General features: G+C 42.1%; 59 protein-coding genes, 4 pseudogenes and 2 riboswitches (1 of these 65 running past the window's edge). Of the genes and pseudogenes, 37 read left to right on the top strand and 26 right to left on the bottom strand.

From position 1 onward, the window contains the following. On the top strand, positions 1–507 hold the 3' end of the coding sequence (locus CRO17_RS10810; RefSeq protein WP_097042121.1) for an ABC transporter ATP-binding protein. 573 nt of this gene lie to the left of the window's left edge; only the last 507 of its 1080 coding nucleotides appear in the window; its start codon lies beyond the left edge, outside the window; it ends in the stop codon at positions 505–507. A 93-nt stretch (positions 508–600) separates the two neighbouring features. Next, complete coding sequence (locus CRO17_RS10805) at positions 601–972, top strand: DUF2513 domain-containing protein (RefSeq protein WP_179636973.1); 372 nt, start codon at positions 601–603, stop codon at positions 970–972. 458 nt (positions 973–1430) lie between these two features. Here CRO17_RS10805 and CRO17_RS17355 read toward each other — a convergent pair whose 3' ends face one another. Together CRO17_RS17355 and CRO17_RS17300 are read right to left on the bottom strand one after the other, a co-directional pair. Continuing rightward, on the bottom strand, positions 1431–1583 hold the full coding sequence (locus tag CRO17_RS17355) for a DUF4021 domain-containing protein (protein ID WP_143596017.1): 153 nt from the start codon (positions 1581–1583) through the stop codon (positions 1431–1433). Between the two features lie 77 nt (positions 1584–1660). After that, the gene (locus CRO17_RS17300; protein WP_143596016.1) at positions 1661–1930 is read right to left on the bottom strand and encodes a hypothetical protein; all 270 of its coding nucleotides are present in this window, start codon (positions 1928–1930) and stop codon (positions 1661–1663) included. Positions 1931–2160: 230 nt separating this feature from the next. Here CRO17_RS17300 and CRO17_RS10795 point away from each other — a divergent pair, with 230 nt between their 5' ends. Then, positions 2161–2772, top strand: coding sequence for a cell wall hydrolase (locus tag CRO17_RS10795; RefSeq protein ID WP_097042118.1), 612 nt, complete (start codon positions 2161–2163; stop codon positions 2770–2772). Here the strand turns inward: CRO17_RS10795 and CRO17_RS10790 are convergent. Then, entirely contained in the window at positions 2769–3797 is a 1029-nt protein-coding gene (locus CRO17_RS10790) for a tetratricopeptide repeat protein (RefSeq protein WP_097042116.1), read from the bottom strand. The genes CRO17_RS10795 and CRO17_RS10790 overlap by 4 nt on opposite strands. Before the next feature lie 214 nt (positions 3798–4011). Here CRO17_RS10790 and CRO17_RS10785 point away from each other — a divergent pair, with 214 nt between their 5' ends. The 4 genes from CRO17_RS10785 (at position 4012) to CRO17_RS10770 (ending at position 6357) form a co-directional block, all read left to right on the top strand. Beyond that, entirely contained in the window at positions 4012–4836 is an 825-nt protein-coding gene (locus CRO17_RS10785; protein WP_097042114.1) for an SDR family oxidoreductase, read from the top strand. A gap of 118 nt (positions 4837–4954) precedes the next feature. Then, entirely contained in the window at positions 4955–5410 is a 456-nt protein-coding gene (locus CRO17_RS10780) for a MarR family winged helix-turn-helix transcriptional regulator (protein WP_097042112.1), read from the top strand. After that, complete coding sequence (locus CRO17_RS10775; RefSeq protein ID WP_097042110.1) at positions 5407–6051, top strand: nitroreductase family protein; 645 nt, start codon at positions 5407–5409, stop codon at positions 6049–6051. The genes CRO17_RS10780 and CRO17_RS10775 overlap by 4 nt, the downstream gene beginning before the upstream one ends. A 12-nt stretch (positions 6052–6063) precedes the next feature. After that, positions 6064–6357, top strand: coding sequence for a putative quinol monooxygenase (locus tag CRO17_RS10770; protein ID WP_097042108.1), 294 nt, complete (start codon positions 6064–6066; stop codon positions 6355–6357). Positions 6358–6622: 265 nt separating this feature from the next. On the opposite strand, the gene CRO17_RS10765 is transcribed toward CRO17_RS10770, so the two are convergent. Next, positions 6623–7384, bottom strand: coding sequence for an arylamine N-acetyltransferase family protein (locus CRO17_RS10765; protein WP_097042106.1), 762 nt, complete (start codon positions 7382–7384; stop codon positions 6623–6625). Between the two features lie 94 nt (positions 7385–7478). Next, a riboswitch (guanidine-I (ykkC/yxkD leader) is annotated at positions 7479–7575 on the top strand. A 39-nt stretch (positions 7576–7614) separates the two neighbouring features. Between CRO17_RS10765 and CRO17_RS10760 the strand changes: the two genes are divergently transcribed. The 17 genes and pseudogenes from CRO17_RS10760 to CRO17_RS17740 form a co-directional block, all read left to right on the top strand. Next, entirely contained in the window at positions 7615–7953 is a 339-nt protein-coding gene (locus CRO17_RS10760) for a DMT family transporter (protein WP_097042105.1), read from the top strand. After that, the gene (locus CRO17_RS10755; protein WP_097042103.1) at positions 7953–8267 is read left to right on the top strand and encodes a DMT family transporter; all 315 of its coding nucleotides are present in this window, start codon (positions 7953–7955) and stop codon (positions 8265–8267) included. The genes CRO17_RS10760 and CRO17_RS10755 overlap by 1 nt, the downstream gene beginning before the upstream one ends. Before the next feature lie 301 nt (positions 8268–8568). Next, a complete protein-coding gene (locus tag CRO17_RS10750; protein ID WP_097042102.1) occupies positions 8569–8865 on the top strand; it encodes a WXG100 family type VII secretion target in 297 nt (98 codons plus the stop codon). Positions 8866–9047: 182 nt separating this feature from the next. Continuing rightward, the gene (esaA, locus tag CRO17_RS10745) at positions 9048–12635 is read left to right on the top strand and encodes a type VII secretion protein EsaA (protein ID WP_097042100.1); all 3588 of its coding nucleotides are present in this window, start codon (positions 9048–9050) and stop codon (positions 12633–12635) included. Further along, a complete protein-coding gene (gene essA, locus CRO17_RS10740; protein WP_097042098.1) occupies positions 12610–13107 on the top strand; it encodes a type VII secretion protein EssA in 498 nt (165 codons plus the stop codon). The genes esaA and essA overlap by 26 nt, the downstream gene beginning before the upstream one ends. A 10-nt stretch (positions 13108–13117) precedes the next feature. Further along, on the top strand, positions 13118–13372 hold the full coding sequence (locus CRO17_RS10735; RefSeq protein ID WP_097042096.1) for an EsaB/YukD family protein: 255 nt from the start codon (positions 13118–13120) through the stop codon (positions 13370–13372). 41 nt (positions 13373–13413) lie between these two features. Further along, positions 13414–14721: a type VII secretion protein EssB gene (essB, locus tag CRO17_RS10730; protein ID WP_097042094.1), complete on the top strand. Its 1308-nt coding sequence runs from the start codon at positions 13414–13416 to the stop codon at positions 14719–14721. 45 nt (positions 14722–14766) lie between these two features. Next, on the top strand, positions 14767–19206 hold the full coding sequence (gene essC / locus CRO17_RS10725; RefSeq protein WP_097042092.1) for a type VII secretion protein EssC: 4440 nt from the start codon (positions 14767–14769) through the stop codon (positions 19204–19206). A 33-nt stretch (positions 19207–19239) separates the two neighbouring features. After that, complete coding sequence (locus tag CRO17_RS10720) at positions 19240–19578, top strand: hypothetical protein (protein ID WP_097042090.1); 339 nt, start codon at positions 19240–19242, stop codon at positions 19576–19578. A 4-nt stretch (positions 19579–19582) separates the two neighbouring features. Then, positions 19583–19885, top strand: a complete 303-nt coding sequence (locus CRO17_RS10715; protein WP_097042088.1) for a WXG100 family type VII secretion target — start codon at positions 19583–19585, stop codon at positions 19883–19885. Beyond that, the gene (locus tag CRO17_RS10710; protein ID WP_097042086.1) at positions 19882–20589 is read left to right on the top strand and encodes a DUF5081 family protein; all 708 of its coding nucleotides are present in this window, start codon (positions 19882–19884) and stop codon (positions 20587–20589) included. The genes CRO17_RS10715 and CRO17_RS10710 overlap by 4 nt, the downstream gene beginning before the upstream one ends. Further along, complete coding sequence (locus CRO17_RS10705; RefSeq protein WP_097042084.1) at positions 20590–20913, top strand: hypothetical protein; 324 nt, start codon at positions 20590–20592, stop codon at positions 20911–20913. A 3-nt stretch (positions 20914–20916) separates the two neighbouring features. Continuing rightward, positions 20917–22677 (top strand): AHH domain-containing protein, encoded by a 1761-nt coding sequence (locus CRO17_RS17745; RefSeq protein ID WP_245864773.1) that lies wholly within the window; start codon positions 20917–20919, stop codon positions 22675–22677. Positions 22678–22698: 21 nt separating this feature from the next. Then, on the top strand, positions 22699–23208 hold the full coding sequence (locus tag CRO17_RS10695; protein WP_097042082.1) for an ankyrin repeat domain-containing protein: 510 nt from the start codon (positions 22699–22701) through the stop codon (positions 23206–23208). 84 nt (positions 23209–23292) lie between these two features. Then, positions 23293–23628, top strand: coding sequence for an HNH endonuclease (locus CRO17_RS10690; protein ID WP_281253824.1), 336 nt, complete (start codon positions 23293–23295; stop codon positions 23626–23628). 5 nt (positions 23629–23633) lie between these two features. After that, entirely contained in the window at positions 23634–24119 is a 486-nt protein-coding gene (locus tag CRO17_RS10685) for a DUF6985 domain-containing protein (RefSeq protein ID WP_097042078.1), read from the top strand. A 425-nt stretch (positions 24120–24544) separates the two neighbouring features. Then, positions 24545–24643: pseudogene (locus CRO17_RS17740) on the top strand (recombinase family protein); the annotation flags it as partial. Between the two features lies 1 nt (position 24644). Here the strand turns inward: CRO17_RS17740 and CRO17_RS10675 are convergent. Beyond that, a pseudogene (locus CRO17_RS10675) lies at positions 24645–25040 on the bottom strand (IS110 family transposase); the annotation flags it as partial. Between the two features lie 30 nt (positions 25041–25070). On the opposite strand from CRO17_RS10675, the pseudogene CRO17_RS17735 reads away from it, so the two are divergent. The 3 genes and pseudogenes from CRO17_RS17735 to CRO17_RS10660 all read left to right on the top strand — a co-directional run. Further along, positions 25071–25187, top strand: a pseudogene (locus tag CRO17_RS17735) (TIGR01741 family protein); the annotation flags it as partial. A 405-nt stretch (positions 25188–25592) separates the two neighbouring features. Continuing rightward, complete coding sequence (locus CRO17_RS10665) at positions 25593–26063, top strand: polymorphic toxin type 15 domain-containing protein (protein WP_218839528.1); 471 nt, start codon at positions 25593–25595, stop codon at positions 26061–26063. Between the two features lie 19 nt (positions 26064–26082). Then, positions 26083–26625, top strand: coding sequence for a T6SS immunity protein Tdi1 domain-containing protein (locus CRO17_RS10660; RefSeq protein WP_097042075.1), 543 nt, complete (start codon positions 26083–26085; stop codon positions 26623–26625). A 544-nt stretch (positions 26626–27169) separates the two neighbouring features. On the opposite strand, the gene CRO17_RS10650 is transcribed toward CRO17_RS10660, so the two are convergent. The 7 genes and pseudogenes from CRO17_RS10650 to CRO17_RS10620 all read right to left on the bottom strand — a co-directional run. Then, the gene (locus CRO17_RS10650) at positions 27170–27832 is read right to left on the bottom strand and encodes an SOS response-associated peptidase (protein ID WP_097042071.1); all 663 of its coding nucleotides are present in this window, start codon (positions 27830–27832) and stop codon (positions 27170–27172) included. A 41-nt stretch (positions 27833–27873) separates the two neighbouring features. Continuing rightward, on the bottom strand, positions 27874–28611 hold the full coding sequence (locus CRO17_RS10645) for an energy-coupling factor transporter transmembrane component T family protein (protein WP_097042069.1): 738 nt from the start codon (positions 28609–28611) through the stop codon (positions 27874–27876). Continuing rightward, positions 28604–30211 (bottom strand): ABC transporter ATP-binding protein, encoded by a 1608-nt coding sequence (locus tag CRO17_RS10640; RefSeq protein WP_097042067.1) that lies wholly within the window; start codon positions 30209–30211, stop codon positions 28604–28606. Before CRO17_RS10640 ends, CRO17_RS10645 begins: the two co-directional genes overlap by 8 nt. Further along, positions 30208–30786, bottom strand: a complete 579-nt coding sequence (locus CRO17_RS10635; protein WP_097042065.1) for an ECF transporter S component — start codon at positions 30784–30786, stop codon at positions 30208–30210. Before CRO17_RS10635 ends, CRO17_RS10640 begins: the two co-directional genes overlap by 4 nt. Continuing rightward, entirely contained in the window at positions 30783–31385 is a 603-nt protein-coding gene (locus tag CRO17_RS10630) for a YkoF family thiamine/hydroxymethylpyrimidine-binding protein (protein ID WP_097042063.1), read from the bottom strand. Before CRO17_RS10630 ends, CRO17_RS10635 begins: the two co-directional genes overlap by 4 nt. Positions 31386–31465: 80 nt before the next feature. Next, positions 31466–31565, bottom strand: a riboswitch (TPP riboswitch). A gap of 87 nt (positions 31566–31652) precedes the next feature. Beyond that, entirely contained in the window at positions 31653–32888 is a 1236-nt protein-coding gene (locus CRO17_RS10625; RefSeq protein WP_097042061.1) for a cation:proton antiporter, read from the bottom strand. A 191-nt stretch (positions 32889–33079) separates the two neighbouring features. Further along, positions 33080–33451: pseudogene (locus CRO17_RS10620) on the bottom strand (BCCT family transporter); the annotation flags it as partial. Between the two features lie 100 nt (positions 33452–33551). On the opposite strand from CRO17_RS10620, the gene CRO17_RS10615 reads away from it, so the two are divergent. Continuing rightward, positions 33552–34817, top strand: a complete 1266-nt coding sequence (locus tag CRO17_RS10615) for an erythromycin esterase family protein (protein WP_097042057.1) — start codon at positions 33552–33554, stop codon at positions 34815–34817. Positions 34818–34928: 111 nt separating this feature from the next. Here the strand turns inward: CRO17_RS10615 and CRO17_RS10610 are convergent, their stop codons facing one another. The 3 genes from CRO17_RS10610 to CRO17_RS10600 form a co-directional block, all read right to left on the bottom strand. Then, complete coding sequence (locus CRO17_RS10610; RefSeq protein ID WP_097042055.1) at positions 34929–35681, bottom strand: PAS domain S-box protein; 753 nt, start codon at positions 35679–35681, stop codon at positions 34929–34931. 236 nt (positions 35682–35917) lie between these two features. Next, positions 35918–36142, bottom strand: coding sequence for a sulfurtransferase TusA family protein (locus tag CRO17_RS10605; protein ID WP_097042053.1), 225 nt, complete (start codon positions 36140–36142; stop codon positions 35918–35920). Between the two features lie 15 nt (positions 36143–36157). Beyond that, the gene (locus tag CRO17_RS10600) at positions 36158–37219 is read right to left on the bottom strand and encodes a YeeE/YedE family protein (RefSeq protein WP_097042052.1); all 1062 of its coding nucleotides are present in this window, start codon (positions 37217–37219) and stop codon (positions 36158–36160) included. Positions 37220–37405: 186 nt separating this feature from the next. On the opposite strand from CRO17_RS10600, the gene CRO17_RS10595 reads away from it, so the two are divergent. The 4 genes from CRO17_RS10595 (at position 37406) to CRO17_RS10580 (ending at position 41584) form a co-directional block, all read left to right on the top strand. Then, the gene (locus tag CRO17_RS10595; RefSeq protein ID WP_143596014.1) at positions 37406–37846 is read left to right on the top strand and encodes an immunoglobulin-like domain-containing protein; all 441 of its coding nucleotides are present in this window, start codon (positions 37406–37408) and stop codon (positions 37844–37846) included. Positions 37847–37869: 23 nt separating this feature from the next. Next, entirely contained in the window at positions 37870–38751 is an 882-nt protein-coding gene (locus tag CRO17_RS10590; protein ID WP_097042048.1) for a TIGR01777 family oxidoreductase, read from the top strand. Between the two features lie 77 nt (positions 38752–38828). Continuing rightward, positions 38829–40535, top strand: coding sequence for a DNA-binding protein (locus CRO17_RS10585; protein WP_097042046.1), 1707 nt, complete (start codon positions 38829–38831; stop codon positions 40533–40535). Between the two features lie 167 nt (positions 40536–40702). Then, complete coding sequence (locus tag CRO17_RS10580) at positions 40703–41584, top strand: diacylglycerol/lipid kinase family protein (protein WP_097042694.1); 882 nt, start codon at positions 40703–40705, stop codon at positions 41582–41584. Positions 41585–41600: 16 nt separating this feature from the next. Here CRO17_RS10580 and CRO17_RS10575 read toward each other — a convergent pair whose 3' ends face one another. Further along, entirely contained in the window at positions 41601–42638 is a 1038-nt protein-coding gene (locus CRO17_RS10575; protein WP_097042044.1) for an LCP family protein, read from the bottom strand. A 143-nt stretch (positions 42639–42781) separates the two neighbouring features. Here CRO17_RS10575 and CRO17_RS10570 point away from each other — a divergent pair, with 143 nt between their 5' ends. Both CRO17_RS10570 and CRO17_RS10565 read left to right on the top strand, forming a co-directional pair. Next, positions 42782–43102, top strand: a complete 321-nt coding sequence (locus CRO17_RS10570; protein WP_097042043.1) for a thioredoxin family protein — start codon at positions 42782–42784, stop codon at positions 43100–43102. A gap of 82 nt (positions 43103–43184) precedes the next feature. Further along, the gene (locus CRO17_RS10565; RefSeq protein ID WP_097042041.1) at positions 43185–43406 is read left to right on the top strand and encodes a hypothetical protein; all 222 of its coding nucleotides are present in this window, start codon (positions 43185–43187) and stop codon (positions 43404–43406) included. On the opposite strand, the gene CRO17_RS10560 is transcribed toward CRO17_RS10565, so the two are convergent. Continuing rightward, entirely contained in the window at positions 43403–44194 is a 792-nt protein-coding gene (locus tag CRO17_RS10560; protein ID WP_097042040.1) for a serine/threonine protein kinase, read from the bottom strand. The two genes, CRO17_RS10565 and CRO17_RS10560, sit on opposite strands and share 4 nt — an antisense overlap. 125 nt (positions 44195–44319) lie before the next feature. Between CRO17_RS10560 and CRO17_RS10555 the strand changes: the two genes are divergently transcribed. Continuing rightward, on the top strand, positions 44320–45159 hold the full coding sequence (locus tag CRO17_RS10555) for an SPFH domain-containing protein (protein WP_097042038.1): 840 nt from the start codon (positions 44320–44322) through the stop codon (positions 45157–45159). Between the two features lie 12 nt (positions 45160–45171). Continuing rightward, a complete protein-coding gene (locus CRO17_RS10550) occupies positions 45172–45336 on the top strand; it encodes a type II toxin-antitoxin system antitoxin (RefSeq protein ID WP_077309951.1) in 165 nt (54 codons plus the stop codon). Positions 45337–45368: 32 nt separating this feature from the next. Here the strand turns inward: CRO17_RS10550 and ilvA are convergent, their stop codons facing one another. The 9 genes from ilvA to ilvD all read right to left on the bottom strand — a co-directional run bounded on the left by ilvA (position 45369) and on the right by ilvD (position 56360). Beyond that, the gene (ilvA, locus tag CRO17_RS10545; protein WP_245864771.1) at positions 45369–46310 is read right to left on the bottom strand and encodes a threonine ammonia-lyase; all 942 of its coding nucleotides are present in this window, start codon (positions 46308–46310) and stop codon (positions 45369–45371) included. A gap of 63 nt (positions 46311–46373) precedes the next feature. Further along, positions 46374–46958 (bottom strand): 3-isopropylmalate dehydratase small subunit, encoded by a 585-nt coding sequence (leuD, locus tag CRO17_RS10540; protein WP_097042036.1) that lies wholly within the window; start codon positions 46956–46958, stop codon positions 46374–46376. Positions 46959–46970: 12 nt separating this feature from the next. Continuing rightward, positions 46971–48386 carry a 3-isopropylmalate dehydratase large subunit gene (gene leuC, locus CRO17_RS10535; RefSeq protein ID WP_097042034.1) on the bottom strand — a complete coding sequence of 472 codons (1416 nt, stop codon included), beginning with the start codon at positions 48384–48386 and terminating at the stop codon, positions 46971–46973. A gap of 19 nt (positions 48387–48405) precedes the next feature. Continuing rightward, positions 48406–49491, bottom strand: coding sequence for a 3-isopropylmalate dehydrogenase (gene leuB / locus CRO17_RS10530; protein WP_097042032.1), 1086 nt, complete (start codon positions 49489–49491; stop codon positions 48406–48408). A gap of 24 nt (positions 49492–49515) precedes the next feature. Continuing rightward, entirely contained in the window at positions 49516–51057 is a 1542-nt protein-coding gene (locus CRO17_RS10525) for a 2-isopropylmalate synthase (RefSeq protein ID WP_097042030.1), read from the bottom strand. Continuing rightward, on the bottom strand, positions 51035–52081 hold the full coding sequence (gene ilvC / locus CRO17_RS10520; protein ID WP_097042028.1) for a ketol-acid reductoisomerase: 1047 nt from the start codon (positions 52079–52081) through the stop codon (positions 51035–51037). Before ilvC ends, CRO17_RS10525 begins: the two co-directional genes overlap by 23 nt. A gap of 34 nt (positions 52082–52115) precedes the next feature. Then, positions 52116–52640 carry an acetolactate synthase small subunit gene (gene ilvN, locus CRO17_RS10515; protein WP_077309939.1) on the bottom strand — a complete coding sequence of 175 codons (525 nt, stop codon included), beginning with the start codon at positions 52638–52640 and terminating at the stop codon, positions 52116–52118. Then, positions 52637–54370: a biosynthetic-type acetolactate synthase large subunit gene (ilvB, locus tag CRO17_RS10510; protein ID WP_097042026.1), complete on the bottom strand. Its 1734-nt coding sequence runs from the start codon at positions 54368–54370 to the stop codon at positions 52637–52639. Before ilvB ends, ilvN begins: the two co-directional genes overlap by 4 nt. A 322-nt stretch (positions 54371–54692) precedes the next feature. Then, on the bottom strand, positions 54693–56360 hold the full coding sequence (ilvD, locus tag CRO17_RS10505) for a dihydroxy-acid dehydratase (protein ID WP_097042024.1): 1668 nt from the start codon (positions 56358–56360) through the stop codon (positions 54693–54695). Positions 56361–56763: 403 nt separating this feature from the next. Between ilvD and CRO17_RS10500 the strand changes: the two genes are divergently transcribed. After that, a partial coding sequence (locus tag CRO17_RS10500) for an NTTRR-F1 domain (protein WP_143596013.1) occupies positions 56764–57281 on the top strand: 518 nt, incomplete at its 3' end.

The following is a 57281-nucleotide window of genomic DNA, read 5'->3' as shown; positions in this document are numbered from 1 at the left end:
ACGATTATATATGTTACACATGATCAGGCAGAAGCACTGGCAATGGCCGATCGAGTGCTAGTCATGCAGCAAGGACGCATAGAGCAAGCAGACAAACCAGAAGTTATATATCAGCGTCCTGAAACAACCTTCGTGGCGACTTTTGTTGGAAAAGCGAATCTTGTTAAAGGCAGCTGGAAAGGAGATATCTTTACGCCAGCTGACACGAATCTTTGCTGGAAAGAGGCAGGTGTAGCAGAGCAGCTGAAGCAGCAGCACGTATTCCCGGTCAGACCAGAGCAATGGGAGCTTTTATCCGCCGAAGAGGAGGGACTGCCGGGCCAGATTACACTCAGCCAATTTCAAGGAACAGAAAGGCATTACGTCATTCAAGTTGGCGACATGGAATATCAAGCTTCTCTCCCCATTTCTCTTCCAGCTTGGCGGGAAGGCGATCATGTCGCGCTGCAAGTTAAGGGACAGCATGCTGCTTCTTCCACTGAACCAACGATGTTAGAAATAACATAGTAAAGCGAGACTTCCTTCACTTCCTTCTGAAAGGAAGTTTTTTTTGAAGGAATAAACCTTTCCAGGCAGAAATAAGGGATAGAGGTGATGCGCATGAAGCGAGATATGAGTATTATCAGAGACCTCCTATTGGATATAGAATCGGAATACACGGAGGGCGGCTTTGCACTGGAGGTGACAGAGGAGGATGATTATACAGAAGAGGAAATGAAATATCATTTGCAGCTGATGAAGGAAGCGAAGTTAATCAAACTGGAAACGGTGCTTGATGAGGAAGAGGAAGAAGAGGAACTGCTCATTTACGGCCTAACCTGGGATGGACACGAACTGCTGGACAGTATTCGTGAAGAAGCAATATGGCAGCAATTAGTAGTAAACCTGAAAAGAGAGAAGGGCAGTATGCCGTTTTCCGTGTTAAGGAAGCAGGCGGCGAAAGCGGCTGAGGCATACTATGCTGCTGAATAAAATAGGTTGCTGGTTAGAAGGGTAATTCTAATCAGCTGACACCTGAGAAAATATTTTGCATACTGCTTAAAAAAGTTAAAAAAACGAGTTTTAATAATCAGCAAATTGGCAAAACAGAAGTAACAAATAAAAGAGGAGGGTCGGGCATGTTCTGCATCTATTCTGCGGCAAAGGAAAAATTTAAAGAAGATTATCAGAAGCAGCAGCAGGCAGCGAAAGTTAATGCAAAGACTAATTCAACCGCTATTAAAAAGTAAGCTTGAAACAGACTGCGTACTTATAAAAAGATGTAAGAATGTGCAGACTAGGCTTAAAAGCTAAAAGAGGTGCTAGTACGTGCGCAGTCGGTATTCATTTATTAGAGGATTTTTGCTAGGTATTGTTGTGGCGCTCGCAGTATGGTTTGTTGTTACTTATATCGCTTCTAAATTTATATAATCCAAAAAGAAACACAGCTGTTATCGCTGTGTTTTCTCTTGTTTATGGACATTGTTTTCATATTCTGTTTCCGGATGACCGTACTCCCCATTCATTGCTTGCTCGTTCTGATCCAGTCCGATTGCTTCTGCTGCTTCATCACGCTGAACAGGTTTTGTTTGCTTTTGCTGCATATAAAGCCACCTCCTGACTAATAGTGTGGCTATTTCGTCAGAAAATATGTAAGGACAGCAATAGCTGCCCATCTATATTAACGCGGCCGCCCTGGATAATAGTAGCTGCCGTAAGGGTACGGTGCTGGATAGGCATAAGGGACTGGATAAGGTACCGGATAAGGGTTGCTGTATTTGTAACCATATCCAGGGCCATTTACGAAAGCACTGCCTAGAAGCCCGCCAGCAAGACCGCCAAGAAATGGGATGAAGGCAAACCCAAATCGCTGATCTTCCCCATTATTTCGCGCATAGGCGTTTGTGTATGCTGTCTGTGCTGGATGACACGGGTAATGTGTATAGCTCATGTTCATTCCTCCTATCTCTTTACTGTATGCACAATCGTCCAGTGAAGGATGGGCAAGTAACTTGAGGAAGTGAAAAGAATTCCAAGTTAGAAAGCAATTGACAGGATTAGTTTTCACAATTGTCACATACACTAGCCATAGCAAGTAAATGTTTGTCATTAGATATGAGTGGGTATTAAGCGTTAATGGATTGAATTTTAACTTACATAAACATAGTAAAGGACTGGATTATGCAAAAAATACTCTCACATTCCTTATTAATCTTCTTTGTCATAAGTAACTTAGTTCTATTGCTTTATTTGCCGATGCAAAATATGAAGCAAGGTGTATATCCAGCAAAAGTCTACGCAGATGAAAGAATACAGCCTTCCTTAAATGAAAAAAACTTGCATACAGTAGAAGGACCAGCTTCCCTTGTCTTATCAGAACAAGAGAAGCAAAGATCTGAATTGAACAAGGTAACGTTTAAACAAAAACAATACAGCGCAGAAGACATTCATCTTTTGCAAAGATTAGTACAAGCAGAGACGAGCGGGGAAGACTATCCAGGTAAAGTAGCAGTTGCGACAGTAGTCTTGAATCGGATAGAAAGCGAAGAGTTTCCGGATACCATTCATGATGTCATTATGCAAGAGGGGCAGTTTCAGCCAGTAATGACTGGTGTTATTTGGAAGAGTGAACCAACAGAAGAGACAGAACAAGCTGTAGCTGATGCACTAATTCAAAAAGATAATATGAATAATATTGTTTGGTTCATGAATCCAAAAACTGCTACAACAAATTGGATAGCCGATACACAAGAGCAAGTGAAGCAAATCGGAAACCATGTATTTTACCGCTAACAGGTAGCGAGTTGAATTTTAACTGCTTGGTCGAATTGCTCGTTTTCTGTAAAGTATGCAGTCAGCAAGTGGCGGAAGCGCTCCGTCGCATGTTCATGTCTTGCTCCTTGGAGCTGGGACATGCTGGGTTCAACTAATACACGAAAGCCCTCTGGATCATCAAACTTTTTCACTAGCATAGCGAAACGCCAAAGATAATCTTTACTGTTTTCCTGTTTGCATAATTGGAATCCGTGTTCAAAAGACTGATAAGCCTTCTGGTGATTTCCTTGTTTCATATAAGCCTCTGTGCGCAAATAATCATTTGCAATAAGGAGGGAAGAGTCTGCAAGTTCATTAACCTTTTCCAGATAAAAAAGTGCGTCTGCAGTTCTGTTTTGATGAAGAAATAGCGCGCCAAGATTATGGTAGACAGAAGCAAGTGATTGCTTATGTTTTAACTTTTCAGCTATTTTTGTTGCAAGCAGAAGATATTTTTCTGCATCTTTTTCTTCTCCAGCATTTAGTGAAGTAAGTCCCATTCCCATGAGTGCATGTGATTTACGTACTAAAGAAGTATTGTCCTTGCTGAATAATCGAAATGCCTGTTCAAAATGCAGCTTTGCAAGAGGTGTTATGCCAAGATAGTGAAAATTGGTTCCAAGCTTGTAATGCAGTTCCGCAGTGTCATCCTCTTCTACAGCCGCCACATAATTTTCCGCTTTTTCCAAAGTGCAAATTGCTTTCTTATGTTCGCCATCTAAAAGAAAAATATCAGATTGAAAAAGACAATAATAAAACAAATATTTATCATCTAATTCCGATACACATATGGATTTCATTATCCTTTTTGCTTGTGCTATGTAATGGTTTTGCAGCAGATGCTTCACTTCAAATAAGCGAAACAGCATCCACTCGCTTTCAGACTTTGGCAGCTCCTCAAGCATATTACGAAGTGTTAATGCCTCAGCTGTATCATGTAATTTTACATGTTCGTACCACTTGACTAGCAAATTGTGAAAACTGTCTTTCAAAATGATTTGCACGTATTCCAGTCCTTTCTCTTAAAATACAAGAAAATTGTTCGGATATCTGCCTTTATTTTAGCAGATTAAACGGCAATAATATACATATTAAGGAAGAAATTGATGGATTTTGTCGAAAGTATTCCAAGCTTAAACTGCTCATTCTGTAAATGTTTCGTTTTATGCGAAGTTGGTAAAACAATACAGAGAGTATAATGGCAAAGGAGTTTTAGACATGGGTAAATTAGATAATCGTGTTGCAGTCGTTACCGGCGGAGCAACTGGCATTGGCAGAGCAACTGCTTCTTTATTTGCAAAAGAAGGTGCTGCAGTACTCGTAGCTGATGTGAAGCAGGGGGAGTTAACGGAACTGACGGATTCTATCCAAAAAGATGGTGGACAAGCAGAGGCTTTTAAAGTAGATGTATCTGACGAAAATAGTGTGCAGGAATTTGTCAGCACCGTCAAAGAAAAGTACGGTAAAGTAGATGTACTTTTCAACAATGCTGGTATTGATCAAGAAGGCGGCAAGGTGCATGAATATCCGATTGAATTATTTGATTCGATTCAAAAAACAGATTTGCGCGGTACGTTCTTAATGAGTAAGTTCCTCATACCGCTCATGCTGGAGAATGGTAAGGGAGCAATCGTGAACAATGCGTCCATGAGCGGTAGCTTTGCTGATCTGGACCGTTCTGGCTATAATGCTGCCAAAGGCGGTATCATCAATTTCACGAAAGCGACAGCTATTGATTATGGCAGACTAGGCATCCGGGCAAACTCTGTTTCACCAGGTACGATTGAAACACCATTAATCGATGAGTTGTCTGGTTCAAAAGCGGAAGAGCAAGGTAAGGAATTCCGTAAAGCGAACAAATGGCTGGCCCCGATGGGCAGACTTGGTGCACCGGAGGAAATTGCTAAAGCAGTACTGTTCCTTGTTTCCGATGACAGTTCCTACATCACTGGTCAGGATCTAGTTGTAGATGGCGGACTGACTGCTTACACATGGCCAGGTAAAATGGTGATGGACGACAGCTGGAAGGAAACGACCGATTAAGGGTGGTGTATATACATCACTCTTTTTATTGAGCAAGCTCGTTGACAGTAAGACATTTAAGTTATATCATTGACCTATCAATAATTGATGCATCAATTTTATGGGAAGGATTTTGCCAATGGATGATTCTTGTTCTGTCCGTTTACAGATTTTTTTACAGCTGCAGGCAGTAAATAAGGACCTGTGCTCAAAATTTGAGACATGCTTCGGTGCTAGTACTTCCCGAGTGGAGATACTTCATTACTTGCTGCAGCATGAAGAAATACCTCAATCTGCTTTACAAAAGGAAGTTAATATCGATGCCGCAGCTGTGACCAGACATTTGAAACAACTAGAAGCTGCCGGTACGATTGTTCGCTACAAGAAAGCAGATGATCAGCGAGCTACATGGGTAAAGCTGGATGATACAGCCAAGCGCCATATAAAGGAATCTTATCAAGAAAAAGGTCAATTTATAGAAGAGACACTGGCTGATTTTTCAGAAGAGGAATTGAAGCAATTCCTGTACATGATAAACAAAGTCAGTGACAATGTCTCACGTGTCACGAAACAGGACCTAGGGGGAGAAAAATGAACCAGGCATCAACTTATAATAAAGAGGCGTTTTTGCAAGTCTTACATGACCGCCGCTCTATACGCCGCTATGACAAAAATGTTAAAATCAGCAAAGAAGAAATGACCGAAATACTTACAGCTGCAACAAAAGCACCATCTTCTACTAACTTACAGCCGTGGCGATTTGTTATCATTGAAAGTCCAGAGGCAAAAGCAAAGCTTGCACCGCTGGCATGGTTTAATCAGCGGCAAGTAGAATCATCTTCTGCAGTCATTGCAGTATTTGGCGACTTGCAGAATCTTGATTATCTGGAAGAGATTTATGGGAAAGCAGTTGAACTTGGCATGATGCCACAGGATGTGAGAGATCAGCAAGTGCCTGCTATCCGCAACTTACTATCAGGTATTTCAGAACAAGGAAAGCGCGAAACTGTCTTGATTGATAGCGGTCTTGTAGCGATGCAAATCATGCTGACAGCCAAAGCTTATGGATACGATACGAATCCAATTGGCGGGTTTGAGAAAGATAAGATAGCGGAAGCATTTGACCTGGATAAGAATCGCTATGCGCCAGTAATGCTTTTATCAATTGGTAAAGCACTGGACAATGGCCATCAATCTTACCGTTTTCCGGTAGAACAAATTACAGAATGGAAATAAGGAGAGATAGATATGATTATTATTCATGCCAGAATGGCAGTAAAACCTGAAAAGAAAGAAGAATTTCTTAAAGAAATCGATGCTGTTGTAGAAGGAAGCCGTGCAGAAGCAGGCAACAATAGCTATGATTTATACCAAGATCCGAAAGATGCAAACAGCCTTATCATGGTTGAAAACTGGAAAGACATGGACGCTGTACAAGCACATAACAGCAGCAGCCACTTCCAAAAATTCAGTGCAGCTGCAAAAGAAATGCTAAGCGCACCATTAGATGTAGATGTTTACCAAGGTGAGAAAGTAAATTAATAAAAAGGGATGACCGCTGCGGTCATCCCTTTTTATTTGTGTGCAGTGTTACAGAATTATTCATACTTGTTGTTAAGAATCACAATTAAACCGAGAAATTAGTACTAGCCTGTACCTATCAGTCTTTTTCGTTCGCTAATGCAACTGCTGTATGCCCGACCCTTTTTTGTTTCACTTAGAATGTGATCGGGTCGGGGGATTATGCGAGGGTGAAAGTTGTGTGTGCTGTAAACAATAAGGAAAGCCGCATTGTCTGCGGCGGGAATTACATATTAAACTTAGCGTTTAGTAACATATAATACGTTTCTTCATTAATTGTCTGTTTAACAGCTGCACCATTGTTCCATTCGGAAAACGAATTTGGCGTTAAAGTAGAGGATCCAGCTGTTGTCCGTTTCGTAAGTAAAGGAGACTTATTGAAAGGTGAAGCAGCATCAGTCTCGATTATTTTCTGAATATGATTTAATTGTTTTAAATCGGTAATTTTGTTTGCCTCTAAAAAACGATAACCTGTACGCCACTCATAATCACGATTTGATAATTTTAATTCAAGAATAGAAAACATATCTTTCTGTTTGATCCGAAATTGACCATTAGGAGTTGAGACTGTTTGTCCATCTAATGGGACAGGAGCAAGAGGAATATTCGCTCCAAATCCTGCATCTACGATATATTTCTTTCCGTAATGCTCTAAAAGGATAATCACATGGGTGTTCCCGGTTGCACTCCATACATTTTCCTGCTGGTTATAGATGCAGGCTGTCAGCATGGTAACACTCCATCCCTCTTCTAGTAGGTAATAGTAAAGGAGTGAATTTAATTCATAACAAACGCCGCCTTCATTTCGCAAAAGAATCTTTTTGTGCAAATCTGTTTTTGTAAGCGGGCTTGCCTGTTGGTTTATTATACGTAAGTTCTCAAATGGTATTGCTTGTGAAAATTTTTCAAGAAAAATCGGCATGGAAGCAAGAGTTACTTCTTCCGTTAATCCAATCCGTTGTTCCAGTAGTGCTTTAAATAATTGCATACATACACTTCCTTCTAACCTTATTATAAAGATTCTGATCTTTGAATGCTTGCATCCTGCTCGTTAACCCTTTATACTTACAGAAATAAATATGGAGATAGTTTTCTAGGGTTCCGCAGCAGCAAGCTGGCCTGGTCCGAGAGAAAACACACAGTTCTGCTGTGACACGGAAGGATAAAAGCCTGGGAGATGACAATTCTCCCAGGCTTTTTTGATTGGAGGAAATGATGATGACAAAACAATGGTTGTATGTCCTGCTGGCCGGTATTATTGAAGTTCTGTGGGTGATTGGCTTGAAGCATGCGAGTAACTTTTGGGAATGGACTGGTACGGTTGTTTGTATTTTACTCAGTTTTTATTTAATGATGCAGGCGAGTAAGCATCTGCCTGTCGGTACGGTTTACGCCCTTTTTGTTGGTATTGGATCAACTGGTACAGTTATCGCTGATATGCTCTTCTTTGGGGAACCATTTCGGCTTGCAAAAGTAGTATTGATTACCTTGCTGCTGGCAGGAGTGATTGGACTCAAACTTGTAACTGGAGATAACCGGAAGGAGGAGAGTATGTGATGGCTTGGATTGTACTAATTATCGCAGGTTTATTCGAAGTATTTGGCGTTACCATGATTAATAAAGTAAATGATAAACCAACTGCAGCTAATATAAGTTTGTTCATACTGGGGTTTGCAGGGAGCTTTGGATGCTTATCCTATAGTATGGCTTCTCTTCCAATGGGAACCGCTTATGCGATTTGGACGGGAATCGGAACTGCAGGAGGTGCTATTGTTGGAATGCTTTTCTTTCGGGAGTCGAAAGATTGGAAGAGGATTATCTGTATTGCGATGATATTGGCAGCTGCAGTTGGATTGAAATTGATTGCTTAAGTAGCGTGGGTGTGTTTATGCACGCTCTTTTTTATGAAAACTATACTGATACCCACGATTCGACAAAATACCTCATTTTACCATTTTATAAGACTATTATAGTGGGTGGTTATTAGTCTATTACAATAACCGGGATATAATCCTAGCGAAAATTGTGACTTACTAATCAATTTCTGGAAATCGTTTCATACTTCGTTGACTTTAATTTTTACTTTCTTTAGGATTTAAATGTGAAGGTGAAGGGTATACATTTATTGGAATAGATACAACCTTCTGTAAAAAAAATAAAGGAGCTGAGTAAATGTCTGGACAAATTCGCATGACCCCAGAGCAATTACAAAACCACGCAAAAACATATGGTACTAGTTCTCAACGAATCGATGATGTTCTAAACACCCTATCTAACTTGCAAGACCAACTTCGCACAGAGTGGGAAGGTAGAGCATTCGATCGCTTTGATGATCAATTCGTTCAGCTAAGACCAAAAGTTCAAGAATTCTCTCAGCTTATGCTTGATATCCAAGCTCAGTTGGAAAAAACAGCGCAAGCCGTACAAGAGCAAGACCAAGCACTAGCACAAAACTTCGGTTTCAGATAAGCACCCATCTGGCTGCTGCGTAACCGTCGCATGAGACGACAGATTGGGCTGCATGACGCATGCGTTATGCAGCCCAATTAATGTAGAAAGACAGGTCATAATGGACCATGCTGTTTTACTTAGTGTTTTTTTAAAACAATAACAAAATATACAAACTGGAGACACCAGGAGTTGAAAATACATTGAAGAAGTTTGATAAAAGATGGATTTTGTTTCTAGTATTGATTGTATTGCTGGCGTCTGGTTTATCTTACCTAACGCTTCACCAGGAAACGACCAAGACTGCAGAACAGCCGAAAACACAAAATATGTCTATCGCACTCGTTAATGAGGATAAGGGATCTACTTTTAATGGAACCGAACTAGCCTTTGGAGATGCCTTTGTCAGTTCGGTAAGTGAGAACGAAAATAACGAATGGTTTGTTGTAAGTCGGGGAGTTGCAGAAAGCGGCTTGAAGAATAATACATATGACATGATGATTGTAATTCCCAATGACTTCTCAGAAAAATCGTTAAACATAACAGCTGAAGCTCCGGAGCGAGTAGTGCTTCAATATAAGGTTAATGCATCAGAATCTCCTCAAATAAAGCAGCAGGCAGAAAAGACAGCAAGTGATATCTTGAATGACTTTAACCGTCAAATCATTGACGTTTATTTTGCCAGCATCATCGGTAATCTGCAAAATGCGCAAGATAGCATCGGGCAAATGGTGAACCGACAGGCAGTATATACGAATTCCTATAATTCGAAAGTATATCAGCCGCTATCAGGTTATACAGATCAATTTAATAGAGTGAAGAGCAATACAAAAGCTTCCAAAGAGAGCTTTACAAGTTTCGAAGATTTATTAGCTTCTTATGAAGAACAGTTAGTAGATGAATCACAAACAGGAACAGATTTTGTTAATCAACTAGACGAAGTAGCGAAATTAAAAGAGTCAAACACGACAAATCTGGCAACCTTCCAAGAACAGATGGCGCAATTTAGCGAAGGGCTCACTTCTGCAGAGGTAGAGCAGCAGCTCGACCAGCTGGCAGCTACAAATGAGGCCATCAATCAACAATTTGCGGCCAATCGTGAAAATGCTGCAAATACATCAGTGATGCGCAGACCTGTCACATCGCTCAATACAGCTAACATCTATTCCGGATCTGTATCATTAAAACAGCAGCTGCAGCAATCATCTGAAAGAGTGGCAGCTTTACAGCAAGACATTGATGCCTATTTAACAGAAAGCAACGAACAATTCCGAGCTAAGATCGGTGAAAGAGTCAATAACACGATTGTGAATGAATTGGAAGAAGATTCGAGCCTGGATATTGTTAATAGACTTTTCGATAATCCCAATAGGGTAGCGAAGGATAAGATTGAAACAGCTATTAGAAAACTTCCTTCTATGGATCCGGAAGACTTTCAGGACGTAGGGTTACCAGAAGAAGGCAATTACACTGTTCAAGAAATTACGAATGTGATTGCAACAACAAACAAGTATTTGTCCGAAAATAATATGAGTTATAACCCTGATTCTGATACTTTAAAAGACGAATTCAATCGCTTGAATGAAAGGTTAACGGAGGATGGAGTGCAGGTAACAGATACAGTGATCCTGCCGGAAAATAAAAAGGAAGGCCAAATCTTCAGTTTAAATAAACCTAAAGGATTCAGCATTGAAAATCTGAAACTCCAGCTTCCAGGTGAAGGGGAGCAAGACTATACAACTAAAATTGTTGAAGAAGGAAAAGTTAAGCTGCCAGCAAACCATGAGGGCGAGTTCAAAGTTAACCTCACACTAAAGAAGGAAAAAGCAGAAAACTTTGATGTATTTAAACCTATCAATTGGAGCTGGGAGTTAGAGCAAAAAGATATTAAAGATGTGGACAAGCCAGACGAATTAGCATATGCACCCACTTCTGGAAAACTGCTCGCCTCTTTAAATATCAATGCAGAAACAAATTTAAACGCTGAGGATGGCAAAGCAGAGGATAACACGAACTCTACTACGCCATCTAAAGAGGATGGAGGAACAGAACCGAATCTGGATACAGAAAAAGAACCAAACAATGATGGAGAAGCAGACCAAGGAAACAAAGACACACCAGAAGATGGGCCAGGCAATGATGAAAGTGAACAACCTGATGGTCCGTCTGGTGAAGATAAACCGAATGATGATGGTGATGCAGGTGAGGGTCCGGGAACGGCTAATCCTGAGGAAGACAAAGAAGATTCAGGTACTGAAAAACCTGAAGAAGACAAAGAAGAACAAGAGCCAGAGAAGCTTTATATTGAAAATAACGTTATCAAGCATGAAATTAGCACATCTGTTGAAGATTTAGATAAAACAGCAGGAACGTTAGTGAAAACGGTGACGAATTCTGTCTCTGGTTATCAAGAGTTAGGAGCACTGTACGAAAGCTATTACGGCTTTGGTCTGCATGAGCTTCCTAAAGGTTTCGATAAAAAGTCTTTAGCTAGTCTTTCGACGCCAGATTCACTTCACTCCTTGTTTAATAAAAAAGACATAAAACAACTGCTAACAGACTATATGACAGGTCAAATCACGGGCAGTGTAGCAGAACAGCTGCGTACACCGACTGAAACATTCCGTCTGCAAGTTAGCAATTATCAAGAACAGCTGCAGCAGACGATTGCAAATGCTGATACGCTGACGAATCGAGTTGCTGCCACCAACGAACAAGCTGCAGTCTTGAACCAAAGTGTTAATCAGACATTAGAGGATGTAGCAGCATGGCGGGATCAAATGCTGGCGCTGCTTGAGCAGCAGGCAGAGATTCAAACAAACGCACAGGGCGAGCAGGAAGCAGTTCTTACGCTTAATAGTGAGTTCCAGCCGCTGTTAACATCAAGTCAAGCTTTGGCCGAACAGGCTCAGCATAATACAAATACAGCCGAACAGGTTTATGACACTTTTGAGAGTATCGATACACAAGCTCAACAAATCGAAGAAAGTGGTACTACATTAGTGAGTGAGGCGGAAAAGCTTGCATCCAATATGACCGATAAACTATCGGATGACCGTAACTTTACAGAGAACTTTACAGAGGTATTGGAAAATAGCCGAGTAGGGGAAAGACAGAACGAAAATCTATATGAATTCCTGTCCAATCCTGTTCAAACTAGTAATGAGGGTACGATAGCAGCACAAAGTGAAACGGTCTTTACGCCTTATTATCTCGTGCTGATCAGCTTTATTGTTGTCTTGTTTACAGCTTATGTTATTTCAACATTGCATATGAAGCGTAAACAAAATGATCAATTTGCATCAGAAAGCTCCCTATTTGCACAGAATGTACCAATTACTATTATTAGCGCCGGTCTTGGTTTGCTAGAAGGTATTGTTATCGGTATCGTATCAAGTTATTACTTGCCTATCGATGATATGAACAAGCTGCAAATAACGGCTGTTATGGCGTTTCTTATTACAGCTATGCTGCTTGCAGCAACGTACTTGCTGAGACAGCTGAGAATGATCGGCATGTTTATCCTGCTGGCGATATTCAGTTTGTATCTGTTCTTTACGGATGCAATCGGAACAGCAAGCACTGCTTTCCCATCTATTGAGAAGTTTTCTCCTTTGCAGTACATGGAAACATTTATGCTGCGTATTGTAGAAGGTTCCGTCAACTATACAGCTGCAATATTCATTTTGATTGTTGCCGCAGCAGCAGGGGCATTTGTGAATCTGCTGGTGTTCAGTCAAACGGACAAAGGAGTAGATATTGCCGATGAAGACCAAAAAGAAACGGTTTGATTTGGCGTTCATAATCATTATCTTTCTGCTGATACTTCCATTGGAAGTATCAGCAGAATCTCATTCTGAAGATAAAAATGAAAATGGAAGCCTGGATTTACAAATCGACCGTATCCAAAAAGACAAGAATGCAGTAACGGAGAATAAAGAAACAGAAAAGGAAAAGAAATTTCCAAATCTATTTAAATCGGACACAACTGAAGAAATTCAGCAAAAATCCGAAAAGCAAAAATCAGAATTGGAAGACTTGCAAGATACTATATTCACACTTGACATTGATGCACCAACACGTAATGAACAAGTGCAGGATTCGTTATTTACTTCAGACTATACTTCTGAGGCAGCGACTGTGCTGCAAGAATCAGATGAAACAAAAGAGGACTCCGGTAAAGGTGTTTTAATCTTCTTAATCGGAATTGCGCTGGTACTGTGTGTTGGTTTGTACATGCTGATGAGAAAATTATTAGACTAGGAGAAAGACGATGGCTAACACGAAACATGTTAATGTAACAATGGATTTTCATCGTGTCAGCGGAGAAAATTCTGTTTATGACTTACGTATTCCTACTCAATTGACGGTGAAGCAGCTGCTTCATCATGTGATGGAGACGTTACGAATTGAACAAAGCTACACCTATTCCACGATTAAGATTCTGACAAAGAATCTTGTCTTGGCGGATGATGACTATCTGAGAGACTATCCAGTAACAGACGGCGACGTACTTGTAGTCTTATAAACTGCTGCCATCTGTACTGATTGTGAAGGAGCCAGCCCACTATGAATGAAAAAAAGATAGAATTGGATAACGCCATATATAATCTGCGGCGAGAAAACCAAACAGTTCGAATTACACTACCGAAATCACAAACAGCTGTAAAAGATATTCGACAGCTGCATTTAATGCATCAGCCTTCTGAGTTTTTTGTACCGATGGAGGTACAAGATGATGAGGATAGTTTAGATTTTATCTACACTATTCATGATCAACGCAGAAAATGGTCTGAGGTGCAACAGCTGCTTCACCATGATAAGCTGCGTATTCTTAGCAATATTGGTAAGCTTAAACGATTCCTTTCCAGTCGAATCACGTTCTTTCTCCATCCAGATAATTTAGTTTTCGATGAGAACTTAATACCGCAAATTATTCATCGCGGTGTGCGTGAGACTGTACCCCCATTTGACATACAGTCAGAAACTTTCCTAAAACAATATAAATGCATGAGCATTGCTATGTTTTCAAAAAAGTATACATTTGACCAGCTCTACCATGGTTCTTTAGACAACGCAAATGAGTCAGATTTCGAAAAAGGTGTTCAACAAGCTGGAACAATCGAGGCACTCAGACAGTTCCTGCAAGACAGCTATGAAAAAGAACAGAAAAAGACAGATAAAATAATGAGCTTTGTTCCAACGAAACGCTTTCGCCTTTATAAGCGGCTGTCGATTGTAATGATTGTTCTTAGTATTTTACTAGCAGTTCCGCTTGTCTATTTCGCGCTCATTAAAGAGCCTTTCCAAGACAAACAGCTAGAAGCTTTTGAGAGGTTCCTTGCGGAGGATTACAACGAAGTCATTTCCACTTTGGAAAGTGAAGACCCAGAGAAACTCCCAAGTCAGACGAAATATGCCTTAGCTTACTCCTACATTCAAGCCGAATCTCTATCAGAGGAAGAAAAAAAATCTATTTTAAATAATGTAACGCTAAAAAGCGATCAAGATTATTTGCTTTATTGGATTTATAACGGGCAAGGTGATTTTGATGCTTCTTTAGAAAAAGCTAAATTTATCGACGATCCGCAGCTGATTATCTACGGATTAATTAAGAAAATGGAACAAGTGAAAAACAACCCAGACATCTCGGGAACCGAACGCGATAAACAAGTAGAAGACTTACAAAATCAGCTGGACAAATTGCTGGAAGAATACAATCTTGATCCTCTTGGTGAAGACACCGGAACAGAAGAAGCTGAGCAGGAAGCTGCATCAGCAAGCGAAGATCAGCAAAGCGCATCTCAAGATGAGCAGAAGAAAGAGGAAGAGAAACAGAAACAGGCAGAAGAAGAGAAGAAAAAAGAAGAGAAATAATGTCGATCAGCAATGGATGGCGTGCATAGAGAGGAAGAAGGAACAATGGCACATAAAATACTGCTAGCTGCATATCAAGATAAACTGCATAAATGCCATTTGCCGGCAAATTCCGGCCAAACGATAACCATTGGAAACAGCCGTAAAAACCAAGTAACAATAGCTGCGTTTACAGATGAATTGGTATTGGAATGGGATGGACATAACTTACATGATGGCAAGGAAGAAATCCCGAATGTGAAGCACATAGGGGAGCTTTCCTTATATGTAATAGATGAGCATACGTCTATTATGTATGATATTGCCGGACAGTCGAATCTTACTTTTGGAGCAGCTTCTTATAATGCTATTAGTAAAGAGAACTGGAAAGCAGATTTTCTTTTGATGAGAAAAGAATCGTTACCTGTCTTTGAATTGGATATTCAAAGCGGAGCTGTCTACTACAATTATAAGCTTGTAACGAATGATCAAGAAATACTGGTAGAAGAGGGAGACATCCTGTTTGCTGACGGTGTCTTACTAAAAGTAAGTGCAGACAGCATTGAATTACAAGCAAATAAAGCGATAGATACGTCACTAGTTGAATTGATTGGGCAAGAAAAGCCATATAGCGGCGAATATCCGGATTATCATCGTTCTCCAAGAATTATCTACCGAGAGCCAGATGAAAAGAAGACAATTGCTAAACCTGCCAATAAGCCAAGCAAGCCGAGTGAGCAGCTGGCAAGAAATATTATACCTCCGCTAGTTATGATTGCGGCCTTGGTTATCATTTCGTTAATACAGCCGCGGGGCATATTCATTATCGTTATGGTTGCTGTGACAACAGTTACGATTATTTTCTCGATTACTTCTTATGTAAAGAATGTGAAAGAGTATAAAGCAAACATGAAGCACCGCGAAAAAACGTATAAAGAATATTTGCAGCGGAAAACGAAGGAATTGTATGCCGCCAGTGAAGAACAACGGCATGCGCTGCAATATCACTACCCGGATGTTGAGGAAATCTCAGAGATGGCGGCTGCGACAGAGGCGCGCATCTATGAAAAGACAATGTATCATCACGATTTCTTAAACTTCCGGACAGGCTTAGGAAGCGTCGATGCAAGCTTTGAAATTTCATTTAACGAAGAAGAATTCACGCAAGATAAAGATGAACTGGTAGACGATGCTAGACATTTGCTGGGTCAATTCGATGAATTAAGAGATGTTCCTGTGATTACTTCTTTACGAAAAGGGCCAGTCGGATACATTGGACCGCGAAAGTTAGTATTGGAACAATTGCAGTTGCTTGTTATGCAGCTATCGCTTTTCCACAGCTATCATGATTTGCAGTTTGTTACTGTTTTTCCGGAAGAAGAAAAGAAAGAGTGGGAGTGGATGCGCTGGCTTCCACATGCAAGTGTACGTGACATCAATGTGCGCGGGTTCGTTTACCATGAACGCTCACGCGACCAAGTTTTGCACAGCATGTACCAAGTACTGAAGGAACGAAAGCAGCAGGTCGATGAAAAGAAAAATTCGAATGAGAAGATTTACTTCTCACCGCATTATGTTGTATTGCTTACGGATGAAAAGCTCGTCCTTGATCATACAATTATGGAATTCTTTAATGAAGATCCGAGTGAATACGGGGTTTCGCTTGTATTCGTTCAAGACGTATTACGGGCATTGCCGGAGCATGTGAAAACCGTTATAGATATTCGCGACAGCAATGACGGTAAGATTGTGCTAGAGGAAGGCGAACTCGTTAATAAAGCATTCCGTCCGGATCATTTTCCGAAGAACTTCAATAAAGAAGCCGTTTCACGAGCGCTGGCGCCACTCAACCATCTGCAAAATCTTAAAAACTCGATACCCGAGCAAGTGACTTTCTTAGAAATGTATGGTGTAGAGAAAGTAGAGGAACTCGCGATTCAGAACCGCTGGCAGCGTAACGAAACATATAAAACGCTGGCTGTTCCATTAGGGCTTCGCGGTAAAGAAGATATTGTACAGCTTAATCTTCATGAGAAAGCACACGGACCGCATGGTTTAGTAGCCGGTACAACAGGTTCTGGTAAGTCTGAAATCATCCAGTCTTACATTCTATCGCTTGCTGTCAACTTTCACCCTTATGAAGTGGCTTTCCTGCTGATTGACTATAAAGGCGGAGGCATGGCCAATCTGTTCAACAAGCTACCGCACTTGATGGGTACCATTACCAACTTGGACAAAGCGCAATCGATGCGAGCTTTAGCTTCTATTAAAGCGGAGCTGCAAAAGAGACAGCGTCTGTTTGGAAAATACGAAGTAAACCATATCAATCAATACCAAAAGCTCTTTAAGCAAGGAGAAGCGGATGAGCCGATGCCGCATTTATTCCTTATCTCAGATGAGTTTGCCGAGTTGAAATCCGAACAGCCTGACTTTATGAAAGAGCTTGTCTCAACTGCACGTATTGGACGTTCTTTAGGTATTCATTTGATATTGGCTACCCAAAAACCAAGCGGTGTTGTTGATGATCAAATCTGGTCGAACTCGAAATTTAAATTAGCATTAAAAGTGCAAAATGCTGGAGATTCAAACGAAATTCTAAAAACACCGGATGCAGCGGAAATTACCCTTCCTGGTCGTGCTTACTTACAGGTCGGTAACAACGAAATCTACGAACTTTTCCAAAGTGCCTGGAGCGGAGCAGATTATGTGCCGGATAAGAATGATGAGGATCATGTTGATTTAACCATTTATGCTATCAATGATTTAGGGCAGTACGATATTCTGACCGAAGATCTTAGCGGCCTGGAACAGAAAGAAACTGTAGCAAAAATACCTTCTGAACTGGATGCCGTTATTGATCATATTGCAGATTACACAGAAAAGCAGAAAATGGAACCATTGGCGCGTCCATGGCTGCCGCCGCTTCCAGAGAAGCTATTCGGACCGAAACTCCATCCGATCGTATTCCAAGATGCATGGAAAGAGCCGAAGCAGCCATTGCAGCCAATGATCGGACTGCTTGATCAGCCGGAATTGCAGCAGCAAGCACCGCTGACATTGAATCTTTCCAAAGACGGACACATAGCTGTATTCTCCAGTCCTGGTTACGGGAAGTCGACCTTCTTGCAAACCGTAGTAATGGATTTGGTGAAACAGCATAATCCAGAGCATTTGCATGTTTATTTGCTCGACTTTGGTACAAATGGTTTGCTGCCCTTGAAAAACCTGCCGCACGTGGCCGATACTTTCCTCGTTGATCAGACCGAGAAAGTCGGAAAGCTCGTTCGGATGCTGACTGGCGTGATGAAGCAGCGCAAACAGAAGCTGAGCCAATATGGTGTGGCGAATATAGGATTGTTTGAAAGAGCAAGCGGAGAGACCGTACCGAACATTTGTCTTGTAATTGATAACTACGAATCTGTTAAAGATAGTGATTTTGGTGATGATTTCGAAAAAGTGATTACGCAAGTAGCCCGAGAAGGAGCCAGCATAGGTATTCACCTTATTATCAGTGCAGGTCGTCAAAGTGCCATGCGTATGCCGCTACTGTCCAACATCAAGACACAAATCGCGCTGTACTTAATCGAAGCTAATGAAGCACGATCAATTGTTGGAAGAACTGAAATTGAAATAGAAGAAATAGCTGGTCGAGGACTTATTAAACTGGAAGACCCAGCCCTGTTCCAGACTATGCTGCCAGCTTACGGTGAAGAAGCATTGCAAATTCTCGACAGCATCCAAGGGTTAGCAAAAGAGATGAACGGCGTATGGGATGGCGACTATCCAGATCCAATCCCAATGATGCCTGAGGGAGTTGTGGACTTCCAGCAATTCAAAGAACAACGCAGAACAAAACGAATGGTCGAAGAGAAAAAATTACCGCTTGGCTTAGATTTCGAAGAAGTTTTGCCAGTTGGATTTAACCCCGCTCAACATGGCAACTTAACGGTCATAAGTGACCGTAAAGATGGGCTTGACCGTATGATTCTGTCAGTGGCGAAAAACGTCACACTGCTGAAAGAAACATACCAGACGATGCTGATTGATACTGCTGAGCAGGATTTTGCAGGTGTCGGCAGTGAGTTGCATACGTATGTTTCCGAGGAAGTCGGAATTGCAGCAATTAAAAATGAGATACTTAATGAAATCAAGCAGCGAAATAGTCAAAACATAACTGAACCAGAGTGGCTCATACAGATAACGGACTTACAGGACTTTATCGAACGCTCCGGGCTGACATTGGATGAAGTTACCTACATGATGGAACGCGGTTCAAAAGCAGGTATACATTTCATTATCTGCAGCGATTATACCTATCTGGGTATCAGCTATGAACAAATTCCCAAGTACCTTAGAAGCCAAGCAATCTTTGGGCTCGTCGGGATGCGCCTGGGCGATCAAGATATTTTCAAACAGCCGTACATTCGCCAAGAGCAATATCCAGAAGCGTATGAATGTTATGTAGCAATGGATCATCAGCATGTGAAAGTGAAGATACCGAACTAGAATCTCTGAATGGAAGAGGGGAAGGAGTGCCAAATGTGGGATTGGCTTATTGGTACAGAAAATGAGAGGAAACGAAACGAGTATTATGATCTTTACAATAAGTTAGAAGATTTGAGGAGAGAACATGACAAGCTAATCCAAGAAGCGGAATCTTCCTTTTCTTCTTATAAGAACAGCATGCCTTGTGTAGCAAGTGATTCAATGCCTGCCAATGATTTTCTCCCTGCTCAAGAGCGCTTAGATAAGCAGTTCTCCAATTATATGGACGAGGAAATGGACTATCGAAGCAGACTTGTTACAGCAAGCAATCAGGCATATGACCGGTATTTGTATTACGACCGTAAAGCAATCGAAGAGGCAAAGGAGGATTAAACGAATGGCTGAAGATGTTGTAATTGATCAAGAGGAATTGAGTAGTGCTAAAGAAGCAGCAGCGAAGCTCAAAGAATCGTTGAACAACACGTATGCTCAAAGTGAGAGTCTGCTAGCTCAAGTCCAAGGATCAAGTTGGAAAGGCAAATCGCGTGATAGTTTCCTAGCTTACTTGGAATTGCTTATTCAATATCATGGTGATCTGAAAGATGCAGCCAATCTGCAGAAAACAGCGCTGGATAACTTGGAAGACTATAAAGCCGACTTTTCTAACCATAGTTTAGTTAGGGAAGTGAAAAATCTATGAGCCAGCGGGAAACAGATAGTTTTCATGTTACCGAATTGTATTTGCTTGCTTCAGCTTTTGATGCAGAAGCTTTATTCGGACTACCTGACAAGAAAGCTTATCAGCTTCAAGGGGAAGATCCTTGGCGAGAAGCGCATGAACGTCTTATAAAGAAAGGCATTTTCACTTCTGAGGGTAAAATGACGAAAGATGGCATCGTTATTATTCAATCGCTGTATGAATACTTCTTTAGCCAAAAGTATGTTCGAATTAATAATTTGATGTTCGCATTTCGTGAGAAAGAGTCTGATGAAGTAATCATCCTGGCGGAGACAGAAGAAGCATCCTACAGGCTTTATATTATGGCAAAACCGCTTGTGCTTAAACTGCTAGGAGAGAGAGTTCCGCTTATAAACCGTGAGCCGCTGGAAGGAGAGGTAAACTTTTTAAGGCGTGAATTGTCAGAAGCAGATAAAGAAGAAATCAACCAGCTGGAAGCGAGTGAGGAAATGGTCAATATCGAGCTGTTCCATCCACGCGTGAAGCCGCAATCTGCTCGCAATCCGAATTACTATCAGCAATGGCTTGTCCTTACGAAAGCAGAGAAGCTGGTTATGGTTGATACGTATCAAAAGCAATATTACCAAGCCAGTCAACATTGGTTTTTAAAGCTGTTATTTGATGCTTTGGACTTTCCGTATCGCCGCCAGAAGGAGGTAAGGTAATTGCACGCATCACAAGGTAGTTCAACTGCTAGTATTACAATTGATCCAACGGAAATCACGAGTATATACAAAGCGCTGCTCGCCATTATGAACGATTTAGAATCCAACGCTCTTCCAGCAATTAACAAGATCAAGGATTCTAATTTCTACAAATCAGGCAAAGCCATGAAGGCGATAGAAGCTTATCCAGATGCGAACGATAAATTCATGGAACTGCAAGACCATTACGCGCGCATCTCAACATTGGTCGTTCACACACTGGAAAAGATGATAGAAACGGATCAAGCCATCGCCGCAAAAATAATCGATGAACTGGAGGTATAGCGATTGGATGTACATTATCGGAGCAAGCAATGGGAAAACACCAGGGAAGGTATCCGAGATTTCATTGAATTAGGAAGTTGGGGAAAAGGCGGCATTGATACAATGAAAGATGTCACCAAAAACCTCGAGGATGCCAGTGACGCAGTAAGAAGGAATGACCCAGACGGCGTTGTCTCCTTCTCTTACAAAAGTGATGAAAATAAGTACCAGCAGCTGTACAATGATTATAGAGTCTTGGAAAAATTTACAGCAAAGGTCGGCAATATTGTAGAAGATACCATCGATCAGCCTTTCTATGAAGACATCGATAAATTTGTCCATACAGTCCGTGATGCATCTATATCCAACTATACAACGAAAAATCACATCGGCGCTGTTGAAGTAAAGAGCATGCACTATGGGTACGGGGCCTATTCGGAATATGAGACAGAGAAGAAGGAAATCAACATAGACGATATCCTAAGCGGGGATAATTATTACGCCGATCAGATTAAAACTTCTTTTGCTGAATATAAGGCGGAAAACCCAGACGAAGATATCAGCGAAGAAGACTACCGAACTGCTGCGGTCAACACACGGGCTTTTGAATATGAATCTATAGAAGACGATCAATTCACAAAGGAATTTTGGATTAACATAGCCGCCCTTGTTGTTACAGTTGCCGTTACAGTTGTATGCCCGCCGGCAGGTTTCGTATTAGGAGCAGCTTATGCGAGTGCAGAAATGGGCAGCGCTATATCCGGGAAGGACTGGGCATCTGGACGGGAGCTGGATACATCAGAGCGCTGGGTGCGCGGCATAGCGGCACCTGTCGATATATTGCCGGTTGGAAAAGCCGCAACAACCTTCACAGGAACGGCGCGGACCACTAATAAAGTGGTCGACTTAGGGAGCGCACTGAATAAATCAAAACTGAGCTCCTCACTAGCAGGTGAAACCGCTCTTCAGACATCTAAAGTGAAACAACTAGTAGAAACAGCAGGACAGCAAACATCATCCAGATTAAGAAACGCCAGCCATTCTGTAAAAAACTCTACGAGTGTTCTAAAAAACAAACTCGGCGAAGAAGCAATCAAAGCCGCACAAAAGGGAGATGCGGGAATTACAAAAGTTCTCAATATGTTCCCGCAAGCTAGCTTAGCAACAGATAATGGCATAATGTTTGCATCTCCCGGTAATTTTAATAAACTAGAAGCAGGGACTGCGAAGGTAGTAGATAGACTTGGGTCGGTTTCTAAGGGTACGGGTAATACTGTTAATGATTATTTAGATGATATAATTGTTAAAGGTGATGTAGACGCCGTTAAAATGAATAAGCTTAAAAATGCTATTCAAAATAATACATTTAGTGTAGATGAGCTGTCTGAGATTAGAAAAAGAATGTTTGAATTAGGTATATCAAAAGAATATGATGAAGTATTAATTAAAATGGATTTTGGTAAGTATCTTCGAGGATTAATAGGTGACCCACCTACTGCCATGATAAATCCTCATGCACATCATATCTTGTTTAAAAAAGGACTCGGTCAAAAGCAGCAAGAACTGGTTAGAGAAGGTCAGGAAATATTAAAAAGGTATGGGATAGATCCAATAATTGGTAAGGAAAACTTGGTTTGGGCACCAAATGCTGTTGTAGGACAACATAGTCTTGATGCTCTAGAGGAAGTAGTAAATCGGTTAAAAGCCGTTGAATTAGAAGGCGGTGACCTTGACGATATTGTTGAAACTCTTGAAGAATTAGGTGTACTAGCTAGTAGAAGATAATAAAATAAAGGAGGATATGTTTTGGAACAAAAAATTATAAACAAAGCAATAAGGAATGCAATTAAATTGGGCGACATCGACGAAGTAAAACAATTAATAGGTGACGATAATGAAAATTTAAATACCATGACTTCATTTGGTACATGGTTACATATAGCTGCCAAGAAAGGACAACTTGAAATAGTTAAGTATTTAGTTAGTAAAGGTATAGATATTAATGCTAAAGGTGGTACCTTTGATGCTTCTGCATTAAATTTGGCAGCGGGAGCGGGGCATTTGGAAATAGTTAAGTATTTAATAGAAAATGGTGCAGAATTAGATGTAAGCTTAGCAAAAAGAAATCCGTTATTTGGAGCAATTAATGGCGGACATAAAGAAACAGCAGAGTATCTAATTGAAAAAGGAATAGATATTTCAATTAGATACTCTGGAGAAAATATTAAAAATATGGATGCATATGAGTATGCTAGGCAATTTGGGCAAACTGAAATTGCTGATTATATCAAGCGAAAGTTGGATGAAAGATTATAAAACTATATACTTTGGGAATAGAGCACTTGACTGTCAAAATGACAGCAAGTGCTTTTTTAAGGTATCTGATATAAGACTGGTGAAATAGAAAAATATCTTGATGAAGATGGTGTTGAGTACAAAAACGGTATGCTAGACTTTTCTCCATTTTCTAAAGGTGAGATTAAGTTAGAAAATATGACTAATGATCGAAAATCTAATTTTTCAACTGCTGATGAGGAATTAGCTAAAAAATGGAGTACTCCAGAACAAAAGTGGACAGCAGACGACATAGCTGATTGGAGAGAAGATAACAAATATACTTGGCATGAACTTAACGATTTGGAAACAATTCAATTAGTACCAAGTAAGATTAATAGCGTCTTTAAACATTTGGGTGGAGTTGGCGAATATAATATAAAAGTTAAGTTGGGAGAATAAATAAAATGACAAAGATTAATGATGAGTTATTTGGAGAACTTGAATATAAAAATAATTTCTGGCGAGGCGAAATGACTATTAAAATGTTTAATGTTGAGAGAAAAATAATATTGAGTGTTGATGCGCATGAAGATGCTGATTTTTCAAATATACAAAGAAATGCATTCCGTAATTTTATTCAAGATATGAACCATATTATGAGCGAGGCGGAGAAGGAAGTCTATGAGTACTATAGTGAGAATGTCGATGAATATAGAGAAATGTTAGAAGATGAATTACAAGCAAATAAAATTGCTCCTAAAATAGACTCTTTAACTCGCTTAGCAGAATTAGTGAAACCTACTGAGTTAATTGTAAGAAGAGTAAGGAAGAATGGTAAGAGAAGATTGGGGTTATTGTGCGATGTGTCTTGGGATATTGAGGATGGATTGGGTATAAAAATTGAAGATGAAGTTGTAGAAGAAGTAGGATATCAAGATATCGTACTATAAACTTATAGGAAAATAAGTGGCATAAAATAGAAGATAGCACTTGATTCTGAATTTGAGTATCAAGTGCTTTTTTTTGTAATGAGATTGGTTGAAAACAGTAAAGAATACTTATGTAGAATAGAGACCTCATGATGGCAGTGTCATCATGGAGTACCTTGTAATACTTTAACTAACGAAAAAAGTGCGAGAACCGAACGAGATGACATTTTATATGGTTGGGATACTTATGATACTGCAAAGCACTTAAACTAACGAGAATGACAAGGCTCGTGGCGATAAACAATGGTTAACCCAAAAGGATGCATTAACAAAACAGAACAAATAAAAATTAGGGTTGTTATTTTCTTGGAGAAAACCGTATAATACACGCTATTCGTTAAAAAGCGTTACACAAATTACAATTTATGTAACGGGAGGTTGGAAAGTTGAACGTTGCTGGGTATATACGAGTCTCAACTCAAGGGCAAGCAAGAGATGGATATAGCTTGAAATATCAAGAGGAAATCAAAGCGTATTGTGAAGAACTGACGGGTATTGTTTCCAAAATGCCAATGCCGTTTTTCCATCTACTTCTGAGGATAACTTCTTATAGCTAGGGTAATTGTGGCTCAATTGAATGTGCAGTTGGTTCTTTAAAGCACCTTGCGCCTTTACCAATGCATTTCTTCTAGTAACCAATTGTTGTATCGACCAAAATAGACCATGCGGTTTTGCATCTAGCAAATGGTTCAGTTTATACAACAAAATACATGCTACACATTCAGCATCCCAGCTATCATTCTTTTGTGTGGTCATATGGCATTTTCGTTCAGCGTATGAAAGAGCTGGGTTTACCTCTTTGACAACCTGTCCATGATCGGTTAAAAACTGTGCTAACGATCGTCCATATCCACCTACATCTTCTAAACCAAATACAGGAGTCATTCCTTCTTCTAAGTTTATCAATATCCATATAGTTTTAGTGACCAAATGATTATTTGGAAAAATAAATATTTAGGTGAGATTCCAACTGATGAAAATTATAAAGCATCAATTGATAAGTATCATATTAATTTTCCAGATAATCCAAATATATTTCAGGATATAAGCCCGAATACCCAGTCGAAGATATCAGCGAAGAAGACTACCGAATTGCTACGGTCAACACATGGGCTTTTGAAGGTGAAGCAGGACAGCAAACATCATCCAGATTAAGAAACGCCAGCCATTCTGTTAAAAACTCCACAAGTGTTCTAAAAAACAAACTCGGCGAAGAAGCAATCAAAGCCGCACAAAAGGGAGATGCGGGAATTACTCAATATGTTCCCGCAAGCTAGCTTAGCAACAGATAATGGCATAATGTTTGCATCTCCCGGTAATTTTAATAAACTAGAAGCAGGGACTGCGAAGGTAGTAGATAGACTTGGGTCGGTTTCTAAGGGTACGGGTAATGTAAGGCATTTGGATGATGTACCTAGAATAAATGAAATAGAAGTGAAATTTAAGAGAAATATAAAACACGATCCTGAAGAATTTGCGAGACAATTAAAAGACCAAGAAAAAGGGATGAATGAGTTAACAGTTGACGAATATTTGAGAAATAGAGAGAAGTATATTGCTGAAGGTAGAGCAATTGAAGGAAATGCTGCTCAAAAAATGGCTAGACAAGAAGCACTTAAAGATAAAATTACTGAACTACGAAAGCAAGGACTTTCAAGAGCCGATGCGACTAAGCAGGCTTCAGAGTGGATGGATACACAAGCTGCGCTTCACAATCCAGATCAAATTGCAGGAGGAAGGGCAGACAATATTGGTGGTTTAGGAGATAAAAGAGTTAATTCCTCCTTGGGATCACAATGGAAATATAGAATTGATATTGTAGATGAGCAAATTAGGAAAATGGCAAAGAATATGTCACCTAAAGAAATAAAGAATACTTATTTGAATGTAAAGTTGACCCAATAAATAAAGGGGGGCATTTTAATTGGATACCTTTGAGAACTTTTTAAAACATAATACAGTTGATGAAAGGATTATCTTAAAGTATAAAGATAAACTTCCTGGAGAACTGATAGAAGTATGGGATAAATATGGTTTTGGAACATTATTAAACGGTTTTTTAAAATTAATTAATCCAGATGAGTATTTGGATATTTTAGAAAGGTGTTATATAAGGTACGAGCAAGCAATTCCTATTTTTACGACCTCGATGGGTGATATTATAGTGTGGGAAAAAGATAAATATGTTAACTTGTTGAACTTTAGGAAAGGACTCGTTCACGTTGTTTCATCTGGCTTTGATTTCTTTCTTGATGATTTAAAGGATAATGATTTTATGAATGATGAATTAATGTGGGAACCATATCCTGAAGCTTATAGTAAATATGGTAGACCTGATTATGACGAATGTTTCGGATACACTCCCTTACTAGGTCTAGGTGGATCTGAAAAAGTGGAAAATCTAAAAAAGGTAAAAATAAGAGAACATATTCTTATTATTACAGAATTTATGGGGCCGGTTGAATAGAGTTAATCTCAAGATAAGCACTTGATCGCATTTAAGGTATCAAGTGCTTTTTTGTATGTAATATGATTAGTTGAGCGCAATGAATAATACCTGCTTGAAATAGAGCCCCCATGATGGCTATACCATCATGGAGTAAGGTTGTAATACTAACTAATGAAAAAGGTGCGAGAACCGAACGAGATGACATTAAGGCTGGGATACTTATGATACTGCAAAGCACTTTAACTAACGAGAATGACAATGCTCGTAGCGATAAACAATGGTTAACCCAAAAGGTTACATTAACAAAACAGTATAAATAAAAAACAGGGTTGTTATTTTCTTGGAGAGAACCTTATAATACTCGCTATTCGCTAAAAAGCGTTACATAAATTTTAATTTCCGTAACGGGAGGGTCAAAGTTGAATGTTGTTGGGTATATACGAGTTTCAACACAAGGGCAAGTGAGTGATGATATACTGTAAAACTCATGAGAAGCATTCTAAAAGAAAATCCATGTCTATTCTTATATGAAAAAAGAAGCATGCCCCACACATGCCTCCTCTCACAATGGATTAATCAATTCCTCTCTATTATTCCTCGGCGAATTAACTAACGTGGAAACGGGATACGCAGTCAATTCCTCTGAAAAAGGCTCTAGTATTTGCTGTAGTGTTTCTGTATCCTGCTCATTTCGATCCAGCCAAATGGCTTGTGAATTGGCTGGTAAAATAACGGGCATGCGGTGATGGATTTGTTGCATGAAGCTGTTGGCTTCGGTGGTGATGATGGTACAGGTGCAGATGCTGCTTCCGTCGTCGTCTTGCCATTTCTCCCAGAGGCCGGCGAAGGCGAATGGGGTTTTGTCCTTGTGCTGGATGCGCATGGGCTGCTTTTTGCCGTCTTCGGTTTTCCATTCGTAGAAGCTGTCAGCAGGAATGAGGCAGCGCTGCTTTTGAAAGGCTTTCTTGAAGCTGCGTTTTTCCTGGAGTGTTTCAGCTCGGGCATTGATCATTTTACTGCCGATTTTCTTATCTGGTGCCCATGGCGGAATCAGTCCCCAGCGCAGACTGCCTAGTTTGCGTTTTTTGCCATCATGGATGATTGCTGCTATTTGCTGGGTTGGTGCAATATTGTAGCTTGGCTCGAGTGATTCTATTTCCGAGACAGCGTCATATGTCCGCAAAAGTTCTTCCCAGGGCGTGAGTAGTGTAAATCTGCCGCACATGTTAAATCTCCTTTTTTCCTCCAGTATAACCTTTGTGACAGCTACTGAAACGATTTCGAAAATACAATGCACAAGCCAAGAGCACAAAGCATGACAAAACTGAAGGTCCAATCTGTCCATCGTACGTGATAAGAGCGGTAGTATGTTCGATCTTTTTCTCCGGTGAAGCCTTTAGATTCCATGGCAACGGCAGTTCTTTCGGCTTTACGAATCGCGCTTGCCAGCAAAGGAATTGTATATTGTTTATATCTTGTCAGTCTGCTTGTTTTTGTTCTGGCTCCCCGCACAAGGTGGGCAGACCGGATGGTGGTTAATTCGTTTGTCAGTAATGGCAAGAAACGATAACCGGCTAAAATGCCGTATGCAAGCTTTGGTGATACGCGGCATTGCTGAATTAGGCTTAAAATAAAGGCGACTTTGTCGGTCGTCAGGACAAACAAAAGGGATAAGGTGGCATAGCTGAATACACGAATAGCCAATGCCAGTGCATCCTGTACGGTTTCCGATGGTAAGTTCCAGAATAGAAACTGCTGTGTGACAGAAGGATCTGCTGGTGTTTTCGCAAATAGCAACGTCGAAACCAGCATGCCAAGTGCAAAAATCGTGAAGGGAAGCAGATAAAGGAAGTACTTTCTTATCTGTATTTTCCCGAACAGCAAGGTGACAGCCATTGTCCAGCCGGCGTATAACAGCAAGGTAACTGGGTCAAACAAAAATGCAACGGCGATGGCGGCGATTGTAACAGTACCTGCTTTTATACTAGGGTTGATGTTATGCATGGAGGCTCACCTTCTGTTCTCGCTGCTGATAGGCTTCTTTCAATGGCAGAGAGAGCCCGTACTCTGTTAGATTGGCAGTTTTCCAAATGGCTTCGGGAGTGTCGTCAAAAACAATTTTTCCTTCCTTAACAAGGAGGACACGAGATGCATAACGATTAACCAGCTCCATATCATGCGTTATCATGACAATTGTACAACCGCGCTGATGCTGTGCTGTCATTTGCTGCATTAACATAGCTGTCGTACGGCTGTCTTGGCCGAATGTTGGTTCATCCAGCACGAGCAGCTGCGGCTCTTGAACCAGCATCGTCGCGACACTGAGTCGCCTTTTTTGACCCTGACTTAACTGAAAAGGATGTTTATCAGCATGTTCGGATAACTGGATTTCCTCTATTAATTCTTCCGTTTTAGCTGTACTAGCTGGTTGGCCAAAGGCAATTTCTTCTCGAACCGAGTCTGAAAGAAATTGATGTTCTGGATTTTGAAACACATATCCAATTTGCTGATACAGCTCCTCCTGCTTCCACCGTTTGAGCTGTTTGCCCATAAATTCGATTTTCCCTGATGCATGCTTTAGCAGTCCGGTCATCATTTGGGATAGAAGCGTTTTTCCGCTGCCGTTTTTACCAGTAATTGCAATAAACTCCCCTTGGTAAATAGTAAGTGATGGAATGTCCAGTAAAAGCTTATCTTTATTTTTGAAGCGTCCGTGTTCAATTTGTAACAGGACCTTATCAAATTGGTTAGCTGATTGTCTCTCTGCATGCACGTTTAATCCATTAGGCAGCTGATCGGCTGCGAGCGGCCATGGTTTTGCTAGTTTTGCATCTTTGGCAAGTCGGGTTACCTCGGGGAGCCAAATTCCGCGCTGCACGAGTTCGTCATCATAGTGGTTGATTGCCTCTGTCATCTCACCATCAAAGAATAGGGTGCCATCTCGGTCTATTAATATCGTTCGATTGATTATCGGCAGCCAGTAATCAATATTGTGCTCGATTATTAGAAGCGTGAGATTTTGCTGCTCTTTCAGCTGACGGATTGTCTCTGCAAGCTCTTTGCTGGCGGACGGATCCAGATTAGCTGTAGGCTCATCGAGAATAAGTAAGCTAGGGTTTAACGCTAGAACTGCTGCTAAAGCGAGTTTTTGTTTTTGTCCGCCAGAGAGTGTATGAATCGTATCTTTTCTCCGGTGCTCTAACCCGACAAGAGAGAGGACCCGCTCGATTTCTGCATCCATTCGATCGGGAGCCATTTTCTTGTTTTCCAAGCCAAAAGCAATTTCATCTTCCACCGTCAGCATACAAAACTGTGTTTCTGGGTCTTGAAAAACCGTTCCGACTTCTAAGTTAAGCTGACCGCTGGCATATTGATGGAGTGGTTTGCCAGAGAATGAGATTGTTCCGCCCATTTCTCCGTCAAGCTCTTTTGGATATAATCCATTTAAACAATAAGTGAGCGTGCTCTTGCCAGAGCCGCTTGGACCTAACAAGAGAATGCTGTCTCCTTTCTTTATGCTGAAGCTCAATTCATTTAGAGTAGGGCGGCTTTCCTCTTCAAAGGTAACGGACAATTGGTTAACTTCCAGCAGAATATCTTTCATCCTGCTTTTCGCTGGCGATAGGTTTTGCCGAGCGGGAAGCTCGTCAATGTGCCTGTTTTGGCCAGCGCCTCGCTGATTGCTTTTCCGATCAAACCACTGATTACCGCACCACTAATGAGACGTACAACCAGCATAAGTACAACGTAAGAAGGATCCAGAGCAGTGAACCCGCCGCGGAAATATCCCCAGATAAAACTTGTAATCGCAGCTCCTATTCCGGCTCCCATTAAGACAAAAACATGATAAGAACGGTAACGAGTTATAGCAAAAGCAGCTTCTGCTCCAAGTCCCTGGATGATAGCGGTAATAATAACAATTGGTCCGGCAGTGCTGCCGATTAGCACCTCTACAATACCGGCAATTGTCTCCGAAACAAGAGCTACACCAGGTTTTTGAATAATATAAGCAGCAACAATGGATACGAGGAACCAAACCCCGAAGATAATGTCGGTACCAATTGGCCCAACTAAACCCATCATGACGACATTCACAGGCAAAAATAGCAAATACACAATCCCAAATACAACTGCTAGTGCTGCCATAACGACAATATCCTTCATGCGCCAGCTATTCATTGGATTGCTCCTTTCGCAGAAGGGCTGTTGGCGGACATCGTCACTGTCATTACAGTATGAGAGGAACCAGATGCCTCTGTCTCGATAAAGACGTGCTCCAAGCCCGCAAATACATCGTATGCATTGCCGTCGAGACGGGTGGAGTAGTGTGATTTCGATACCGTAATCCCTTGAGCCCGCATATTTTCAATTTGTGTGTAAATAGTATCCATATAATTACCGCCGCCTAATGGATAAAGAGAAAATTTAGAAGCTGTTTCCAGTCTTATATCTTTAATGTTGGACATATTCAATTTTGTTTCGTCTTCGGCCATATACACATCGCCAGTTGAATCGCCAGGACAGCCGATTGAATAGGTGCCATTAAACACAATGTGTTCATCTGTTTTTGCGGCAGCTAAAAAGATTGCGGAGGTAACATCAAATACATGAGGGATTCTTCCGCGCACAAGTGTAGTCACATCGTCTGTTTCCATCCAGACCTTTGACGTGTCTACTTGATTAAGTGCGTCTAAAATTATCTCCTTAAATTTGTCTGCCATCGGGTAAATCGAAAAACTGCAGCCGGCAATGCGGCTTGTTCCACAAACATTATCCATTACAAATCCTCCTATTTTTTGCATGAAAAAAGCGACTGCACCATAGGGTGCAGTCGCAGAATATATACAAAAACAGTAAGAGCATTCTGGCTGCACTTCCCCACGCTGGTATTATCCAGATCGAGTTATAAGGGTCGGAAAAAATCCTCTCAGCCGTTGCCAGCTCCCCTAGTGCGTCGCAATTTTATGCAATTGTTAGGTATATAGTAAGAAATACAAGTACTTTTGTAAAGCGTTTCTTTTCAAATTCTTTGAATTTATAAAAGTTTATTCTTCTGATTGCTCAGTTTTCTGGCTTATTTTCAGCTTATTAATTAATGGACCAACTGTAAGACCTTGAATGAGCAAGGAGAATAGTACAACCCCAAAGGTTAAGATGAGAATGTTATCTCTGCCTTCAAAAGATTGCGGCAAACTTAATGCCAATGCGATGGACAGACTTCCTCTTAGCCCGCCCCAATTTAAAATAAGCTTGTATTTCGGTTCGAAGCCTTTGATTGGCAGTGTGCTCAAGTAGATAGCAATTGTTCTGGAAACTAACACAATGACAATTGCAGCAACAATCAATCCCCATTTTCCGGATAAATCGATATTTTGTATTTCTAAACCAATCATTAAGAAAATGAGTGAGTTGGCAATAAGCGTAATGGTATCCCAGAAAGAATCGATATTTATCCTCGTCGTTTCAGACATACCAATTCTTGCTCCGTAGTTCCCCAAGATCAGTCCTGAAACGACGACTGCGATAACACCGGAAACTTCAAAATGCTCGGCAATAAAATAACTCCCGAAGAATAACAGCATAGAAAACACAATTTCCAAAGGGTAGTCATCATAAAATTTAAAAATCTGAGAAATAATCCAGCCTAATACAGCACCGACCACGACACCGCCTATACTGAATTTCAAAAATAATAACAAACCTTGACCAAGGCCTTCCCACCCCATTTCCATATAGGTAAGCAGGTATATAGATGCAATTTGAAACAGCACAACGGCAATACCATCGTTAAATAATGATTCTCCTTCAATGATCGTAGTCAGTTTTTTAGGCACACCCAAAGATTTAAAGATGGAGATAACACTGATCGGATCGGTTGCGCTCATCAAGGCTGCAAACGTAAATGCAACTACAATAGGCAAATCCATGAAGTAATAAACACTGAAACCGACGGCAATAAATGTGATTAACGTTCCGACAAATGCCATCGCGATAACAGGTTTTTTCTCTTGGTTTAAGTGAGAAAAAGGTAACTTAATAGAAGCATCTCCCAATAATATTGGTAAGAATAAAGAAATAACTACTGCTTGGAATACATTGGATTGTACGATGTAGTTCTCAGCTTCTTCTAAAAAGGGAATATCAACAAGACCTAAAATTAATCCGACAAGAACCAAGGCAATCGAATAAGGCTTGTTAAATGTTTTGGATAGAGCAATAACTGTTACAGAAATTGCGAGCAGAATAAGTAATTGAATAAATGTTTCGTTGAAATGGTGCAAGATCATACGCTCCTTAGAAGATGTATTGGATAATAAATTCTCTTTAATAGTTCCCCAACATGCAGTATGGTATAGCATGATTTCCTTACATATTCAAATTTCTCCTTGAGAATGCATTTAGGTATGGCGTTAATCGGAATAACTAAATCAACAAAAAATAGCAGAGGGGAAAACATGCGATTCTCCCTCTGCTATTTACTTTTTTCTCCATTCGCTTTATCTTTCTGTTTGTTTGCGGCCTCTTCCAAGCGGCGATAACGCCTTAAAACAACTTTGCGAATCGAAAGTGGTTCATTTTTCAGCATCATTACCATGCTGACTATCATCAAAAGCATGAGAATGGTAAACGGCAGGGCCGAAATGAGTGATGCGGTTTGCAGGGCATCAAGTCCGCCCGCATAGAGCAGGACGCCTGCAATAGCAGCCAATAGCAAACCCCAAATGATTTTCATAGACAACGGAGGGTTAAGGCTGCCGTAGCTAGTCATGCTGGGTAAGATATAGGTGGCTGAATCTGCGGACGTAACTAGGAACGTAAAGATCAGTAAGATGGCAAGAACAGAAAAGCTATACCAGTGGAAAAAAAGAGTTATAAAATACAGTATCTTTTTGAAGAAATTATCAAAAAGTAATTCCGTATCTGCAAACGAAAGGTGGGGTAGTATGGAAAATAAAGTAGTACAAGCAATAGAAAAATACAGCACGTTTTTATCAGGTCCAGCTGACTTGGATCAATTAAAGGATGCTGCTGGTGATGCAAAATTTGTCTTGCTGGGGGAGGCTTCCCATGGTACGTCGGAATTTTATACCGTGCGTGCAGAGCTAACAAAAAAACTTATCACAGAGAGAGAATTTTCTATTGTTGCGGTGGAAGGGGATTGGCCGGCTTGTCAGGCAGTTAATCGCTACATCAAGGGCTACGATACAAAACACAATACTGCCCGTGATGTGCTCAGCAGTTTTAACAGATGGCCAACGTGGATGTGGGCGAATGAGGAAATCATTGACTTAATAGAGTGGATGAAAAATCACAATGAGAAACACGAGACGCAGCCGAAAGTAGGGTTTTATGGAATAGATATGTATAGTCTGTGGGAATCCATGGAGGAAGTGATTGCTTATTTAACCAAAATTGATTCACCTGATGCAGAAGTAGCAAAAAAAGCTTTCACATGTTTTGAACCTTTTAATCGCGATAATCAGGAGTATGCCGTATCCGCGGGGCTATATTCCGAAGGCTGTATCGATGAGGTGGCAAAGCTTCTGGCAACCATTCAGCGGAAAAAAGAGCAATATCCATGTGAAGAGGAAATGCGGCTGAATCTGGAAGTTAATGCTCTAGTCGCATATAATGCGGAGCGCTATTACCGCTCGATGGTACTGCGTGATGAGGAGTCTTGGAACATAAGAGATACGCATATGGTCCACGCACTGAACGAAATAATGAAATTTTACGGAGTAACTGCAAAAGCAATTGTCTGGGAACATAATACGCATATCGGAGACGCGAGAGCTACAGACATGGCGCATAATGGCATGGTCAATGTCGGCCAGCTTATCCGGCAGCAGAACAAACCCGAGGACGTGTTTGCGGTCGGGCTGGGAACTTACAGCGGAACAGTTATTGCGGCAGATGAATGGGGAGTCAATCACGATGTGAAAACAGTTCCCAAAGCAGTAAAAGGATCATGGGAGGACCTGATGCATCGGGCAGGCGCATATGACAAGGTACTGATTTTTAATGAGGAAAATAAAAAAAACTTCCAGCAGCGGATAGGGCACCGTGCAATTGGCGTTGTGTATCGCCCGGAGTATGAACAGTTTGGTAATTATGTGCCTTCTGTCATGTCTGATCGATATGATGCTTTCATTTATATCGAAGAATCGAGAGCACTGCAGCCATTAGTTTTGGAGAGGGTAGTGCTTTAAATAATATGCCAGCTTGGAGTTAAGCAATACAGATAATTGCAAACACCCCTAAGTGTTCACAGGAAAAGGTTAATCCGTTTTTGGGATTCTTTTCCTGTTTTTTTGAATAAGTCAATGCACACCAAGATGCTCTAACGCATCTTTTACCGTAGTCATAGTTGGCACATGAAACTGATTTATTTCCAAATTAGCTGCTTCTAAAGCGTGGCTGGGCTGTATACCAGTGAAAATAGACTTTATGCCTAACAAGGTAAGGACATGGCTGAGTTTAAACAAGTAATCTGTAACAACTTGATGTAACTGATAAGTACCAGAAAAATCAATTATTAAACAATCAACGCTTTGCTGCTTTGCCTTTTCAGGTACTAGCTGGAATAGTTGAGAGGCACATGATTCATCAATTTCACCTACTAAGGGCAGTACAGCAATTCCTTTTAATAAAGGCACTAAAGTAGCAGAAAGCTCGTTTATTTGCTTTGTCAATAACTGCTGTTTTTTTTCAGCTTCTTTTCTTTCCGAGATATCTGTTATATAAGTTTGAATTGCTTTTTTATTGCCAATCAAGATAGGATGACAATATAATTCGACGTCAACTATCTCCCCATCCAGCTTAAAAATTGTTTCTTCTATCACTTCTGCAGGGGTTTCATAAGCTGATTGGATTCTTTTATCAATGGATGACTTTGAACTTTCTTGGAAAATATCCAATGGACTTGCTCCTACAATGTCATTTCTATTTCCTTTGAAAAATGCCTCAGCGGCAGCATTGACATAGAGTATCTTAAGATCAGTATGTACAATCAAGGGATTCAGTGCATATTCAATAACTTCTCGATAATCGATTTTCGATATAGCTTCACTCATATTATCCCTCCTATTAAAAGTAAAAGTTGTAGCTTTTTGCTTATACGAAAAGTAAGCCTTCTCCTACTTTAACATGCTTAACGCATAAAATGTAAGAAATGAGGGCTTTGGGCTGGTGTGTATGGATGAGAGCTAGGAAAGTTTTCGTGCTCTAAGGCTCTTAACTTAAAAAAAGATTGTAGAGAGAATGACAGTTTCTCTACAATCTTGAGATTAATCGGATTATTCTCAGACCGTTATTTCTTTTTTATTGTAATTGTCCAAGCAGCTTCGCCTATTTGGTCATACGCTGTTACTTCATGCCCATCTTCAACAGCCCAGCGGGGAATAGACTCTGTACCTTGCGTACAGTCAAATTGCACCTCTAATTCATCTCCTGTGTGTAATTCTTTTATTGCTTCTTTCGCTTCAACCAATGGAAACGGACAAACCATTCCCATTACTTCCAACGTTTTTTTCAAATGAAATACACTCCTTTATGCAGGCACAGCGTGTGTAGCCTGCTTATTTTTTCTTCGCGGACGCACGTAAACAAAGTAAGACGCAGTCCACGTTCCTAAAATCATAAAGGCTAACGCAATCCAGCCTTGCCACGTCATCATCGCTGTCATTACCAAACCATTCCCAATCGAGCATCCACCAGCTAATCCTGCTCCAAACCCCATCATCAGACCGCCGCTAAAACTGTTAATTGTAGTTTTTAAGTCGGGCAGTCGGAATCTGAACTCTCCGCTCATTTTAGCCGCAAAAAGGGAACCGAATAGGATACCTAGTACTAGGAAGACACCCCAATTTATAAAGCTCATTTCGCCTGTTACGAAATATTGAAGGATATTAGCAGAGGGGGTGGTGATCCCTAATCCTGCAATACGTCCGGTGGCAGCGCTAAGCGGCCAAGCTGATATAGCGATAAGACCAATTAAAATTGCGGTAAAGAATGGATGCCAGCGCTTCTCGAATAATAGATGCGCTAAACCTGTTCGTTTCGGCGGCAAACCAGGAATTTTGACTGTTGGTTTTCTTAATGTGCGATAAACGAGGAACCCAACGATAACAGTGAAAACAGAGATGACTACCCAAGGATTTAACCCGAAACTCCCAGCGATAGAGTTGGAACGCAATTCGACGTTTTTTACAGCTTTATCCAGCGGCAGCAGAACGCCCGACTTCATCATGGCTGCAACAAGCATATAACCGGCTAATGCAATCCAGCTGCCGATTAAACCTTCTCCTGCTCGATACCACGTACCTGTCGCACAGCCCCCGGCAAAAATTATGCCGATACCAAAAATAAAAGATCCTATTATTACAGCAAGAATTGGTAAAGTACCGGCAGTAAATTCAAAAACTCCAAGAGAAATAAGGACATACACTCCAATGCTTTGAACAGCGATAGCAATCAACAGCGCATAAAACATGCGATTATCTTTCGTTAAATACATATCACGAAAACCACCAGTCAAACAAAAGCGGCCGCGCTGCATAACAAAACCTAGAAGCGCACCACATAGCAAACCTGTAACAATCATTTGAAACATATAACCACCCCTTATCCCAAGTAATCTTATTGGTTTTATAATAATATTTAGAATTGAAGGAATCAAGGTTTATTTTTGATTATTGGAAATTGTAAAATAAAAGTACGCATTGGGAATGATTTTTTCAGGTCAGTATATATTTGCTGTGGAAATCTTATGGTAATGTCTTTTAATTAGGAGGTAAGTATGCGAAGACCATTTTCGCTGTGTATGGTTTTACTTTTTATTTTGACAGGTTGCGGGTATGAACCGGAGTCCAGTCCGTACGGTAAAGAACTGAAGAAAATAAGTGATAATGATGTATCCTTGAGAATTAAGGAGAACAGCTTAAAAACGCCTGGTGATCTTAATTTTCATATTCAAAATAACGGAGAAGAAACGGTAGCTGCAGGCAATGAATTTGCAATTGAGAAATACGATGAGAAACGAGAGGGATGGTTTCAGGTGCCATTCAAATCCGGCAGCGCATTTACTATGGAAGCTATGCTTATCGAACCTGACTCTTATGGCAGCTTTTATGTGTCGTTCAATGACTTTGATTACAGGTTTTCAAGCGGTAAATACAGAATTGTAAAGGTTTTCTCTTCGGATACGGTATTGTACGATGAATTTACACTGGATAAGTGAGGCAGCGGAGGGAGCTGATTACTATGAAAAAAGTTGTATTGGCAGGAGGAACAGGTTTTATAGGAGAGTATTTAGCTGCTAAATTCGAAAATTCAGGTTATGAGGTGATTGTTATCTCCAGGAAAAATCCTTACTTTTCTTGGGATAATAAACAAGGACTGCTAAAGGCTTTAGAAGGAGCAGAACTCCTCATTAATCTAGCGGGAAAATCAGTAAACTGCCGCTATAATGAGGCAAATAAAAAAGAGATAATGAATTCTAGGGTAAAGACAACAACATTGTTAGGAGAGGCTGTCCTATCGTGTGAAAACCCGCCTTCCTTGTGGATCAATTCCAGTACGGTCACCATTTACCGGCATGCAGAAGATCGGCCGATGACAGAAACTGAGGGAGAGATTGGAACTGGTTTTTCTGTAGATGTAGGGACGAAATGGGAAGAGACTTTCTTTTCATATGAACTGCCGGATACGAGGCAAGCTGCCTTACGCATAGCTATTGTGTTAGGGAAAGATGGCGGTGTAATGACGCCGTACAAGAACTTAGTCAAATTTGGTTTCGGAGGTAATCAGGGGACAGGGAAGCAAATGTTCAGCTGGATACATATAGAAGACTTATATCAGATCATTCTTTTCTTACAAGAGAAACCAGCGTTGCGTGGTGTTTTTAATTGTGCGTCTCCGGAGCCGGTTTCCAATCGTGAGTTAATGCGAACGCTGAGAAAGACGATGCATGTCCCGTTTGGATTGCCTGCGCCTAAATGGATGCTGGAAGCAGGGTCCGCTATGATTAAAACGGAAACAGAGTTAGTTTTGAAAAGCCGTTGGATTATCCCTGAACGGTTAGAGCGAGAAGGCTATATGTTCCGCTATAAATCACTGGAGAAAACATTACAAGATATACTGTAAAGCCTTCGTATATAGGATAAGTGAACCTTTTCTGCTTTTGTTTCGTATAAGAAGTACGACACTTAAGGGGGAACAGCATGATTTTTCTTATCGCGTTAGCCAGCATGGCTGGTTTTATCTTAATTGCTTTGGCTGATCTTGCAGCCGGAAGCGGAAAAGCAAGGCTTAAACAGTATGTTTTAACAGGTATTACTGGTTACATCGTGCTTTTCTTGGTTATTTACTTCGTTTTACCTGCATTTATTATCCAAAATATACTCTGGCTGAACGCCATCGGTATTTTCTTCGCTGTTTATGTGCTTTTTGCAAGCAAACAGACGGGAAAGGAAACGAAAAAGAATACAGGATTGAACCTGACAGCACTATTGTTTGCGGTGCTGTTCATAGGAGCGGTTGTTTGTGTGATTGCGAATTTCGCAGTGTATCAATCGACGTATGATCATGTTATCAAGTCAACGGAAGAAGAAGCAAAACCGCTTGATGAAGAAAAAACGCCAATTGCTATTGCTCCGAGCTCAGTGCGTAATATGATGAACAAGAAGATGAGTGTTGTTCCGGAGACACAGCTTTATCAGCTTGGAAGTCTGCAGACACAGACAGTTGGGGACACAAATGAATATATTGCACCTGTAGAATTTGATGGATTTTTTAAATGGGTAAAAGGCGGCGAAACATCTGGTTACTTTGTAATTGATGCAACTAGTTTAAGCGCACAGCCTGAATTCGTTGAGAACAAGCTAGCTTATGTACCATCTGCCTACTTTCATAAAGATCTAGAACGCATCATCTATTCTCGTTATCCAACTTACATCCGAGAAGGAGAAGCTCGATTGGAAATCGATGAAGACGGAAAAGCCTGGTATGTGCAAACCGTCTACCAGCCGAAGCTGTTCACTGGAAAGGCAAATGGAGATGACATTCAAGTAGTTGTCGTTAATCCATATAACGGAGAGTCTGAGATTTATGATGCGGCAGAAGCACCTGCCTTTATTGAGAATACGATTGCTCCCGAAATGGCAAGCAAACTGAACACATATTATGGAGAATACAGCGGTGGTTTCTGGAATAGATATTTTGGAAAGGCCGGTGTGAAGATACCGAATGATAACGGCACAGAGCATGGTGTGACAGCTGTCTTTTCTGAAGACGGCAGCATCCAGTACTTTACTGATTTTAAATCACCAAAAGAAAATATTGATTCAGCGCTAGGCTATAGCATGGTAGATGGCCGGACAGGGGAAGTAACCTTCTACGGCGGTGAAAAGAACAATGGTATTATGGACTCCTCAGGTGCAGTGCAAGTTGTCGAAAAGGAATATCCCGAGAAAAAGTGGGAAGGCAAGATGCCGGTTCTGTACAATATTGACGGCAATCCAACTTGGGTAATTAGTGTACTTGATGCAAATGGGATTTTTAAAAAATATGCCTACGTACGTGCAGCTGATTCTGATTATGTTGTGTTCGGTGATGATGCAGAAAGTACGCTGCAGGCATACAGATTGCAGCTCAGCACGGATCCAAGCACCGCTGAATCTACAGGTGATGCGCCTGTACAGCAGGTGAGCGGAGAAGTAACACGCTTGTATATTGCTGGCGAAAGTTCCGGAACGAAAACAATTCAATTCCTGCTGGAAGGTCAAGATACTATTTATAGCATTAGTTCTGCAGATGCGCCTTATGCGATCTTCCTGAAAGAAGGAGATCAAGTCAGCTTCGAAGCTGCAATGCATGAAGACGCTTCATCAGCAACACTCGAACAAATCTCTATTGTAGGGTTAAATTAAGCTTAAAGCCAGCTTTCTAAGAAAGCTGGCTTTATTTTATCCATCTAGTTGGATATAAAACAATATAAGCAAAAACAAAAGGAGTGACAGTAAGAGTCGGTTTTGTTTGTATTAAAAAAAGGTATAGATAAGAAAATAACAAAAGTGAGGTGAAAACAGTGCGGGCTATGCTTATTATTAATCCTTCATCGGGGAAAGAAAAGGCAATGGACTATGAAGAACGGGCAGTTGGTATACTAGGTAAACGGCATGATTTAGTTGTAATAAGATACACAGAAAAAGCAGGGGATGCGGCAAAATTTGCGGCTGAAGCCTGTGATGGTACATATAAAACGCTGCTTGCTATGGGCGGCGACGGCACAATCAATGAATGTGTCAATGGGTTAGCTGAAAAGAAACAGAAACCTGCATTTGCTTTTGTTCCGCTTGGGACAGTAAATGATTTCGCTCGTGCATTGCAGATTCCGAAGAAGCCGAAAGAGGCGCTGGCTTTGCTGGAAGATTATCATACAAAGCGCGTGGATATCGGGAAACTGGGGGATCGGTACTTTATGAATGTACTGGCAGTCGGAATCATTGCTGAGGCTGTCTACGATGTCACGCCGGAGGAGAAAAGCAAATACGGCCACTTTGCTTATCTGATGGAAGGTGCGAAGGCATTTCGTAACAAGACACCATTTCAGCTGCAAATAGAAGTGGACGGGAAGGAAGCTTACCATGATAAGGCATATATGATGCTGGCGGCAATGACGAATTCTGTGGCTGGATTTGAAAAGTTTGCAGAGCAAGCAGAAGTAGACGACCATCAATTGCACATATTTCTATTAAAGGACCTCTCCATTTCAAAGGCAGTTTCCATTATTCCAGACCTTTTCAAAGGGAATTTAGATTCGAATGAGCAAGTAGCTTATTTTAAAGCAAAGTCAATTCGGGTTAAAGCAGATACAGAGTTGGTTGTTAATATTGATGGGGATGAAGGGGTGCCGCTACCATTCCAAGCGGAGGTTTTACCTGAAGAAATTCAGGTAATTGTGCCAAAACAATTATAAGAAAAACCCCGCCAGATTAAGGCGAGGTTGTAGTAGTGCTAGCAGAATCAAGTGGCGGCAGCTCCAATTGATCACGCAGTGTTTGCGTAGCATTAGCAAGTGAAGTGGGGTCTGGAACAAATGCCCATGCATTATATCCGGGAACGATACCCGTTCCGCCTTGCCCTTCAAGTTCTATCGTTTCCATAGACAAATTATTATTAACGCCATAAGAGACGAAGCTCTTCATTTCATCAAACGTCATGTTTGTCTGCATATTGCTTCCTACAGCTTCTAACAAGTCAGAGTACTTAAGAACAGAGCTGAGGTCTGTTGCTTTATCCATCATCGCTTTAATGATTTGCTGCTGTCTTTCACTGCGGGCAAAGTCACTATCCTGTTTGCGTGTACGCGCTAATGCAAGAGCTTCCTCACCGTTAAGCTTCTGTTTGCCAGGCTGCAGGTGAATAGCGCCTTTTTCATCTTTGGAATTCATCTCTTCCAGTTCATAAGGCACATCAACTGTAACGCCGTCTAATGCATTAACGACACTAATGAAGGCTTCAAAATTAACATCCACATAATAATCAACAGGTACTTGAAGCAGTTCTTCTACTGCTTCAACAGTTGCAGTAGGTCCGCCGTTATAGGAACTATTTATTTTGGTGTTCCGTTCCAAATATGGCACATATGTGTACGTGTCACGCGGAACGCTAAGCATTTTAATGCTTTTCTCATCTTTATTGAATGTTGCAAGAATCATGGTGTCAGATCGTTTACCGATGTTTTGATCTTCCCGCTTTTCACTGGAGTCAGATCCGATAAACAGGACGCTGACACTGTCTTCAGCGGGATCGACAGCATTATCACGAAGAGAAGATTTATCGCGGCCATCATCTTGATAAGAATCGCCGGCTAAATTTCCAGCTTTTACGTATAGGTAACCGGCGTATGCTGCCGGGATAAGGAGCAAAAGTATAACGATGAGAAAGATATTTCGGATGACACGCTTTTTGCGTGATTTTTTCCGTTTCTTCTGCGATCTGCGCAGCTCCTGTCTTTCTTCTTTAGGCATATATAGGTTTCTCCTTTAATTGCTGGACTGAATTTTTGTCAATATTTGTTTAAATATTATCAGAGTCTACTATAACATATCATTCGCTTTCAAGGGAGATTTTCTATATGATGAAGGGAAGAACAAAGAAGTGAGTGATAAATGTGCAATTGCATAGTATGGAAGCGGCAGAGCGATTTATAAACGAAAATCAGCTTGCTGTCTTGTTTATCTCGTCACCTGGCTGCAGTGTTTGTGAAGCGCTTCTGCCTCGCATAAGGGAACTTGCAGCTAGTCAGCCTGATGTACAGCTAGGTTATACAGATGCAAGTGAGGTACAAGAAGTAGTCGGCCGTTTTATGGCTTTTGGAGCGCCAACGATATTGGTATTTGCAGAAGGCAAGGAACAATTTAGAGAAGGCCGTTTTGTCCGTCTGGAAGACTTCGCTGAGAAACTCAAAAAAATCATTTCGTTAATAAAATAGCAGATTTAAGGAAACAATCTTTTGGGAACTTACATGGCTCCCCAATCGTATAGGAAACAGCAGAAGTAAGGGAGGAAAGCTTATGTTCAAAAAGTTTATCCGTAAATTGCAAGAATCCGCCGGCGGCAGCAGTCATCGCCGCGGCAGAAGATATGATTCCAGCGGTCACCGAGGCCGTCGCAACGATTCCAGCAGCTATCGCGGCCGCCGTCGTCATGGTTCGAGCGGAAGCAGCGGTTATGGCCGCAGCCGTTATGGAGGAAGCAGCCGATATAAACGCCGCGGTTACGGAAGCAGCAGTTAATCTGCTGCTTTTTCTTTTGCTCTTTTTATTGCATCAACTGCCTCCCCTGCTGTGGCAAAGGGCTCCCGAATGCCAAGTAATCTTTCCAGAACAAATTTGCAAGCAGCCGATAAAGTAAGCTCTTCTGTCCAAGGAAGGGCTTTTTTATTTGTCTGTTCGTACGTTGTATACAAGAGGTAAAGAAGAATATCACCTAGGTCAAACAAATCTTGTTCCCTTCGCAGCTGTTCTTCTTTCGTTTCCGGCCCGGTAAATTGTGCTGCCAGGCCAAAGTCAATTAATGAAGCATGTTCTTCTATTAACATGACATTCGGAATGCGAATATCGCCGTGGTATATACGCTGTGTATGCAGGTATTCCACGATAAGGGCGATATCCATTGTCAGTGTTAGTGCGTCTTTTTCGGTGTACGTTTTCTTTGTATCAAAAATATGCTGTTCGATATTCTCACCAGCTAGATAGTCCATAACAAAGAAATAGCCATCTTCTGTATGGAAAAAGGATGCAGCTCCAGGAATTGCGGGATGCTGAAGTGCTTGTAAAAGCTCAAATTCGCGCTGAAACATAGTGAAGTATTTTTTGCGTTTCTGTCTGCTGCGCCGCAGCTGTTTAATAGTGCAAGTTTGATTTAGCGCCGTATCTTTACATAGATAGGTTGTACCATAGCTCCCTGAACCGAGTTTTCGAATGACATCGTATCTGCCTATTATATGCGAGCCAGGTGGATAATTTTTATCGACTAGCTGACGGTGCAGCAATCGAAATGGTCGGATTATGTGATAGAGCATGTATATTCTCCGTTCTTTTTCTTTTTAGTATATCGGCTTGTCCGGAGGTTGCAAAGAAAGATATCAGAATATATAATAGTATTAAAGTGATATCACTTTAATATGAAAATGTAGGAGTGACGTGTATGAAAGAAAAGCAAGCTGCCGTCTTGAATGGTTTCCTTGGTGTACTAATTATCCTCGCGCTAGTGGGTGCCGGTATCTTTAGTTTGACACAAGAAGTCATTTTACCGGCTGTCCTTTTGTTTATTGTTGGTTTGCTGCTTATTACCGGCATTGTTATTGTACCTCCGAACCAATCCTATGTGGTGACTTTCTTCGGGAAATACATCGGAACAATCCGCGCCAATGGGCTGTTCCTGACCATTCCATTAACAACAAGACAGCGAATTACACTGCGTATTCGCAACTTCAACTCCAAGACCCTTAAAGTAAATGATATAGAAGGTAATCCAATTGAAATAGCTGCCGTGATTGTGTATCGTGTAATAGATACGGCCAAGGCGGCGTTTAACGTTGATGATTATGAAGAGTTCGTCGCCATTCAGAGTGAAGCGGCAGTACGTTATATTGCTTCCAATTATCCGTATGATAATTTTAAAGAAACCGGTTATTCGCTGCGTGAAAACGGAGATGAGATTACTGGAAAACTGCAAGCAGAGCTGGAAGCGCGTTTAAGTGAAGCGGGTGTGGAAGTGATGGAAGCACGATTCACACATTTAGCTTACTCAACAGAAATTGCACAAGCAATGCTGCAGCGTCAGCAAGCATCCGCTATTATTGCTGCACGTAAAATGATTGTAGAAGGTGCAGTCGGTATGTCTATGGATGCTGTCGAAGCTTTGAACGATGGTGATTTGGAGCTGGATGCAGAGCGTAAAGCACAGATGGTCAATAACTTGATGGTGGCCATTGTTTCCGATCGCGGGACACAGCCGGTCGTAAACAATGGGTCGCTGTATTAAAGCAGGGGTGTTATGGCAAAGAAGAAGAGTTTTCCGTTGCGCATCAACCAGGAGATTTACGATATGGTGCAGAAGTGGGCAGACGACGATTTTCGCAGTGTGAATGCTCAAATCGAATATCTGCTTCGCGAGCAGCTGAAGCAAGCTGGCCGACTGAAGTCAGAGAAGGAAAAATAGAGCAGGAAGCGATGTGCTTCCTGCTCATTTTTTTATGCCATGCTGTTGGCGGGGAGATGCATCGTATGTGCATGCAGCTCAGATAGCTTTTGAAGATCGAAGTTCCCACCGCTAATGATAATTCCGCAATGCTTGGAATGAATGCTCTGATGATGGCGCATCAAGGCAGCGAATGCTGCAGCACCAGCTCCTTCTGCAAGTGTTTTGTGCCGTTCGAGCAGCTGCAGGATACTTGCTGCAATATCATGCTCTGAAACAGTAACCACATCATCCACATATTGCTGAATGAGCGGCATTGTCACCTTGCCAGGCTCCTTCACGGCAATTCCCTCAGCAATTGTCTTGCAAGTCAAGGAAGGCAGCAGATGCTTGTGAAAAGTATGATACGTTGCACAAGCTGCCTCTGTCTGTACACCGATAATACGGATGGACGGTTTCATTTGTTTAGCAGCAAAGGCAATACCGCTAATTAAACCGCCGCCACCGATAGGGACAATTAAGGTATCCAGCTGAGGCTGATCTGTGAGCATCTCAATGGCTATCGTACCTTGACCTGCAATCACATCCACATCATCAAAGGGATGGATGAAAGTGCTTCCCGTTTGCTGCTGTTCTTTCTGGGCAGCAAAAAGAGCTTCTTGAAAATTCTCTCCTGCCAGCTCAACTGCAGCTCCGTAACTCTTGGTTGCTTCTACTTTCGGCTTTGGTGTATGAATCGGCATAAAGATCTTCGCTTGAATACCTCGTTTTGCTGCCGCCAATGCAACACCTTGTGCATGGTTGCCTGCAGAAGCTGCGATAACGCCGCGTTTTGCAGCTTCATCATTCATGCAGCCAATCTTAAAGCAAGCACCGCGTGCTTTAAAAGCTCCTGTCTTTTGTTCGTTCTCCATCTTCAGATAAACGTTCATTCCTACCGATTGGTCCAAAGTGGTTGAAGTTCGAATCGGTGTATGATGCACCAAATTCTTCAAATAAGCTGCTGCTGCCTGTATTTTTTTATGACTTAAGCAATCCCCAATGCCCTTCACACTCCTTTAATTATGTGTCTGTTCAAACTGTTTGATCTGATCGGCATAAGTCAACGTAATGCCGATTTCGTCTAGTCCATTTAAAAGCATATGCTTCTGGTAGGCTGGAATGTCAAAACCTGCCTTAAACTCAAGATTATCATATACTATCTGATTTTTCAGATCTATTGTCAGTATATACGAATCTTTTTCTGCTTGCTTGAGCAAGTAGTCTACTTGTGCTTCCGAAAGTTTAATAGCTAAGATGCCGTTCTTTGTTGTATTACTATAGAAAATATCGGCAAAGCTCGGTGCAATAATCACTTTAAATCCATAATCTAAAAGGGCCCACGGCGCGTGCTCACGTGAGGAGCCGCAGCCAAAGTTATCGCCGGCAATTAGTACAGATGCACCTTTGTACTTTGGTTCATTCAATGTAAAGTCTTGTCTTGGCTGGCCCTCGTCATCAAAACGCCAGTTATAGAAAAGAAACTGGCCGAAACCCGAGCGCTCAATCCGTTTTAAAAATTGTTTCGGAATAATTTGATCGGTATCGACGTTTTTTTTGGGCAAAGGGTATACGAGGCCATTATGTGTGTTAATTGGTTCCATTATTCATCCTCCTTACACAGTTGGTGCCATCACTTGCCGAACATCGACGAAGCGGCCTTCTATGGCTGCTGCTGCTGCCATCTCTGGACTGGCTAGGTGGGTCCGTGCCCCAGAACCTTGACGTCCTTCAAAATTTCGATTTGAAGTGGAAGCGCAGCGCTCTCCAGCAGGTACAACATCTTCATTCATTGCCAGACACATACTGCAGCCTGCATCGCGCCATTCAAATCCTGCTTCCCGGAAGAGAATATCCAGTCCTTCTTGCTCAGCTTGCATTTTTACTGTGAAGGAACCTGGAACCACCAAGGCCCGTACGGAAGGATGTACTTTTCTTCCGCGAATGACACTTGCTGCTTTGCGCAAGTCGGTAATTCGTGAATTCGTACAGGAGCCGATAAATACATGCTGTATTTCGATGGATGTTAGCTGTTGGTTTGGCTCTAGTCCCATATAAGCAATTGCCTGTTCTGCTGCACTTTTCTCGTCTGGATCTTCCATCAAAGCAGGGTCCGGCACACTAGCAGAAATAGGCAGGCACATACCAGGGTTTGTTCCCCAAGTTACTTGAGGCTCTATTTTTGTTGCATCAAGCGTAACAGTATGGTCGTAAGTGGCGCCTTTATCCGTGGCAAGCTGTTTCCACTCTGTTACTGCTTCTTCAAATGCTGCTGCATCGGGTGCATATCGTCTTCCGCGCAAATACTCAAATGTCGTCTCGTCTGGGCTAATCAAGCCAGCACGAGCGCCGGCTTCAATCGACATGTTGCAGACTGTCATGCGTTCCTCCATAGATAACCCGCGAATTGCTTCTCCTGTGTACTCAATAACATAACCAGTACCAAATTTGACCCCGAATCTGCCAATAATAGCGAGTATCAAATCTTTTGCTGTCACACCAGGACCGAGCGGACCGTCAATTTGGACGTTCAATGTTTTTGGCTTGTTTTGCCAAAGTGTCTGAGTCGCTAGCACATGTTCAACCTCACTCGTTCCAATACCGAATGCAAGCGCTCCAAATGCGCCATGTGTCGACGTATGACTGTCACCGCAAACAATCGTTTTACCAGGCTGGGTCAGACCAAGCTGCGGTCCGATTACATGGACGATGCCTTGGTCCGGGTGATCAATGTCGGCCAAGCGGATGCCAAACTCTGCACAATTGGAACGTAATGTATCCATTTGTTTACGAGCAACTTCATCGCGAATGACTGGGCGGTTAATGGTTGGAACATTATGATCTACAGTGGCATATGTTCGGTCCGGCTGCCGTACTTTGCGTCCTGCTAAGCGCAGTCCTTCAAAGGCTTGCGGCGAAGTTACTTCATGAACAAGATGCAGGTCGATATACAGCAAATCAGGCTTATCGGTCTCCTGTACAACGGTATGTTTTTCCCAGATTTTCTGGATGATTGTCTTGGGCTGTTTCATTGTAATCTTACTCCTTTCGTTAAGCACGTACCTTCGCAGTTTGCAGCTGCTCAAGAACAAGTGATGTCATCTTCTCGGTACCAACAGTAAACGCCGGTGCAGCTTGCATGTCAGCTGTGCCATATCCTTTTGTCAGAATAGCGTCTACAGCAGCCTCAACACTATCTGCTTCTTTTTCCAACCCGAATGAATATCGAAGCAGCATAGCTGCCGACAAAATGGCACCTAGCGGATTTGCGATATCCTTTCCGGCTATATCCGGAGCGGAGCCATGTACTGGCTCATAAAGCCCGAGCTCATCCTTTCGAAGGCTTGCAGAAGGGAGGAGGCCGAGAGATCCCGTAAGCACAGATGCTTCATCGCTCAGGATATCGCCGAACAAATTCTCTGTCACAATGACATCAAAGTAGGTCGGATTGGTGATCAACTTCATTGCAGTGGAATCAACGAGCATATGTTCAACGGTTACTTCCGGATAATCCTTGCTTTTTTCATCAACAACTTCCCGCCAGACCTTACTGGATTCAAGCACGTTCGCTTTGTCAACAGAAGCTAGGCGTTTATTCCGGAGCATCGCACTTTGGAAACCGATTTCGACAATTCTTTCAATCTCGCTTCTTTCATAATGCAGTGTATCTACCACGGTCTGCCCGTTGTCGCGACGCTCACTTGGAAGCCCAAAGTAAAGGCCGCCAGTTAATTCCCGTACAATTAACAGATCGCTTCCTGCAACAATTTCGGGTTTCAGCGGTGAGCTGTCCAGCAGGGAAGGGAAGGTCTTTACAGGGCGTAAATTGGCAAAGAGACCAATCCCTTTACGCAGCTGCAGCAACCCTTTTTCAGGCCGTAAATGAGGGGGGTGCTGTTCCCATTTCGGACCTCCTACAGCACCTAATAAAATAGCATCAGCTTCCTCACAAGCTTGCAGTGTTTCAGCTGGCAGCGGCTCACCAGCTGCATCGATGGCTGCACCGCCGATTGCTCTTGTATGAAAGGTAAACGTATGAGAAAAATTAGCAGCCACTTGCTGCAGGACAGAAGCAGCAGCTTCTGTCACCGCAGGGCCGATTCCATCTCCCGGAAGCAGGACAATCGATTTATGCATAATCAACACTCTCCAAAACAAGTTTTAGGTTATCGGTTGCGTTTTCTTCAAGGTAGCTGCCCGCAATGCACGGTTCACGCCATTTACATAGGCATGGCTGGAAGCTTTTAATACATCATTCGCTGTACCGCGGCCGGTAAACGGCTCTCCGTCTACTTGCAGCTGCACATGTACTTCTGCCAGTGCATCTTCGCCTTTGCCTACCGAATGAATCCGATAATCGGTAAGTGTTACTCGTTCGGCTATTAAAGCTTCCAATGTGTTGTAAATAGCTTCTACTGTACCGTGACCAGTTCGGGCTGTTTCTTTGATTCCGTCGTCCGGTGTTTGCAGAGCAATTGTTGCCGTCGGCAGGTTTTGCGGCCCCATCGTTACTTGCAGCGCTTTTACTTCATATGTCCGTACTGGATCATGCTTCGTCTGGACATCTAGTGCAATGGTAAACAGATCATCATCTGTCACTTCTTTTTTCTTGTCAGTCAAACGCTTGAAACGGTCGAATGCTTCTTGCAGCTGCGCGTCAGATAGAGCAAAGCCCAGTTCGCTTATCCTTGTATTAAAGGCATGGCGACCTGAATGCTTTCCGAGTACAAGATTGGTAGCGTTCATCCCGACTAGGGCAGGTGTTATAATTTCATACGTTTCAGCGTGTTTCAGCATGCCATCTTGGTGGATGCCGGATTCATGAGCAAAGGCATGATCGCCGACAATTGCTTTATTTCCTGGAACAGTCATGCCCGTCAGTTTACTGATAAGGCTGCTCGTTCGTTTAATTTCATGTAAAACCAGGCGCGATGTGTGTTCATAAGCGTCTTTACGAATATGCAAAGCCACTGCAACTTCTTCCAAAGCCGCATTGCCAGCGCGTTCACCAATGCCATTGACTGTCCCTTCTATTTGAGTAGCGCCATTTTCGATTGCAGCAATGCTATTGGCGACAGCCATTCCTAAATCATCATGGCAGTGGGCGGAAAGGTCAGCTTTTTCGATATTGGGTACATGTTCTTTCATATAAGCGAACATCTTGCCATATTCGGCTGGCGTTGCGTACCCCACTGTATCAGGAAGGTTTACAACAGTTGCACCGGCATCGATGACAGCCTCCACAACTTGTGCCAAAAAGCTAAGTTCAGAACGAGAAGCATCTTCTGCTGAAAACTGGACGATAGGAAATCGCTCCTTGGCATAAGAGACCATCTCGACAGCAGTTCGCAATACTTCCTCTGGTTTCTTCTTTAGCTTATATTCCATATGGATAGGGGAGGTGGCAAGGAACACATGCACTCTTGGCTGCTCCGCGTCCTTTAAGGCTTCCCACGCCGTATCAATATCACTTTTCTTAGCACGAGCTAATGCGGTAACCGCAGTAGTTTTGACGGAACGCGCGATTTCCTGAACAGCCAGAAAGTCACCCTCAGAGGAAGCGGGGAATCCCGCTTCCATAACATCCATTCCGAGGCGCTCCAGCTGACGTGCAATTTCAAGCTTTTCCAGCTTGTTTAAATTGACTCCGGGTGTTTGTTCACCATCCCGAAGTGTTGTATCAAAAAATTTTATTTGAGCCATGGACGATCACTTCCTCAGCGGATTGATTTTTCTTGCCTTGTTTGACGAATGGCATCAATTCGCGGAGCTCACGACCGACAGTTTCGATTGGATGATTTGTTTCTTTTGCATTAATTGCATGAAACTGCGGGCGGTTAACTTGGTTTTCCAAGATCCAGCCTTTAGCGAATGTACCGTTTTGGATATCTGTCAATACATCTTTCATGCGCTCTTTTGTTTCAGCGTTCACTACACGCGGGCCGGAAACAAAGTCACCCCATTGTGCTGTATCAGAGATGCTGTAGCGCATTCCTTCCAAACCAGATTCATACATCAAGTCAACAATCAGCTTTAGTTCATGCATACATTCGAAGTAGGCAACTTCCGGCTGATAGCCAGCTTCTGTCAATGTTTCAAATCCAGCTTTCACAAGGCTTGTAAGACCGCCGCAAAGCACTGCCTGCTCGCCGAACAAATCGGTTTCCGTTTCTTCTTGGAAGGTAGTTTCCAAGATGCCGGCACGGCCAGCTCCGATTCCTTTTGCATAAGCAAGTGCTACTTCTTTTGCTGTGCCAGTTACATCTTGGTAGATACCATAAAGTGCAGGGACGCCAGCTCCTTCTGAGAAAGTACGGCGAACAAGATGCCCAGGACCTTTTGGTGCTACTAAGAACACATCAACATTTGAAGGTGGTGTGATCTGATTGAAATGAACGTTAAACCCGTGTGCGAATACTAGTGCATTGCCGGTTTCTAAGTTTGGTTCAATGCTTTCTTTGTAAACAGCAGGCTGCAGTTCATCCGGTACAAGCACCATGATGACATCCGCAGCTTGTGCGGCTTCGGCTGCTGAGCGAACGTCATGTCCATCCTCGATTGCTTGGTTCCATGATTTACCTTGACGAAGACCGACAACAACATCAAATCCGCTTTCCTTTAAGTTTTGCGCATGGGCATGACCTTGAGAGCCGTAACCAATTACTGCGATTTTCTTTTCTGTTAGTACCTCTTCTTGGATATCATTGTGATAAACTACTTTTGCCATAAACGTTTCATTCCTCTCCATTTTTAATAGGTTTTTAGTTTGTTATAAGTGAATACGTGTTTCCATCCGCAGTTTGCGGCTGATGCCCACGCAGGAAGGCCGTTACACCAGTTCGAGTCAATTCTTTAATGCCATAAGGTCTGACTAGCTCGAGAAAGGCTTCAATTTTATCGGAGTCGCCAGTTACTTGAACAATCATGCTATCCTTGCTGATGTCCACCGCACTTGCGCGGAAGGGAGCAATGATACTTTGCAGTTCACTGCGGCTCGCAGGGGGGCAGACAACTTTCACTAGCGCCAGTTCTCTTGCCACAATGGCATGATCGGTAATATCAGCAACTTTCAGTACATCAATTTGCTTGTGCAGCTGCTTTGTGAGCTGTTCCAGCTTTTGCATGTCTTCGACTTCGACGACAAATGTCATGCGGCTGATTTGCTCGACTTCTGTTTTGCCAACAGAGATGCTATCGATGTTGAATTGGCGTTTTTGCATCAGACCGGTAATCCGGTTGAGCACCCCGCTTCGATTTTGAACAGTAGCAGTAATGACTCGTTTCATCGACTCACTCCAATCATTTCATGCAAACCTTTACCAGGTGCAATCATTGGGAATACGTTCTCCTGTCTCAGCACGCGGCAATCAATAACAACAGGTTCATCAGATTGGAGCAGGGAAGGGAGCTGCTGGACCAGCTGTTCCTGTGTATCAAGCCGCACCCCTTTGATGCTGTAGCTGTCTGCTAATTTGATAAAATCAGGCTGTACATGTAACAATGATTCCGAATAGCGCTCTTGGTAGAAAAATTCCTGCCATTGCCTTACCATGCCAAGACTTTGGTTGTTGACAATCAGTACCTTGACAGGCAGTCTGCGTTCTTGCAGAACAGACAGTTCCTGCATCGTCATTTGAAAACCGCCATCGCCAACAATACTGATTACGGTACTGTCAGGGCTCGCTAGCTGAGCTCCGATAGCAGCAGGGAAGCCAAAGCCCATTGTACCGAGACCTCCGGAAGTGACCCACCTGTTTGGCTGATCAAAACCGTAATACTGCGCTGCCCACATCTGGTGCTGCCCGACATCAGTTGTAATGATCGCCTTGCCGTCAGTTGCTTTATGCACAGCTTGCATTACCCATTGCGGAGTAAGGTCTTGTACTGGATTGTTGTACCAAAGCGGAAAATCTGCTTTGTATTGCTGCAAATGGTTGCACCAGTCTTCACTAGCTTCTGCGTTCGACTCTTCTGCCAAAAGCGCCTCGATTGCTGCTTTGGCATCCGATACAACGGGTATGCTTGTTGGGATGATCTTGCCAATCTCAGCTGGGTCAACATCGATATGCGCAATTGTTGCGCCGGGAGCGAAGTGTGCTAAGTTTCCAGTCAGTCTGTCATCGAAACGAGCACCCACATTGATTAGCAAATCGCATTCGTACAGGGCGCGGTTAGCTGCATACGTACCGTGCATGCCTGCCATTCCAAGAAATTGCGGATCACTGGAAGGGAAGGCACCAAGTCCAAGCAGAGTAGAAGTGACAGGCAGCTTGAAACGTTTTGCGAACTTCTCAACTTCCTGCGCTGCTTTGGCATGCAATACTCCTGCACCAGTTAGAAGTACTGGACGTTTCGCCTCCGCAATCGCATGAATCAGTTTCTTAATTTGATTGGTGTTCGGTTTTGTTGTCGGCTGGTAACCTGGAAGGTGAATCGCATGCGATGTTGCCGCCGTTTGGTAAGCTTCGCCGGAAATATCTTTTGGAATATCTATTACAACAGGACCAGGTCGTCCTGTCGTCGCAATGTAAAATGCTTCTTTGATAATGCGCGGCATGTCTTCTTGTCGCTGCACTTGATAGTTGTGTTTCGTAATTGGTGTCGTAATTCCCATTACGTCCGATTCTTGGAATGCATCAGTACCAATCACACTTCTGCCTACTTGGCCAGTGAAAATAACAAGAGGCAAAGAATCCATCATGGCATCAGCAATCCCAGTAATCAGGTTGGTAGCACCAGGCCCTGAGGTAGCAATCACAACGCCAGGTTTTCCAGACACACGGGCATATCCTTCTGCTGCGTGAATTGCGCCCTGTTCGTGGCGGGTCAGAATATGCTCAAATTGTGGTTCTGCGCGATACAAGGCATCGTAGATTGGGAGCACTGCTCCTCCTGGATAACCAAAAATTGTATCGACACCGGATGCTTGCAATGCTTCTACGAACAGATCAGCACCAGTCTTGGGAACTTTTGCGGCAGGATTTCTTTCCTGTATGGCTTGCGCCTTCACCTTCATGGTTTTATCCCTCCAAAAGATTGTTATTTATATATAAAAAAGCCTTCTTTCTCCATTCAAGCAAGCTTGCAAGAAATGGGGAAAAAAGACTTTTCTTTTCTCGGTACCACCCAAGTTCACAGTTTCCTCACGGTAAACTGCCTCGTGGAGCTGAACTTCCGCTCCGTTTTGGTAACAGGTGCTGCACACCTGGCTCAGCCTACTATGATTTCAGCTTTGCACTCGGGGAAGAGAGGTGACGGATTATATTGCCAGGATTTCAGCGCCCCTGGCTCTCTGTGAATATAATGTTTCCGTCACTATGGTCCCGTCTTCGTTTTGGTTATATCTTCATAACACCGCCAGTATTAGCAGAGGTTACGAGTTTTGCATATTTTGCCAGGTAGCCGGTTTTAATCTTCGGTTCCGGCTGTTCCCAGTTCTTACTGCGTTCTTCAAGTACATCTTCATCGACGAGCAATTCAATGCTGCGTGTCTCTAAATCAATTAAAATTGGATCTCCATCTTCAACAAAAGCGATTGGACCACCTTCGGCTGCTTCGGGAGAAATGTGTCCGACAGAGATACCTCGCGTCGCCCCGGAGAAACGGCCATCAGTGATTAAAGCAACTTCTTTTGCTAACCCGCGCCCGGCAATAGCAGAAGTGGGGGTAAGCATTTCTGGCATTCCTGGTCCGCCTTTTGGCCCTTCATAACGGATAACCACAACATGACCTGCCTGTACAGTACCATTCGAAATGCCTTCTTGCGCTTCATCCTGGGAGTTAAATACAATAGCTTCTCCTAGGAATTTCTTGATAGAAGGATCAACAGCTCCAACTTTAATGACACTTCCATCAGGTGCTAAGTTTCCATATAAAATACTGAGACCGCCGACAGGGCTGTATGGATTATCCAGCGGACGAATAACATCTTTGTTCAATATATCGTAATCTTCTACATTCTCTGCAATTGTTTTGCCGGTAATTGTAATGCGTTCTTTATGAAGCAGACCATCAATCTTACAAAGCTCTCTGATAATGGCACTTACTCCGCCGGCGAGATGTACGTCATGCATCGAATAGTCAGATGCTGGGCTGATCTTAGACAAATAAGGGACTTTTTCAGCAATCTGGTTAATGTCCGCTAAGTTATAATCAATGCCTGCTTCATGTGCGATTGCAATTGTATGGAGGACCGTGTTGGTAGATCCGCCCATTGCCATATCCAAAGCAAAGGCATTATCAAAGGTTTCTTTTGTCATAATGTCACGAGGACGAATATCTTCTTTAACGAGGCGAACCAGATGTCTGGCAGCTTCGTAGATTAGTTCGTGACGTTCTTCTGACGTTGCCAGCAGTGTCCCATTTCCAGGAACAGTCATGCCGAGCATTTCCATAAGGCTGTTCATTGAATTGGCAGTGAACATACCTGAGCAGGAGCCGCATGTAGGACAAGCTAGTGTCTCGATAGTCGCTAATTCTTGTTCTGTCATGGTGCCATTCTGAACGGCACCTACACCTTCAAACATCGATACAAGATTCAATGGTTTGCCATCTGGACTAACACCAGCTTCCATTGGACCTCCGGATACAAAAACGGAAGGGACGTTTGTTCTCGCTGACGCCATTAACATTCCTGGTGTGATCTTATCGCAATTCGGTATATAAAAGACACCGTCGAACCAGTGAGCCTGAATAACTGTTTCTGCACTGTCAGCAATAATCTCACGACTTGGCAAGCTGTAGCGCATGCCGATATGTCCCATAGCAATACCATCATCTACACCGATTGTATTGAACTCGAATGGAATACCGCCAGCCTCGCGAATAGCATCTTTTACAACTTCAGCAAATTTGTTCAAATGCATATGTCCAGGAATGATATCAATGTAGGAGTTGCATACTCCGATGAATGGCTTTCCTAGGTCGGACGTTTTAACACCTGTTGCATGCAGCAAACTGCGGTGTGGTGCCCGGTCAATTCCTGTTTTGATCATGTCACTTCGCATAAGATCAAAACACCTCCCAATTGCAATAAATTCTCTTTTTTTAGTGTGTGATGCATTCCGTTTTTAAATAATTCGAAAATTCTTTTATTTGATTAATTGTCAGTTATCATAACGCCTAACTAGAGCTAGGTCAACAGCAAAAACAATAAATTTTCAGATTCTTTAAATGATTCAATTAAATTGAAAGCGTTAACATAAGGATAGGGGTGGGGTTGTTTGTGAGGAAATTTTCCAAGAAACTTTTTTATAGACTTTACTTACAGTTATTGAATACCAGTAGTAAATAGAAAAAATGTACGGTTATAGGGTGGCTGGCGGGGTCAGTTCGATTTCAAAGGAATAAGCATAAGAAGAGGTCGCATGAAGAGAATTAATTATTATTGACAGGAGGAAAATAATTTCAATGTCCCCCCAGAATATTATTGTTAATGGAGGGTTCGAGTCTGGTAGTTTAGAACCTTGGGTCTCATCTTTTGTATTTGTCACGCAGCAATATACGAATAGCGGAAGCTTTGCAGCGGTACTAGACGGAGGGCAAAACGTTGACTATCTTGCACAGTACGCGTCACCAATCGTTCCAGGAAACAGTTATACGTTGACGCTATATATGGCAAAGGCAAGCATACTTCCTGCACCACCAGTGCAGATACAATTACTCTTTCTAACAGCTGACTTTCAATCTGTCGGAAGAAGCACGTTCTTAATCGTACCAACAGAAAGCATACCGTTTGCCGAATTAGATAACTGGAGAGCAACTACGGTTGCTACAGATGTTGCACCAGAGGGAGCAGCTCAAATCTTTTTGTTAATTAACACACTGCCCGACCCAGGATCAACTGATATCTTAGTGGATGATGTCAGTGTGACAGCAGTTGGGACAGGACCTACCGGGCCTACGGGTGCAACTGGGGCAACAGGACC

The sequence above is a fragment of the Terribacillus aidingensis genome (assembly GCF_900215625.1).
GTDB classification, from domain to species: domain Bacteria; phylum Bacillota; class Bacilli; order Bacillales; family Amphibacillaceae; genus Terribacillus; species Terribacillus aidingensis.
Note: the sequence above shows the minus strand (reverse complement) of the source record. Positions and strands in the feature narration are given on the sequence as shown.

Bases quoted from the DNA above. Each gene is read 5' to 3' on its own strand.
- CRO17_RS10550 (WP_077309951.1), top strand. From the start codon at position 45,172: ATGGCAAAGAAGAAGAGTTTTCCGTTGCGCATCAACCAGGAGATTTAC.
- CRO17_RS10735 (WP_097042096.1), top strand. From the start codon at position 13,118: ATGGCTAACACGAAACATGTTAATGTAACAATGGATTTTCATCGTGTC.
- CRO17_RS10785 (WP_097042114.1), top strand. From the start codon at position 4,012: ATGGGTAAATTAGATAATCGTGTTGCAGTCGTTACCGGCGGAGCAACT.
- essA (WP_097042098.1), top strand. From the start codon at position 12,610: ATGAAGACCAAAAAGAAACGGTTTGATTTGGCGTTCATAATCATTATC.
- ilvB (WP_097042026.1), bottom strand. From the start codon at position 54,370: ATGAAGGTGAAGGCGCAAGCCATACAGGAAAGAAATCCTGCCGCAAAA.
- CRO17_RS10650 (WP_097042071.1), bottom strand. From the start codon at position 27,832: ATGTGCGGCAGATTTACACTACTCACGCCCTGGGAAGAACTTTTGCGG.
- ilvD (WP_097042024.1), bottom strand. From the start codon at position 56,360: ATGCGAAGTGACATGATCAAAACAGGAATTGACCGGGCACCACACCGC.
- essB (WP_097042094.1), top strand. From the start codon at position 13,414: ATGAATGAAAAAAAGATAGAATTGGATAACGCCATATATAATCTGCGG.
- CRO17_RS10600 (WP_097042052.1), bottom strand. From the start codon at position 37,219: ATGTTTCAAATGATTGTTACAGGTTTGCTATGTGGTGCGCTTCTAGGT.
- CRO17_RS10775 (WP_097042110.1), top strand. From the start codon at position 5,407: ATGAACCAGGCATCAACTTATAATAAAGAGGCGTTTTTGCAAGTCTTA.
- essC (WP_097042092.1), top strand. From the start codon at position 14,767: ATGGCACATAAAATACTGCTAGCTGCATATCAAGATAAACTGCATAAA.
- CRO17_RS10580 (WP_097042694.1), top strand. From the start codon at position 40,703: ATGCTTATTATTAATCCTTCATCGGGGAAAGAAAAGGCAATGGACTAT.
- leuB (WP_097042032.1), bottom strand. From the start codon at position 49,491: ATGCATAAATCGATTGTCCTGCTTCCGGGAGATGGAATCGGCCCTGCG.
- CRO17_RS10760 (WP_097042105.1), top strand. From the start codon at position 7,615: ATGACAAAACAATGGTTGTATGTCCTGCTGGCCGGTATTATTGAAGTT.
- leuD (WP_097042036.1), bottom strand. From the start codon at position 46,958: ATGGAACCAATTAACACACATAATGGCCTCGTATACCCTTTGCCCAAA.
- CRO17_RS10610 (WP_097042055.1), bottom strand. From the start codon at position 35,681: ATGAGTGAAGCTATATCGAAAATCGATTATCGAGAAGTTATTGAATAT.
- CRO17_RS10645 (WP_097042069.1), bottom strand. From the start codon at position 28,611: ATGCATAACATCAACCCTAGTATAAAAGCAGGTACTGTTACAATCGCC.
- CRO17_RS10585 (WP_097042046.1), top strand. From the start codon at position 38,829: ATGATTTTTCTTATCGCGTTAGCCAGCATGGCTGGTTTTATCTTAATT.
- CRO17_RS10765 (WP_097042106.1), bottom strand. From the start codon at position 7,384: ATGCAATTATTTAAAGCACTACTGGAACAACGGATTGGATTAACGGAA.
- CRO17_RS10795 (WP_097042118.1), top strand. From the start codon at position 2,161: ATGCAAAAAATACTCTCACATTCCTTATTAATCTTCTTTGTCATAAGT.
- CRO17_RS10715 (WP_097042088.1), top strand. From the start codon at position 19,583: ATGGCTGAAGATGTTGTAATTGATCAAGAGGAATTGAGTAGTGCTAAA.
- leuC (WP_097042034.1), bottom strand. From the start codon at position 48,386: ATGAAACAGCCCAAGACAATCATCCAGAAAATCTGGGAAAAACATACC.
- CRO17_RS10640 (WP_097042067.1), bottom strand. From the start codon at position 30,211: ATGAAAGATATTCTGCTGGAAGTTAACCAATTGTCCGTTACCTTTGAA.
- CRO17_RS10805 (WP_179636973.1), top strand. From the start codon at position 601: ATGAAGCGAGATATGAGTATTATCAGAGACCTCCTATTGGATATAGAA.
- ilvC (WP_097042028.1), bottom strand. From the start codon at position 52,081: ATGGCAAAAGTAGTTTATCACAATGATATCCAAGAAGAGGTACTAACA.
- CRO17_RS10720 (WP_097042090.1), top strand. From the start codon at position 19,240: ATGTGGGATTGGCTTATTGGTACAGAAAATGAGAGGAAACGAAACGAG.
- CRO17_RS10710 (WP_097042086.1), top strand. From the start codon at position 19,882: ATGAGCCAGCGGGAAACAGATAGTTTTCATGTTACCGAATTGTATTTG.
- CRO17_RS10685 (WP_097042078.1), top strand. From the start codon at position 23,634: ATGACAAAGATTAATGATGAGTTATTTGGAGAACTTGAATATAAAAAT.
- ilvN (WP_077309939.1), bottom strand. From the start codon at position 52,640: ATGAAACGAGTCATTACTGCTACTGTTCAAAATCGAAGCGGGGTGCTC.
- CRO17_RS10590 (WP_097042048.1), top strand. From the start codon at position 37,870: ATGAAAAAAGTTGTATTGGCAGGAGGAACAGGTTTTATAGGAGAGTAT.
- CRO17_RS10770 (WP_097042108.1), top strand. From the start codon at position 6,064: ATGATTATTATTCATGCCAGAATGGCAGTAAAACCTGAAAAGAAAGAA.
- CRO17_RS10595 (WP_143596014.1), top strand. From the start codon at position 37,406: ATGCGAAGACCATTTTCGCTGTGTATGGTTTTACTTTTTATTTTGACA.
- CRO17_RS17355 (WP_143596017.1), bottom strand. From the start codon at position 1,583: ATGCAGCAAAAGCAAACAAAACCTGTTCAGCGTGATGAAGCAGCAGAA.
- CRO17_RS10780 (WP_097042112.1), top strand. From the start codon at position 4,955: ATGGATGATTCTTGTTCTGTCCGTTTACAGATTTTTTTACAGCTGCAG.
- CRO17_RS10750 (WP_097042102.1), top strand. From the start codon at position 8,569: ATGTCTGGACAAATTCGCATGACCCCAGAGCAATTACAAAACCACGCA.
- CRO17_RS10635 (WP_097042065.1), bottom strand. From the start codon at position 30,786: ATGAATAGCTGGCGCATGAAGGATATTGTCGTTATGGCAGCACTAGCA.
- CRO17_RS10565 (WP_097042041.1), top strand. From the start codon at position 43,185: ATGTTCAAAAAGTTTATCCGTAAATTGCAAGAATCCGCCGGCGGCAGC.
- CRO17_RS10560 (WP_097042040.1), bottom strand. From the start codon at position 44,194: ATGCTCTATCACATAATCCGACCATTTCGATTGCTGCACCGTCAGCTA.
- CRO17_RS10555 (WP_097042038.1), top strand. From the start codon at position 44,320: ATGAAAGAAAAGCAAGCTGCCGTCTTGAATGGTTTCCTTGGTGTACTA.
- CRO17_RS10525 (WP_097042030.1), bottom strand. From the start codon at position 51,057: ATGGCTCAAATAAAATTTTTTGATACAACACTTCGGGATGGTGAACAA.
- CRO17_RS10615 (WP_097042057.1), top strand. From the start codon at position 33,552: ATGGAAAATAAAGTAGTACAAGCAATAGAAAAATACAGCACGTTTTTA.
- CRO17_RS10575 (WP_097042044.1), bottom strand. From the start codon at position 42,638: ATGCCTAAAGAAGAAAGACAGGAGCTGCGCAGATCGCAGAAGAAACGG.
- CRO17_RS10630 (WP_097042063.1), bottom strand. From the start codon at position 31,385: ATGGATAATGTTTGTGGAACAAGCCGCATTGCCGGCTGCAGTTTTTCG.
- CRO17_RS17300 (WP_143596016.1), bottom strand. From the start codon at position 1,930: ATGAGCTATACACATTACCCGTGTCATCCAGCACAGACAGCATACACA.
- CRO17_RS10755 (WP_097042103.1), top strand. From the start codon at position 7,953: ATGGCTTGGATTGTACTAATTATCGCAGGTTTATTCGAAGTATTTGGC.